Source organism: Streptomyces sp. NPDC127108 (assembly GCF_042677545.1).
Taxonomy (GTDB): Bacteria; Actinomycetota; Actinomycetes; order Streptomycetales; family Streptomycetaceae; genus Streptomyces.
Genome location: NZ_JBHXTE010000027.1, coordinates 57,403 through 102,007, shown reverse-complemented (window position 1 = coordinate 102,007; position 44,605 = coordinate 57,403). Strand labels below are relative to the sequence as shown.

The 44,605-nt window shown below is 69.2% G+C and carries 41 protein-coding genes and 2 CRISPR repeat arrays (1 of these 43 cut by a window edge); of the genes, 15 read left to right on the top strand and 26 right to left on the bottom strand.

Annotated elements, in window-relative coordinates; translation table 11 throughout:
• The coding region (locus tag ACFVHO_RS23525) for a tetratricopeptide repeat protein (RefSeq protein ID WP_385717869.1) at nucleotides 1-1,002 on the top strand (1,002 nt) is incomplete at its 5' end.
• Between the two features lie 433 nt (nucleotides 1,003-1,435).
• Here the strand turns inward: ACFVHO_RS23525 and ACFVHO_RS23520 are convergent.
• The 6 genes from ACFVHO_RS23520 to ACFVHO_RS23495 form a co-directional block, all read right to left on the bottom strand.
• Nucleotides 1,436-2,497, bottom strand: a complete 1,062-nt coding sequence (locus ACFVHO_RS23520) for a DUF2637 domain-containing protein (protein WP_385717866.1) — start codon at nucleotides 2,495-2,497, stop codon at nucleotides 1,436-1,438.
• Between the two features lie 41 nt (nucleotides 2,498-2,538).
• Nucleotides 2,539-2,958 (bottom strand): DUF6195 family protein, encoded by a 420-nt coding sequence (locus ACFVHO_RS23515; protein WP_385717864.1) that lies wholly within the window; start codon nucleotides 2,956-2,958, stop codon nucleotides 2,539-2,541.
• Complete coding sequence (locus tag ACFVHO_RS23510) at nucleotides 2,955-3,320, bottom strand: DUF4326 domain-containing protein (protein WP_385717861.1); 366 nt, start codon at nucleotides 3,318-3,320, stop codon at nucleotides 2,955-2,957. The genes ACFVHO_RS23515 and ACFVHO_RS23510 overlap by 4 nt, the downstream gene beginning before the upstream one ends.
• Nucleotides 3,320-4,042, bottom strand: coding sequence for an ATP-binding protein (locus ACFVHO_RS23505; RefSeq protein ID WP_385717858.1), 723 nt, complete (start codon nucleotides 4,040-4,042; stop codon nucleotides 3,320-3,322). Before ACFVHO_RS23505 ends, ACFVHO_RS23510 begins: the two co-directional genes overlap by 1 nt.
• 831 nt (nucleotides 4,043-4,873) lie before the next feature.
• Nucleotides 4,874-5,476, bottom strand: coding sequence for a WhiB family transcriptional regulator (locus ACFVHO_RS23500; protein WP_385717972.1), 603 nt, complete (start codon nucleotides 5,474-5,476; stop codon nucleotides 4,874-4,876).
• An 80-nt stretch (nucleotides 5,477-5,556) separates the two neighbouring features.
• A complete protein-coding gene (locus tag ACFVHO_RS23495) occupies nucleotides 5,557-5,949 on the bottom strand; it encodes a helix-turn-helix domain-containing protein (RefSeq protein WP_385717855.1) in 393 nt (130 codons plus the stop codon).
• Between the two features lie 338 nt (nucleotides 5,950-6,287).
• Here ACFVHO_RS23495 and ACFVHO_RS23490 point away from each other — a divergent pair, with 338 nt between their 5' ends.
• The 5 genes from ACFVHO_RS23490 (at nucleotide 6,288) to ACFVHO_RS23470 (ending at nucleotide 10,059) form a co-directional block, all read left to right on the top strand.
• Nucleotides 6,288-6,755 (top strand): helix-turn-helix domain-containing protein, encoded by a 468-nt coding sequence (locus tag ACFVHO_RS23490; protein ID WP_385717852.1) that lies wholly within the window; start codon nucleotides 6,288-6,290, stop codon nucleotides 6,753-6,755.
• A 347-nt stretch (nucleotides 6,756-7,102) separates the two neighbouring features.
• Nucleotides 7,103-7,597: a hypothetical protein gene (locus tag ACFVHO_RS23485; protein WP_385717849.1), complete on the top strand. Its 495-nt coding sequence runs from the start codon at nucleotides 7,103-7,105 to the stop codon at nucleotides 7,595-7,597.
• A gap of 32 nt (nucleotides 7,598-7,629) precedes the next feature.
• The gene (locus tag ACFVHO_RS23480; RefSeq protein WP_385717846.1) at nucleotides 7,630-8,163 is read left to right on the top strand and encodes a hypothetical protein; all 534 of its coding nucleotides are present in this window, start codon (nucleotides 7,630-7,632) and stop codon (nucleotides 8,161-8,163) included.
• Between the two features lie 28 nt (nucleotides 8,164-8,191).
• Nucleotides 8,192-9,451: an MAB_1171c family putative transporter gene (locus ACFVHO_RS23475; protein ID WP_385717843.1), complete on the top strand. Its 1,260-nt coding sequence runs from the start codon at nucleotides 8,192-8,194 to the stop codon at nucleotides 9,449-9,451.
• On the top strand, nucleotides 9,448-10,059 hold the full coding sequence (locus ACFVHO_RS23470; RefSeq protein ID WP_385717840.1) for a hypothetical protein: 612 nt from the start codon (nucleotides 9,448-9,450) through the stop codon (nucleotides 10,057-10,059). The genes ACFVHO_RS23475 and ACFVHO_RS23470 overlap by 4 nt, the downstream gene beginning before the upstream one ends.
• A 238-nt stretch (nucleotides 10,060-10,297) precedes the next feature.
• Nucleotides 10,298-13,309: a CRISPR direct-repeat array (repeat unit 29 nt; unit sequence CGGAACACCTCCGCTCTCGCGGAGACCAC).
• A gap of 18 nt (nucleotides 13,310-13,327) precedes the next feature.
• Here the strand turns inward: ACFVHO_RS23470 and cas2e are convergent.
• The 8 genes from cas2e to cas3 all read right to left on the bottom strand — a co-directional run bounded on the left by cas2e (nucleotide 13,328) and on the right by cas3 (nucleotide 22,960).
• Nucleotides 13,328-13,639 carry a type I-E CRISPR-associated endoribonuclease Cas2e gene (gene cas2e, locus ACFVHO_RS23465; RefSeq protein WP_385717837.1) on the bottom strand — a complete coding sequence of 104 codons (312 nt, stop codon included), beginning with the start codon at nucleotides 13,637-13,639 and terminating at the stop codon, nucleotides 13,328-13,330.
• Between the two features lie 27 nt (nucleotides 13,640-13,666).
• Nucleotides 13,667-14,662, bottom strand: a complete 996-nt coding sequence (gene cas1e, locus ACFVHO_RS23460) for a type I-E CRISPR-associated endonuclease Cas1e (RefSeq protein ID WP_385717835.1) — start codon at nucleotides 14,660-14,662, stop codon at nucleotides 13,667-13,669.
• Complete coding sequence (gene cas6e / locus ACFVHO_RS23455; RefSeq protein WP_385717832.1) at nucleotides 14,659-15,333, bottom strand: type I-E CRISPR-associated protein Cas6/Cse3/CasE; 675 nt, start codon at nucleotides 15,331-15,333, stop codon at nucleotides 14,659-14,661. The genes cas1e and cas6e overlap by 4 nt, the downstream gene beginning before the upstream one ends.
• Nucleotides 15,330-16,196, bottom strand: a complete 867-nt coding sequence (gene cas5e, locus ACFVHO_RS23450) for a type I-E CRISPR-associated protein Cas5/CasD (RefSeq protein ID WP_385717829.1) — start codon at nucleotides 16,194-16,196, stop codon at nucleotides 15,330-15,332. The genes cas6e and cas5e overlap by 4 nt, the downstream gene beginning before the upstream one ends.
• A complete protein-coding gene (cas7e, locus tag ACFVHO_RS23445) occupies nucleotides 16,193-17,371 on the bottom strand; it encodes a type I-E CRISPR-associated protein Cas7/Cse4/CasC (protein ID WP_385717826.1) in 1,179 nt (392 codons plus the stop codon). The genes cas5e and cas7e overlap by 4 nt, the downstream gene beginning before the upstream one ends.
• A gap of 78 nt (nucleotides 17,372-17,449) precedes the next feature.
• The gene (gene casB, locus ACFVHO_RS23440) at nucleotides 17,450-18,199 is read right to left on the bottom strand and encodes a type I-E CRISPR-associated protein Cse2/CasB (protein WP_385717824.1); all 750 of its coding nucleotides are present in this window, start codon (nucleotides 18,197-18,199) and stop codon (nucleotides 17,450-17,452) included.
• A gap of 40 nt (nucleotides 18,200-18,239) precedes the next feature.
• Nucleotides 18,240-19,832 carry a type I-E CRISPR-associated protein Cse1/CasA gene (gene casA, locus ACFVHO_RS23435; RefSeq protein WP_385717821.1) on the bottom strand — a complete coding sequence of 531 codons (1,593 nt, stop codon included), beginning with the start codon at nucleotides 19,830-19,832 and terminating at the stop codon, nucleotides 18,240-18,242.
• A 233-nt stretch (nucleotides 19,833-20,065) separates the two neighbouring features.
• The gene (cas3, locus tag ACFVHO_RS23430; RefSeq protein ID WP_385717819.1) at nucleotides 20,066-22,960 is read right to left on the bottom strand and encodes a CRISPR-associated helicase Cas3'; all 2,895 of its coding nucleotides are present in this window, start codon (nucleotides 22,958-22,960) and stop codon (nucleotides 20,066-20,068) included.
• A gap of 192 nt (nucleotides 22,961-23,152) precedes the next feature.
• A CRISPR array of direct repeats spans nucleotides 23,153-24,644; the repeat unit is 29 nt; unit sequence GTGCTCTCCGCGCGAGCGGAGGTGAACCG.
• Nucleotides 24,645-25,357: 713 nt separating this feature from the next.
• Between cas3 and ACFVHO_RS23425 the strand changes: the two genes are divergently transcribed.
• From ACFVHO_RS23425 to ACFVHO_RS23405, 5 genes are all read left to right on the top strand, one after another.
• The gene (locus ACFVHO_RS23425; RefSeq protein WP_385717817.1) at nucleotides 25,358-25,591 is read left to right on the top strand and encodes a type II toxin-antitoxin system VapB family antitoxin; all 234 of its coding nucleotides are present in this window, start codon (nucleotides 25,358-25,360) and stop codon (nucleotides 25,589-25,591) included.
• The gene (locus tag ACFVHO_RS23420; protein ID WP_385717815.1) at nucleotides 25,588-25,995 is read left to right on the top strand and encodes a PIN domain nuclease; all 408 of its coding nucleotides are present in this window, start codon (nucleotides 25,588-25,590) and stop codon (nucleotides 25,993-25,995) included. Before ACFVHO_RS23425 ends, ACFVHO_RS23420 begins: the two co-directional genes overlap by 4 nt.
• Before the next feature lie 100 nt (nucleotides 25,996-26,095).
• Nucleotides 26,096-26,230 carry a hypothetical protein gene (locus ACFVHO_RS23415; RefSeq protein WP_385717813.1) on the top strand — a complete coding sequence of 45 codons (135 nt, stop codon included), beginning with the start codon at nucleotides 26,096-26,098 and terminating at the stop codon, nucleotides 26,228-26,230.
• Nucleotides 26,231-26,436: 206 nt separating this feature from the next.
• On the top strand, nucleotides 26,437-26,760 hold the full coding sequence (locus ACFVHO_RS23410; RefSeq protein ID WP_385717810.1) for a hypothetical protein: 324 nt from the start codon (nucleotides 26,437-26,439) through the stop codon (nucleotides 26,758-26,760).
• Nucleotides 26,757-27,197, top strand: coding sequence for a hypothetical protein (locus tag ACFVHO_RS23405; protein WP_385717807.1), 441 nt, complete (start codon nucleotides 26,757-26,759; stop codon nucleotides 27,195-27,197). Before ACFVHO_RS23410 ends, ACFVHO_RS23405 begins: the two co-directional genes overlap by 4 nt.
• Before the next feature lie 169 nt (nucleotides 27,198-27,366).
• Here the strand turns inward: ACFVHO_RS23405 and ACFVHO_RS23400 are convergent, their stop codons facing one another.
• Nucleotides 27,367-27,579 carry a hypothetical protein gene (locus ACFVHO_RS23400; protein ID WP_385717805.1) on the bottom strand — a complete coding sequence of 71 codons (213 nt, stop codon included), beginning with the start codon at nucleotides 27,577-27,579 and terminating at the stop codon, nucleotides 27,367-27,369.
• Between the two features lie 600 nt (nucleotides 27,580-28,179).
• On the opposite strand from ACFVHO_RS23400, the gene ACFVHO_RS23395 reads away from it, so the two are divergent.
• The gene (locus ACFVHO_RS23395) at nucleotides 28,180-28,743 is read left to right on the top strand and encodes a hypothetical protein (protein ID WP_385717803.1); all 564 of its coding nucleotides are present in this window, start codon (nucleotides 28,180-28,182) and stop codon (nucleotides 28,741-28,743) included.
• Nucleotides 28,744-28,925: 182 nt separating this feature from the next.
• Here ACFVHO_RS23395 and ACFVHO_RS23390 read toward each other — a convergent pair whose 3' ends face one another.
• Together ACFVHO_RS23390 and ACFVHO_RS23385 are read right to left on the bottom strand one after the other, a co-directional pair.
• Nucleotides 28,926-29,342, bottom strand: a complete 417-nt coding sequence (locus ACFVHO_RS23390; protein WP_385717800.1) for an SRPBCC family protein — start codon at nucleotides 29,340-29,342, stop codon at nucleotides 28,926-28,928.
• 26 nt (nucleotides 29,343-29,368) lie between these two features.
• Nucleotides 29,369-29,731, bottom strand: coding sequence for a VOC family protein (locus tag ACFVHO_RS23385; protein WP_385717798.1), 363 nt, complete (start codon nucleotides 29,729-29,731; stop codon nucleotides 29,369-29,371).
• 185 nt (nucleotides 29,732-29,916) lie between these two features.
• Between ACFVHO_RS23385 and ACFVHO_RS23380 the strand changes: the two genes are divergently transcribed.
• From ACFVHO_RS23380 to ACFVHO_RS23370, 3 genes are all read left to right on the top strand, one after another.
• On the top strand, nucleotides 29,917-30,735 hold the full coding sequence (locus ACFVHO_RS23380) for a helix-turn-helix transcriptional regulator (protein ID WP_385717797.1): 819 nt from the start codon (nucleotides 29,917-29,919) through the stop codon (nucleotides 30,733-30,735).
• Between the two features lie 153 nt (nucleotides 30,736-30,888).
• Nucleotides 30,889-31,410 carry a DUF1877 family protein gene (locus tag ACFVHO_RS23375; protein ID WP_385717794.1) on the top strand — a complete coding sequence of 174 codons (522 nt, stop codon included), beginning with the start codon at nucleotides 30,889-30,891 and terminating at the stop codon, nucleotides 31,408-31,410.
• Nucleotides 31,411-32,612: 1,202 nt separating this feature from the next.
• A complete protein-coding gene (locus ACFVHO_RS23370; RefSeq protein WP_385717791.1) occupies nucleotides 32,613-32,948 on the top strand; it encodes a hypothetical protein in 336 nt (111 codons plus the stop codon).
• 211 nt (nucleotides 32,949-33,159) lie between these two features.
• Here the strand turns inward: ACFVHO_RS23370 and ACFVHO_RS23365 are convergent, their stop codons facing one another.
• The 9 genes from ACFVHO_RS23365 to ACFVHO_RS23325 form a co-directional block, all read right to left on the bottom strand.
• Nucleotides 33,160-36,231 (bottom strand): hypothetical protein, encoded by a 3,072-nt coding sequence (locus ACFVHO_RS23365; RefSeq protein ID WP_385717789.1) that lies wholly within the window; start codon nucleotides 36,229-36,231, stop codon nucleotides 33,160-33,162.
• Between the two features lie 178 nt (nucleotides 36,232-36,409).
• Nucleotides 36,410-38,296 (bottom strand): ATP-binding cassette domain-containing protein, encoded by a 1,887-nt coding sequence (locus ACFVHO_RS23360; protein WP_385717786.1) that lies wholly within the window; start codon nucleotides 38,294-38,296, stop codon nucleotides 36,410-36,412.
• A 256-nt stretch (nucleotides 38,297-38,552) separates the two neighbouring features.
• Nucleotides 38,553-39,518, bottom strand: a complete 966-nt coding sequence (locus ACFVHO_RS23355; protein ID WP_385717783.1) for a DNA-binding protein — start codon at nucleotides 39,516-39,518, stop codon at nucleotides 38,553-38,555.
• Nucleotides 39,519-39,610: 92 nt separating this feature from the next.
• Entirely contained in the window at nucleotides 39,611-40,702 is a 1,092-nt protein-coding gene (locus tag ACFVHO_RS23350) for a pyridoxal-phosphate dependent enzyme (protein WP_385717781.1), read from the bottom strand.
• Nucleotides 40,614-41,816, bottom strand: a complete 1,203-nt coding sequence (locus ACFVHO_RS23345; protein ID WP_385717779.1) for a GHMP kinase — start codon at nucleotides 41,814-41,816, stop codon at nucleotides 40,614-40,616. Before ACFVHO_RS23345 ends, ACFVHO_RS23350 begins: the two co-directional genes overlap by 89 nt.
• Nucleotides 41,813-42,634 (bottom strand): Rossmann-like domain-containing protein, encoded by an 822-nt coding sequence (locus ACFVHO_RS23340; RefSeq protein ID WP_385717776.1) that lies wholly within the window; start codon nucleotides 42,632-42,634, stop codon nucleotides 41,813-41,815. The genes ACFVHO_RS23345 and ACFVHO_RS23340 overlap by 4 nt, the downstream gene beginning before the upstream one ends.
• Nucleotides 42,631-43,398 carry a methyltransferase gene (locus ACFVHO_RS23335; protein ID WP_385717773.1) on the bottom strand — a complete coding sequence of 256 codons (768 nt, stop codon included), beginning with the start codon at nucleotides 43,396-43,398 and terminating at the stop codon, nucleotides 42,631-42,633. Before ACFVHO_RS23335 ends, ACFVHO_RS23340 begins: the two co-directional genes overlap by 4 nt.
• Entirely contained in the window at nucleotides 43,398-44,363 is a 966-nt protein-coding gene (locus tag ACFVHO_RS23330; RefSeq protein WP_385717771.1) for an ATP-binding cassette domain-containing protein, read from the bottom strand. The genes ACFVHO_RS23335 and ACFVHO_RS23330 overlap by 1 nt, the downstream gene beginning before the upstream one ends.
• Nucleotides 44,360-44,605: the 3' portion of a FecCD family ABC transporter permease gene (locus ACFVHO_RS23325; RefSeq protein ID WP_385717769.1), read on the bottom strand. 879 nt of this gene lie beyond the right edge of the window; 246 of the gene's 1,125 nt are visible here — the last part of the coding sequence; the start codon falls outside the window, past its right edge; the stop codon is at nucleotides 44,360-44,362. Before ACFVHO_RS23325 ends, ACFVHO_RS23330 begins: the two co-directional genes overlap by 4 nt.

Here is a 44,605-nt window from a genome sequence, read left to right as displayed (position 1 = left end):
GCCGACACGGTGCGGGTGCTGGGTGAAGACAACCCTCAAACCCTGATCACCCGCCACAGCCTGGCTCGGTGGCGGGGGGAGGCGGGGGATGCGGCCGGTGCCGTAGATGCCCTTGCTGAGCTGCTGGCCGACACGGTGCGGGTGCTGGGTGAAGACCACCCCGACACCCTCAACTACCGCCACAACCTGGCCTACTGGCGGGGGGTGGCGGGGGATGCGGCCGGTGCCGTAGATGCCTTTGCCGAGCTGCTGGCCGACACGGTGCGGGTGCTGGGTGAAGACCACCCCGACACCCTCAACCACTGCCACAACCTGGCCTACTGGCGGGGGGAGGCGGGAGATGCGGCCGGTGCCGCGGACGCCTTTGCCGAGCTGCTGGCCGACAGGATGCGGGTGCTGGGTGAAGACCACCCTCAAACCCTGATCACCCGCCACAGCCTGGCTCGGTGGCGGGGGGAGGCGGGGGATGCGGCTGGCGCCGTGGATGCCCTTACTGAGCTGCTGGCCGACACGGTGCGGGTGCTGGGGGAAGACCACCCCGACACCCTTAACGCTCGCTACGACCTGGCCTACTGGCTGGGGGAGGCGGGAGACGCGGCTGGCACTGCGGACGCCTTCGCTGAGTTACTGCCCGACATGGTGCGGGTGCTGGGTGAAGACCACCCTCAAACCCTGATCACCCGCCACAGCCTGGCTCGGTGGCGGGGGGAGGCGGGGGATGCGGCCGGTGCCGCGGACGCCTTCGCTGAGCTGCTGCCCGACGTGGTGCGGATGTTCGGCAAAGACCACCCCGACACCGTGGTCTTCCGCCAGAACCTGGCCGCCGCGCGGGGGGAGGCGGGGGATGCGGCCGGTGCCGCGGACGCCTTTGCCGAGCTGCTGCCCGATGCGGTGCGGATGTTGGGCGAAGGTCACCCCGACACCCTCGAAATCCGCCATGAGCTCGCCTACTGGCAGGGGCAGGCAGGGGGCGCCGCTGTTTCCCCGTCGGCTGATTCATGAGAGAACTAAGAACCACCAGTTGCGGCCGATGACCCGCTTCATACGGGCTCCCGAACTTGACTGAAGCTGCGTTCAGCCGGGTCAACTGCACTCCGGCATGGACAAGTCGTCACGTTCAGCGACGGCCCACAACAAGTGGACCAGAGCCCGTGGGGACTGACACAGCCAGGCCGTGGAGCAGACGATGGGCGCGTACGCGACCTCGTCGTGGTCAAGGGGGAGCCCCGGCACTGAAACAGCTAGGAGAGAGCTGCCAGCCTGGGGGAGTCGATCCAACTCAACCGCTGCCCGCATGGCCTCATCCTGCGTGGGCTGGGCCGCGTCTTCACCTCATCGCAGCACGGACTGCCTTCCTGGTCGAGTAGGCGAGCACCGGTCACCGCACCGGGAACTCTCCGACGCAGTGACCGCGGAACTCACCTGGACGATCAGATCACCACAACTCACCGCCGGGGCTCGCGGTTGCGGACTGCGGAACCTGCCTGGCCTCCTGCTTGAGATGCGCGAGCAAGGCGCCCAAGCGGTCATTGCTGATGGGCTGGTGTGCACGGACCGCGTCCTGGACCACGGACCGACTGATCCGCCCGGCACGTTCTGAAGCCTCTCGTGCGATGGGTAAAAGGTCCTTCATCCACTCGTCCACGACCTCCCTGTCCCAGGTCGAGTCATCGCCGTCCCGGACGGGTGCGTCCGCCTGGTCCGGGAGATCACCTTCCTCCGTCTGCGAATGCCCTTGACGTACATCGAACCCGTCCAAGGGCGGCGAGCTGCCCCCGCTTTGGGAGCTGCCTGGACCGGGTGTGACCCGCGGTGGTTCATGAGGACTGTCGCTGTCCGCCACGTGTTCGCTGGTCACCTGATCAGCATGGGGATTCACAGGGCGAGGGGTGATCGTTGACCCACCCTGTCCGGGGCCAGTGGAGCTTCCCGTCCGTCCGTCCACGGCGATGCCTGTGTTGCTCGAATCCGATGTCGGCTCACTCGCCCAGGAGCGGACGGTAGGTACCTGTTCCTGCTCGGAACCGTCTTCCCCCTCGTGCGCTTGAGCCGGACCTGGACCAGCCACCCGATGGTCCGGGACGGACGGTTCCGCCGTCCGCGCCATCACGGTGTAGAGGTGCACGGACCCCGCCAGTGCCAACGGCGCGAGGGTGGACAGGACTCCGACGACGCGGTCGTCCAGGCGCAGGGCGGACGGCCCGGACAGCGGACCACGATTCAGGGTGACGGCATGCAAGGCATTGGCCCAGAGACTCGCACCGGTGCCGGCCAGGAAGAGAAACCACGCGTATAGACGGGCGGGGAAAGGATGGTGCCGGAGCAACACGATCGCTCTGACTCCGTACGCGATGAAGCCATCGATGACGATCGGGAAGAGGTACGACAGATTGGGGCGCACGTGTATCGCGATCGCCACCTGACGAAGCGCGTCGTACGAGAGGGTGAAGCCGACCGTCGCCAAGGTGATGATCGCGGCGTAGTCCCAGCCACGCATGCCTGCATCCGCAGGCACCGGTGACTCCCGTCTGCGCCACATCAGCGTGCATCTCCGTTCCGCCCGTTGATCTCTTGCCACGCAGTGGTCCGGGAGAGCAGTCGGCCGAGGTGCTCCAGCGAGGTCACTTCCTCAACCAACTGACTGGTGCAGGACACGCACGACACACGCAGGAGCAGACGCTCCTTCCCGCCTTCGCCGCTGTAGTAGAGCTCCAAGTGCTGGAACTCCACGGTGTCCAGGGATGCCACAGCCTGCAGGTGGTCGTCGAAGGGGAGGATTCCGAGAACATCCCAGGAAAGTGAGCGTGCTTCTTCGCCGAGCAGCGTGCGGGCGTACTTGGAGGCGGCAGCGAGTGACCTTGGACCCCACGTCCGGAACGCAGTCTCCCGCTCCGTCGTGCGGCGCCTCTCGGAGGCTGAGAGGCGCTCGGCCGCCGAGGCCATGATCGGGTGGGTCATCGCGTGGTGCCTTTCAAGTAGTGGGTGCTGCCCGGGATGTCAGGACAGGGAAGTGGCGATTCGTTGGCCAGGCGGAGGAGGACGTCTGCGTGGCATGGCACGTCCAGGCGGCAGGTGCAGACCAGATCCAGGCCGCCCAGGGCGGCGGAGAATCGCTCGGCGTACCTATGTCCAACCGGGCCTCGAAGCGTCGCTGCGAAGAGGTCAGTGGCCTCCTCGGCGGTCATCGAGGTCCCAGGGAAGGAGGCGCTGGGGATCCCGGGCCGGAAGGGATTCGCATAGGGGCTTCCCTGGCCGACGTAGACGCAGCCCTTGGACAGGGTCTCGGCCGTGAGGCGCGAGCCGCGGAGTCGAACTGGCATCAAGCCACGCTCCGTTCCGGACGACGCCGGTCCTTCCCAACCATGGGAACGAGCGCCGTCACCATCTCGGCCAGCCGACTCGCGACTCGGTCGCCGACGAAGTCCGCGAGGTCGGGGCCGTTCTGGTTCCTCGCAGGGAGATTTGACGTGATGATCGTCGGAAGGCAGTGGTTGTACCGGTGATTGATCAACCGGTATGTGATCTCCTCGGTCCACTCGGACACCTTCGATGTGCCGAAGTCATCCAGAAAGAGGTACTGCACCCGGCTCAATCGCCTCAGTTCCCCTTCCGAGGCGCCGATCACGTGGGTTGGGCGTAAGCGGCCGTACATTTCCGCGCTGTTGATGGCAATCACTTCGTAGCGCTCGGGCCCAGCAGCGGCGATGTGACGGAGTGCGCCGTACGCCTCGTGCGTCTTCCCAGTGCCGGTCGTACCGGTGAGCAGGAGAGTTCCAGCCGAGAGAGGGTCAGCGAGCGCGCTGTCCGCCCACGCAACGACCTGGGGGAGTGCCGCTTCGGCCCCGCAGTACCGAGTTGGGGTCGCTGTCTGCCAACGTCCCAGGGCGTACTGAGCGCGCGCTTCGCGATGCCACTGAGGGTCTCCGGGTTCCTCCCGCTCAGGCAGTGTGCAGTCAGGAGCCAGATGAATTCCCTTCGCGGCGATGATGCGCTCCAGGGATCGCATCGTCCTGGAGGTGGCCGCGAGTTCGGGCTTAGCCATGCTCAAAATCCATTCTGATAGGCCATCGAATCCACGGTGTTTTGGAAGGGAGTCCATCCGCCAGGGGTGCGTCGTAGAGGAACGACGTTGTCCCCTTGGTCAGCGCTGGCTGAGTTCGACGGAAGGTCGGCCCAAATGCGCAGCAGGTATCGAGCAGTTTGGGGAGGGCGCTTCGGGTCCCAGCGTCGGCTGATGATCTCGACTAGTCGTTCAGGACCCCAGCGGGCTGAGAGAGCTGCTACCCGATCCCACTCGGCACCGTTCAACCGCCAACCGACGAGCATGCCTGCTCGGGTCAAGGCCGAGACGACGGCCTCAGCGCCTGCTGGAACATCGGCAGTTGTGTCAACGCTGTGGTTCGGCGAAGCGTCGCGGGGGTGCGAGCTAGCTTGCTTGCTTGAAGTGTTGTTACTCCCGAAGGGAGTAACAACACTTCGGGTATGGGGTGGCTCTCCGTGAGATTTTCCGGGAAAACCGTTCCAGGTTTCTGCCTCAGCTTGAGGTGTCTCAGAGGCTGTTGCCTGGAAGCTGCTTCTGGGTTTCGGGGCGACCGCATATTTTTCCGAGCGGACAGTTCCAGGCTTTAGGGTTATCGCGTAGTGGTTAGTTTTACCTCTGCCGCCCTGACGATCACACGTCAGTTCATCCAGCTCGCACAACTCTGCGACGCAGTTCGTCACGGTGCGAGACGACAGGCTCGTAAGCTCTGCGATCTGGTCCAGCGACAGACTTACTGCCCCTTGATCGTTCGCTTCGCGGGCCAAAGCCAAAATCACCAGGCGTGCGGCTCTCTTGGATTTTGAATGAACCCATACGAGATCCGTTACTGCTTCACTCATTGATTGCTCCGCCAGTCGATGCATGCATCGGATCGGTGAGATTCCAAAGTTGCTGCTGGTGATCACGGAGGAGTTGGGAGAGGTACTTGCCGGATATTGCCAACCCGCGTGCCGCCGCATCGAGATTGAGAGAACGATCTGCGGAAAGGAGAGAAAGGACTTCCTCGCGCTCCAGGCGGGTTATGGTCGCTGGTACTCCACGTAGAACTGCGCTTACAGCTTCATGGTCAATCCGGCTCTTCCAGGCAGTCAGGAGCGCAGGCCGCTCCGAAGCCAGGAGTCCGGCTCTAATCCCGTACCTGTCCTCGTGCCTCAGTGACTCGACCAGGCACCGGGCAGAAACCGAAAGCGGGCACGCTGCGCAGGCGCTTAGAGGTTCCCTGAGCGCAGAGCCATGGTCGCGGCGAACTTGCTCGGGATCGCTCCACGGGTATTCCACTTCAGGGAAGAAGAGGTCTGAATTATAGTTTGCGCAAGGGGCGTTATCCGCCCATTCTTTGCCGCTTGTTCCTGCTGCTTTCAGCAGGGGAGTCCAATCACCGATCAGTGCGGACTGGACAGCTGAATTCAAGGAAGGTAGGAAACTGGTAAGCATAGGTGGCTGAGTCACAGGGGAACTCCTGGCGATCTTTGGCGTACGCATCCATGGAATTCGAAACGCCTGAATGGGGAAGGTTAGGCGCGCGAACGCGTGTGAGATCGCACAGACGGCTTGAGCGGCCGCTGGCGCCCTGCACTGCTGGCATTGAGACTTATCTCGATGTCAGGATCTATGAAGTGCATCGCCGAAATCGCCTTTATGTCTTCTTCGGCGAATTTGACGTGCTTCCCCATCTTCCGGTGAGGGAGCACCCCAATGCGTGCACGCAGCCACTTTTCCGGGATGTTCAGCCGCCGAGCGGCCTCCTCGTAGCCCATGTGCAGTGGTTCGGGCTCACGTTCCAGTGGCCGGAGGTCCCCTGCCTCCATGATCAGCCGGAGAACGGCAGCCAGGGCTTCGAGGTCCAGCCCGTCGGGCCCCGCGAGCGTCGCTGCGCCCGCAGTAGATGCCCCTACTGGGAGTCCCATGACACAATCACTCCTCGACGGCAGGCGACAGCGTCACCTGTCTGTCCAGTGGCGACAGGGCAAGGCTCCGCCGCCACGACCAGGGTGCAGCCGCGAGGATTTCGACGCCCGCTGCGGCATGCACTGCTTCGTGGGTCCGGCTCACTGGCTGGGAGTTGGCGCTCCTGTCAGTGAGCCGTACTCGTTACTTCGAGGGCTGCGCATCGCAGCCGTGATCATCATCGACAGGCTGTTGAGCCCCGTCGACGTGATCATTATACAATCATTTCCGACCCATCATTTCCATCTCCACTTCTGGTGTCGGTGCCCTCTGCTGGGGCGATTGGGATACTTGCCGAGTGAAGAGTGTCCGAGACTTCAGCCCAGCCGGGTTCCGTGCCGCCTACCAGGACCGAGGCTGGTCCATGGGTGATGTGGCGACGGCGGTCGGAGTCTCAGTCGGAACGGTTGGCCGTTGGGCTGGAGGGAAAGGTGCTCCCAGCTCGCGGCTGTTCGCCGTCCTCGTTGAGACGCTGGGCGTTTCTCGGTCGGATCTCCTGGAGCCGCTCTCCCCGGACGCGGGCCTGGCGGTACTGCGTACACGCGCCGGCCTCCGGCAGGAGGACGTCGCCCGGCGGCTCGGCGTACAGGCATCCGACGTCTCTGAAATGGAGCTCGGGATCGGGCGCATGAAGGATGAGTGGGTCCCCGACCTCTCCGACCTCTACGGTCTTCCGGCCGACCGGGTGCGCAAGGCTAAGCAGGTCGCCGATGCGCAGTGGCAGGCTGACTTCGAAGCCAAGCGCGCGGGGCGCCCTGCGGGGTGAAGCCCTTCGGGGGCGCGGAGCCTCGCGCCCTATGGGCTGGGGTCGCTGAACCCGCATTGAGGGCGGCCTGGTGATGGGCTGGCGCGGTCGTTGATCCCCCACGCGCCATGCGCCGATACGGCGGTTTTGACGGGCACGGTCAGCTCCCTGTCTGGGTGGCGGCCCAGATCGAGTACGGGCACACGGGTGGCAGAGGGCTACCGGATGGCTGCGCCCTGCATGCATCCATGTAAGTATGCGAACGATCAGTAGTCAAACGATTGTTTGCAGCTACGGGGTGCCTGCAACGATCGTTGGACCTGCGGCTATGGTGATCACCTAACCACGCGTCAGAAAGACCACTACCCGTGACCCCAGCGCCAACCTCCCCGGGGCGGCCGACCTTCGCTGGCCGACTCAACCTCCTGTTCGAGGCAGCAGCTCAGCCCAACCCGGACCATCCCGGGGAGTACGTCGAGTACACCAACCAGCAGGTCGCTGATGAGATCAACCGCCGCCACGGCGTCGGCACCATTACAGCTGAGTACATCCGTCGCCTCCGCCGGGAGGGAGGCCCCAACCCCACCGTCTCCTACATGTCAGTGCTGGCCGACTTCTTCGACATGCCCCTCGACGTCTTCAACCTCACGAGCACCGAGGCCAACACCAAGGCGAGTCGCGTCGTTGCCGAGCTGGAGCGACTTCTCAGCGGGCGACGTCAGGTGGGAAACGAGACGCTCGCTGGCCTCGCCCGCTCCGCAAGTCGGCTTTCTCCGCAGGGGCAGGCCCGTGTCGCCCAGTTCGCGAGCAAGCTCGAGGAGGTCGAGCAGATGGAGCGGCAGGGCGAACACCCTGACCGCTGACCGAACGCCCCCCACGCAAGGTGCACGACCCGGTGATCCACGCTGACCGTCACATCCGACGAGCGCTTGCCGCGTTCACGATCCCTGAACCGCTCACGCTCGATTCCCTCTTCGCGTCCATCCAGAAGGTGTACCCACGCCCTCTGGAGCTCCTCAGAGGGGAGCCGCCCATCCAGGGCCTCCGCGCGAACGGTCTGTGGATCACACGTCCTGACCGTGACGGCGACGCGATGTGGGTTGCGCCGGAGCTCACCGGCGCTGCTGCCGTGCACAGCCTTGCCCACGAACTTGGGCACTTCCTGCTCGGCCACAAGCCCGTCCCTTTGCCGTCAGCCCCAGCGGAACCCGAACCAGAGGCATACGAGTACCTGAGCGCCAACTTCCTGGGGGGCAGCTTGCTCGGCCGCGCGCGCTCGCAGGAGGCGCCGCTGGATCCCGAGTACGTGCAGATCGAGGACCAGGCCGAGGAGTTCGCCTTCCGCCTGCGTCGAGTCGCCGCCCAGCAGGCCCGCGAGACCCGGCACCGGGGTGACCCTCTCGTCGAGCGCATGCACCACAGCCTCTGAACCGCCCTCACTGCTGGAAGAACGCACCGTGCCCACCGATGACCTCATAGACCTGCTCACCACCATCCCGCTGTGGGTGGTCGTCGCAGTCCGCGTCTACAAGCGCCCGTCCACTTCGGGCCAACGAGCCTTCCTCGCCACGATGGTCATCCTGGCCATCGGCGCCACTCTGCGGCTGTCCGCCGTCGAGGACCTGTTCGCCGACCTGACAGGCCTCCCGGACGCGGCTGTGCTGCCCAAGCACTTGGCCATCATGGTGGCCTGCACCATTCTCCTGGGCTGGGTTGATTCCGTCGTTCCGCGGAGCGAACGAGAGCCCTGGCGCCGTTGGGTCGCCTTCAGGCCGCGCGTGGCAGTGCTCACCGTGTTCAGCATCGTCGCCACTGCGGCATTCCCGTACGCGGCGCCCGCTATCACCGCAGCCGACGGCTCCAAGGACTTTGCTTCCGCTCAGTACGGTGATGTGGCTGGCACCGTCCACCTGGTGTGCTACCTGCTGAGCATGGCGGCCGCACTGGCCCCTGCCGCGTTCCTGTACTTCACGGTCGCCCGCCGGGCCAACGATCGACTTCTGCGCCTGTGCATGCGCTTCCTCGGGCTCGGTGCCTTCGCGGGATGCCTCTACCCCGCCTACCGGATCTCGTATCTGGCTTTCGGATTCGCCTCCTGGAAGTACCCGCTCAGTGAGCCCGCTTTCCACCTGGGAGGGTCCCTCTTCCAGTTCGTCACCATCACGTTCGTTCTGATCGGCAGCTCGGTACGCGCCGTCGACCTGGTGGTCCGGGGTATCCGGCAGCGTCGAGGCCTGATAGCCCTGCGGCCGCTGTGGGTAGAGCTTGTGTCGGTTCTCCCGCCGGACGCGATCCTGCGCCACCTCAAGCGGGGGAGTTCTCCCCAGGACGACCGGCTGCGGCTGGGCGACCTTTACGGGCGCCTCGACGAGCGGGTTGTGGACATCTCCGACGCCGTGTTCGAGCTGTTGCCGTGGGTCAGCGAGGACCTCCGCCGCGAAGCTCTCGTCGCCGCCCGGGGCGCAGGCCTGCACGGAGCAGAGGCCCGCGCGGCGCGCGAGGCCATCTGCCTGCGCGTGGCCCGCCTCAAAGCTGTTCAGGGCGAGAGCTACGCCGTCCGGCCGGCCAGCACGTTGCTGACACTGCGCCACGACCTCCTCGCGAACGCGAGTTGGCTCGCCCGCGTTACCCGCCACTACACCTCTCCGCGCATCGCCGAGATCGCCAACCATCTCAGCGGGCACGTCGCAACGTCCCGAGAAGCGGTCGCCGCATGACGAACACCACCGGCATCGCGCCGCACCAGGAGGAGAGCCGCTCCGCGCGACTCATCACCGACGGCATGGAACCGCGCAACGTCATAGTCCTGGTGAGCCTCGGCGTCGGTCTGGCCCAGGACAACCCTCTTACAGGCCTCGCATGGGCGCTAGAGGCCGTTCTGTTCGCCGCGGTGATCCCCGTGGCCTACATCAAGTACGGCATGCGCCGCGGTATGTGGGCCGACCGGCACGTAGGCCAGAGGCAGCGCCGCCTGCTCCTCATACCCGTCATCATGGCCTCCGTCGCCACGGGCATCGGAGGCATGCTCTGGCTTGAGGCGCCCCGCCAGATGCTCGCTCTGGTCGCTGCGATGCTGGCCACCCTCGCCGTTCTTCTTCCCATCACGGTGTTCTGGAAGATATCGGTCCACACGAGCGTGGCCGCAGGGGCTCTCGCGATGCTCGCCGACGCGTACAGTCCGCTCCTTTGGATTGCCACCCCGGTCGTTGCACTGATCGCTTGGTCCCGGATCATCTTGCGCGATCACACGGTGGCCCAGACTGTTGCCGGAGCTGCTGTCGGGGCTGTGGTCGCCGGCTCCGTCTTCACCGCGGTCAGCGGATGACGCAAGAGTCACCCTGGCTGTGGACCTCGCGCCTACGACGGTCGCTGAACTGCGCTCCGTACCCGCTGCCCCGGCACGGTGGTGGTACCGGCGACCTTGGCCAGACGCGTGTGGACTGCCCCCAGCCATGCGTCGCTCGGGTCGAGCCCTTGGCACAGGGCTGGGTCGGCCGAGAGGAGCGGCTCGTCGACGTATGCGGTTGGCTCAGCGTTGTAGGCGAACCCGACGGCTGTCTAGTCGGAATACCTCCGCTCGCGCGGAGACCACGTCGAGACGGCGAACGGGCGCGATTACGGCACCGGACCACCTCCGCTCTCGCGGAGACCACATCGTCCTGGCCGAAGCCGCGGGCCCGGTCGTCGGACCACCTCCGCTCTCGCGGAGACCACTCAGCAGTCTTGAGAAGGCGTACGGCCTCCCACGGACCACCTCCGCTCTCGCGGAGAGCACAGGCGGAAGGCGGTGGTCTGCGCGGTGGTGAGCGGACCACCTCCGCTCGCGCGGAGACCTTAGTTCCTCGCCCACATGGGCCGGGGCCCACGACGGGCCACCTCCGCTCGCGCGGAGACCACGCGGTGACGGTGCACCCGGCACCGCCCTTGCCCGGACCACCTCCGCTCTCGCGGAGACCACCCGTCCTTGATCGGGAAGTTCCTAGCCTTCTGCGGACCACCTCCGCTCTCGCGGAGACCACGGCTTCTCCTTCCGCTGTTCGTGGTTGATCTGCGGAACACCTCCGCTCTCGCCACATCGTGAACCGCGCCATGTCGTCCGACCAGGCCGGAACACCTTCGCTCTCGCGGAGACCACCTGCTTGAACGTGACATCGGACCGGTCGCTGACGGAACACCTCCGCTCTCGCGGAGACCACCGCACGAGACTGCGCGCGACCGGCTCCGCACGCGGAACACCTCCGCTCTCGCGGAGACCACTCGCGGCACGCCTTGAACAACCGCGCCATGTCCGGACCACCTCCGCTCTCGCGGAGACCACAAGACGGGCATGGCGAAGAACGCGACCGAAGCCGGAACACCTCCGCTCTCGCGGAGACCACTTCCATCGTGAGCGCCAGTGCCACGCCATCGACGGAACACCTCCGCTCTCGCGGAGACCACGCCCAGCTCAAGCCCGGCCCGCGCGGGTCCACCGGAACACCTCCGCTCTCGCGGAGACCACGCCGAGGCCCGGGCGCGGGCCGCCGCGCGCGCCGGAACACCTCCGCTCTCGCGGAGACCACGCGGCCAGGAACCAGCCGACCTCCGGCGAGAGCGGAACACCTCCGCTCTCGCGGAGACCACGACGCCAGCATCGTGCCGATCATCAAGCACGACGGAACACCTCCGCTCTCGCGGAGACCACTGCTGTGCGTCGCTCTCCGGCTGTAGCTCTCGCGGAACACCTCCGCTCTCGCGGAGACCACTGCACGATCTGCTGTTGCAGGGTCGTCAGCGGCGGAACACCTCCGCTCTCGCGGAGACCACACAACACGGCTCTGTGGCAGGACTGATCCTGCCGGAACACCTCCGCTCTCGCGGAGACCACGACTCTGAGCGGGCCGGTCATGACGTCGGCTCCGGAACACCTCCGCTCTCGCGGAGACCACGCGCGTCATCCGGTCCGGCCGATCATGGCTACCGGAACACCTCCGCTCTCGCGGAGACCACGGGGCTGAGGTTCAGGTCTCGTGCGATGCGGGCGGAACACCTCCGCTCTCGCGGAGACCACGTGCGCGAACTCTTCGGCCTGGCTCTGGCACTCGGAACACCTCCGCTCTCGCGGAGACCACTATCGGCGCAGCAGCCGCTCACCGATGCCGACCGGAACACCTCCGCTCTCGCGGAGACCACCATCGAGAACGCCCGGACCGGCCTCCAGTGACCGGAACACCTCCGCTCTCGCGGAGACCACCGTCCGCGAGCCCAGGAGGGGCCCCTGGAGCGCGGAACACCTCCGCTCTCGCGGAGACCACACCCGCACGGTGCGAGGCACCGCCAGCGCTGCCGGAACACCTCCGCTCTCGCGGAGACCACGCAAAAAGCCGACTGAATGGGGGCTCATGCAGCGGAACACCTCCGCTCTCGCGGAGACCACCGCCACCGGCGTCGCGAGCTATCCCGTGCAGGCGGAACACCTCCGCTCTCGCGGAGACCACCTCTGGCGTAACGACGGCGCGACGTGGGATCTCGGAACACCTCCGCTCTCGCGGAGACCACCGGTAGGTCTGCTCCACCTCGGCACCGGCGACCGGAACACCTCCGCTCTCGCGGAGACCACTCTGGGGCGACGACCTGGTCGCCCAGTGGGACCGGAACACCTCCGCTCTCGCGGAGACCACAGCAGCACGCCCCGGTCGCGGGCCGGGACCTCCGGAACACCTCCGCTCTCGCGGAGACCACCCGGCAACCTCGGCGATCCGGTCGTCCCAATTCGGAACACCTCCGCTCTCGCGGAGACCACCTCACCGAAGTCTGTGGAGGCCTGTTTCCAGGCGGAACACCTCCGCTCTCGCGGAGACCACCACATTCCCGGCAAACGGCCGCGCGTGTACTGCGGAACACCTCCGCTCTCGCGGAGACCACGGTCAGTGGTCCTGGTTGGCGGTGTCCATCGCCGGAACACCTCCGCTCTCGCGGAGACCACAGCAACCTGGCCACGCTCGTCGCGGCCCGCCACGGAACACCTCCGCTCTCGCGGAGACCACCAGCGCCCGCAAGACGCGATCGCCGCCGCTGTCGGAACACCTTCGCTCTCGCGGAGACCACCAGGCGTCCATGAACCGCTCCTTCGCCGAGGACGGAACACCTCCGCTCTCGCGGAGACCACTCCCGCATCTGCGGGCCGATGTGCGCCATCTGCGGAACACCTCCGCTCTCGCGGAGACCACCACAGGTAGCAGCGTCGCGGATCATCGGGTCCCGGAACACCTCCGCTCTCGCGGAGACCACACCAGCTCACGCACGCCCGCCGTCCGCGGATGCGGAACACCTCCGCTCTCGCGGAGACCACACGCCGGGGTCGATCGGGACGACCAGGAGCGGCGGAACACCTCCGCTCTCGCGGAGACCACAACTTCGGGTCGTCCAGGCCGACGCCGATGAGCGGAACACCTCCGCTCTCGCGGAGACCACGGTGCGGGTGCGCTCCCGTCCGGCGGCCAGGGCGGAACACCTCCGCTCTCGCGGAGACCACATACTGCGCGGTGAGACGAGCTGCGGCGGCCGCGGAACACCTCCGCTCTCGCGGAGACCACCCTTCCCGACCTGCAGGTCTACAAGGGATTTGCAGTTTCTTTACCTTCATGTCGGAAGGCCACGAGGGTGAGGCCGTCGAAGTCGATCGGTGTGCGGCGTTGGGGGCCGGCTGTGCGTAGGGCGAAGCCCTGTTCGTTGTCGGTGGGGTAGGCGAGGACTGAGGTGCCGTCGCCGGTGCAGGCGGTGATGGATGACCAGAGTTGGTCGCGTACGCGGGCGGAGACGGTTCCTACGTACAGCTGGGGGGTGACTTCGAGGAGCCAGCGGGTGAGGGCGCCGCGGAGGTGGTCGGGGACTGCGGTGACGGAGAGCACGATCATCGAGGCCATGGGTGGTGTGGTCCTTCGGGTGCGGTGTCAGGTGTCGGCTCCGTGGTTCTTTCCGCCGGGGATGGCGCCGCTGATGGGGTCCCAGAGGTCGACGAGGTGTTCTTCGGGGTCGGGGGCGTCATAAGGGGTGCCGGGGTCGAGGAGTTGCTGGATGTCGGTGACGATGCGGGGGAGGAGCCTGAAGAGGCGCAGGCCGTCTCGGAAGGAACGGCGGGCGGCCGCTTCGGGGTTCGCGGTGGCGTGGAGGGAGAAGGCGAGAGGGATGGTGAGTTCGGCCTTGTAGAGGTCGGCGATGTCGTAGACGAAGGCCTGCTGGTTGCCGTTGTGGACGAATCCGAGGGCGGGTGAGCAGCCGAGGGCGAGGATGGCGGCGTGCACGATGCCGTACAGGCAGGTGTTGGCCGAGGACAGGGCCAGGTTGACGGGGTCCTGGGTGTCCCAGGAGGCGGGGTCGTAGGCGCGGCGGAACCGGCCGATCTTGTACTGCTGCGCGAGGAGCCGGTAGTGGGCTTTGACGCGTCGCCCTTCCAGGCCGCGGAGTTGGTCGAGGGTGGGGGCGGCTGGGGCGGTGCCGTGGCCGAAGCGTCTTTCGTACATGGCGGTGGCGACGGCGAGGCGTCGAGTGTCGTCCGCCCAGGCGCGGGTCTGGCGTTCGAGCCAGGTGGTGGTGAGGGAGTCGGGGAGGGCGGCGGCGTAACAGCGGACGCCGCCCGCGCCGGTGATCAGGACAGTGGTGCCATGACGGGCCAGGGTCGCCAAGGCGCGGGCGGTGATCGAGGTGCCGGGGCCGAGCAGGACGCAGCTGAGGGCGGCGGTGGGCAGGTAGACGGTCTCCGTGCCCCGCTGTTCGCTGGTGACTTCGGCGCGGACGCCGGTGTCGTCCTGGTGGACGCGGACGATGTCCAGGTAGAGGAACGACAGGGAGTCGGCGATGCGCGGCAGCATCGCGACGGTGGGTGCGGCGAGTTGGCGGCGGGCGTTGGCGTGGGTGCGGGCAGGGCCTGCTGCTGGCGCTTCGGTCATACGGGTTCCCGGGCGGGGGCGATGGTGAGCAGGCCGCAGCCGTAGGCCTTGCCGCGGCCGATGCCGTCGGTGATCTTCGTGCGGAGGAGTTCGGGGTCGGTGATGGCGGCGGTGCCGTCGAATTGAGTGCGGGCATGCTGGATGCGCTGCTGTTGGGGAGCGTTCTGGGGGGTGCGTGTGCCGCGGGCGGCTTCGAGAGGGTGGGAGTGGTGGGTGAGCGGCTTGAGTCCGGCGGTGTCGGCCTGGCGCAGCCACCATTCGTCGGCGTCGGCCCCGTGGAGAGGGACGACGGCCGGCAGGTTGTAGAGGCGCCGGGTGGTGGCGCCGGGTTTGCGGACGGCGCTGGCCACGCACCGGTAGTGCAGGGTCAGACCGGGGCGCAGGGCGCCCAGGAGGGTGTCGAGGGATCGAGTGTCGGCCTTCCCGTAGCCGGTGGGGAGTTGGTCGAGGTCGGGTTCGTGGGTGCTCTGAAGGAGGATGTGCACTCCGGTGGGGGTGTCCTCGACGCGGAAGAGGACACCGAAGCGGGCACGTGGGTCCTTGCCCGCATGTGAGGGGAACAGCGTCATCAGGCGGCGGTGGAGTCCGACGGCTGCTTCGGTGCCGTTGAGGTCACGGCGGACGTCGCGGGAGCGCTGGTCGGGGGCGATGCGGGTCAGCCAGGCGGTCAAGGACGGCCTCCTTCCAGGGCTGGGCGGTCGAAGTGCTCGGCTACGTAGGTGGCGAGGGCGGTCAGGTGGCGGACTCCGAGCCCGGTGTGCTGGTCGGCGGGGAGGCGGAGGGCGCGCTGGTAGAGGTCACGGGTGCCGTGGGCGCGGTGGCCGGGGCGGAAGGAGAGCGGCTGGTCGGTGATCTCGCTGGTGGGCTCCGCGCCGTCCTGGTCCTCGTTCGCTTCCGGTTCGGGTTCTGGTGCGGTCAGGCGATGGTTCAAGGGCTGGTCGGAGAGGAACGCGACGTCCTGGAACCCCTCGCGTGGGCGGGGTGCGGCGAGGGGCAGGTGGACGAGGTGGCGCAGCGGATCGGTGGTGGCGCCTAGGAGGAGGGGGCCTTCAGGCGGGCAGGAGCGGCGGCCCAGGAAGAGCGGCCATCGCGGCGCGATGAGCGCTTGCCCGGCCCGGTTGAGCAGCTCTGCGTCGGCGGGGCCGCCGGTGACGGCGACGGTGAACGCCGCGTCGGCGAGGTAGGTGCGGTGCGTGAGGAGCGTGCCGGTGTCGCCGGAGCGCTTCTTGCCCTCCGCGGTGGTGACGGTGGCCTTGGCGGGCAGGCCGCCGCCGACGGTGTGCAGGTCGCGCAGCGGTACGCCGGGCCGGTCGACGCGAATCGTCAGGGACAGCCGGGCTAGGTCGTCCGGCGGCTGGTCGCGGCTTCGGCCGAGCGCGGACGCCAGGAGGCCGATGACGCCCGAGCGGGTGGGAAACAGGGCGGTGTCCCGCTCGTTGAAGGGGCTGCGCTCGCCCCAGGACTGCAGGGGCCCCGTCAGCCGTAGCAGCAGGCCCGTCTCCGCGTGGGGATCCGGGGTGCGGGGGGAGTTCACGCAGCCTCGCCCTCGTCCTTGCTCCCGACGAGCGCGGCATCGAGGGCCGTGGTGATCAGGTCGTCGAAGGAGTCGTGCCGTTGGCCGAGGCCAGCCAGGTCCTTGGCGTCCAGACCGGCCCAGCCCGACGTGAGGACACGCCCGGTGCCGAGCAGCTTGTTCGCCGCCTGGGCGTACTCACCGAGCCGCGCACGGGATACCTGCGCGAAGCCGTTCCGAGCCTGCACGGGCTCCTCGAAGGCCGCGGCGAACGACAGCGGGCGGTCCGTGCGCACGGAGAGGTGCACCAGGTCGGGGATGGTGTGCGGGGCGGTGGAGTTCTTCTTGGCCTGGGGGAGCGACTCGATGAACGCACTCAGGAACGCGCTGGTCAACTCGCGCACTGCCTGAGGTTCGTCGCCGATGTTGGTGGCGAGGTCGCGCAGGTCGACCGTGGCGTAGCGGTAGAAGGTTCCGGCGCTGAACTCGGCGTGGCCCATGTGCCCGCTGCCGGTGGCGTCGCCCCAGACCGCGGTGATGTCGTCGACGGCGGAGAAGTAGTCCAGCTCCACGTCAGTCTGGTGGGTCGTCAGCGCGTGGGCGACCTGGACGGCGCCGTCCACCCCGGCGTTGTCGACTTCGGCGAGCATCCGGCCGAAGAGGTTGATGACGCCGTTGCGCGAACGCAGGATCGCCTCGACGTCGTCCTTGGGCAGCACGCTCTTGTCGGCGGGCTTCTTGATGTCCTTGGCCTTCTCCACCGTCGCGCGATGGACTTCGGCGAGGTCGGCCAACTCCACGACCGCCGCCTCCGGCACGTACACCATCGCGTTGGTGAGCACCTTGTTGGGCACGATCTGCTTGGGATCGGCAGGGTCCTTGGCGAGTTCGTACTTGATGCTGCTGGCGGCCGCCACGTGGGCGCCCCCGCGCTGGGCATCCGTCTCGCCCCAGCCCCGCGCGATCAGTTCCCGGGTGACGCGCTCGCCGATGCGGCGGGTACGCAGGGCGACCTCGCCGACCTTGTCCTCGAAGACGCCACGGACAGCACGCTTCCAGGACTGGCTGCTGACACGAGTGCGCAGCGTGTTACCCCACTGGACGGTTTTCACGGAATTCGTGTCGTCCCGGTTCAAATTGGAGAACGGGACCGACTGCAGGATGTGGATGTCGATGAAACGGGCGGCAACGGACACTGATGTCTCCCTGAATGGGTTTGTGTGACGCAGGAGTTCTGGGCAGGAACGGGCGCATGGGTACGGCACCCGTCACCCTTAGGCTTCGGGCTGGTCGGTTTCGTCGAGTACGGCTTCCTCGGCGTCGGCGCGGTTGGCTCGGTTGTCCGCATCCGCGGAGCGCTGCCGGTAGTAGTCCTGCAGCCAACGACGAGAGATTCGCCCAGAGTGCTCGGGCCAGGCGAGCAGATCGCTCAAGAGCCGGGCCCAGTCGACGGGAACGTCCAGATTCCTCAAGTAGCCGACAGCGGAGGGTAGATGACGGTGCAAGCCGTCAATGCTCTGCCGGGTGAGGACGTTCAGTCGCGCTTCGGCTCCCGACTCCCGCATCGCCTTGTCCCGGCCGGGACTGTCGGTGACAGCGGCGGCGAACGCGGCGCCCAGACTCGTGCCATAGCGTTGCGATCCCGTCGGCCCCGCCGATGCCCCCGCGGCCGCCTCGACCGTGGGTTCGGTGCCCGTGGTCCCGCCGCCGTCGGTCTCTTCCGGCTCATCGAGCAGATCAGCGGCGGCAGATCCGCTGCTGCGCGGCTGCGCAGCGATCATCGCAGCCACCGCGTAGTAAGCCCGCTGATCGGTCTCTGAACCGAGGCTGCTCTCCGGGATCCAGCGCGCTACGAACCGGTGCATGCGCTGCGCCGAGCGGTCGTTGATCCCACGACGCAGACCGCTGCGCAGCGCACTACGGGCCCCAGGCTCCTTTCGGCAGAGCTGTTCCGTCCACTGGGTGTAGGCCAGCAGACGCTGACGCCCTGCCGAGGCCGGGTCGGTGGTGGCCTGAGTGGTCATTCTGTTCCTCGCCCCTCTCATTCTCGTCCGCGCTGCGTGCTCATGCGTCCTGCCCCTTGGTGGACCCGCTGCTCTTCTTGCGGGCCCCTCCATACAGGCCGATCCGGGCGTCGGATACGGCCTTGGCGCCGCGCTGGGTTCGGGTGACGGAGGCCGTCACGGTGTCGTACGCCTCCACAGCCAGAGCCAGAAACGCCGCCCGCGACCCAGCCCGGTCGAAGTCCGCGTCCAGCACCGTGCCCGAGCGGTCCAGGCGGCGGAAGCGGTCCCAGAACTCGGCTTCGGCGCGCGGCCAGTAGCGCCCGGCAGCCTCCGCGGCCCACGTGTCGCCCTTGGCCTTCGCGTCGCGCACGTAGGCGGCCCAGGCCTGCTTCACCGCGCGATCCAGGCGCCGCCCGTACAGTTCCCCGAACTGCCGCAGCCGCGCCACCGGCAGAGCGGTGCGCGGTGAGTCCCGCTCGGCGAAACCCAGCACCGGAGGTGTGGTGCCGGACACGAACTGGATGTCCTTGGCCTGTGCTTCCTGCTCGAAGCCGAGAGCCCGCACCCGCAGCTCCTCCGACACCTCGACGGCGTACGCGAAGACCTCGGGCCGCCTCGGCTGGGCCGTCCCGGGGGGTTCCTTGAGGAGCAGGGCGTCCAGGTCCCGCCACAGCGCACGCCGGGAGTCGGCCGGGCGCGGGTAGGGATTGCCCTGCTGGCTCACCTGCCAGATCAGAAAGGGGTCGCTCCGCGGGATGCGGCCGGTGCGGTACGCCCAGGTGATGTAGGCATCGCGCACCAACTGGCCGTCCTGCCCCTGCGGTACGAGCAGCAGCGCGTGCTGGGAGCAGGCGGTGAGCCGCGAGCAGGGACCGGCCGGAGCCCGGGGCGCCTTGTCGGGGTCCGGCAACTCGTCCCACTCCCAGGGGCACTGATCCCGCGTGGGCGTCACGGTGGCTTCCGGTCTGACCAGCCCGGCCAGCAGCGTCTCGAAGAGGGTCTCTCCCTCAGGGTGGTATGAGAGCGCGGTACGCAGCGGGCCGGCCGTCATACTGGCGCTCTTCGTGCCGTTCACTTCTCGGGCCGAACAGCGGCCGGAGGGGCCGTAGTAGTGCCACACCAGCAGGTTCAGCACCGCTTCCGACGCGGTGGGCAGCTCGGGGCGGGCGTCCCTGTCGGCGCGGAACCAGGCGTGATTGTTGCCTGAGGCACGCGTGACGATCAGCTTGTTCACACCGGCGGTCTTGTCCGCGTCGCACTGCTCGGCCAGGCGCGCGTCCTGCATCCACGGCCGCCCTCCCTTCGGGTCGAAGAGGAAGAAGCGATGCTCGTACCTGGCGAAGTACTCGGCAATGCCCTCCCTCGGCAACTCGCCCTCGTCCCAGACGTCTTGGAGTCGCGTGCCCCAGTCCCTGGTGCCGACCTCGTCCAGACCGGTGACTCGGGCTGTGAGCGCGTACAGGATCCGCAGGAGGGCGGAGTGCGCGGGAGGGGATGTGACGGCCAGTCCGGTGATGCTGCCGCTACGCAGGAGCAGTTCGCGCAGTCCGATGCGATCGGGAGGTTCGCCGGTCGGAGGGGGAGAGGCGTTCGGTGACCAGTGGACGGGGATCCACGGTTCGTCGAGAAGGTTGTAGGCAGGCGGTGGCATGGGACTCCAGTAAAGAGGCACTATGGGGAGGGGATCTCTGCGTATGCGGAGGTGGACCGTGTGCCGCGTGCGAAGCGATCACGTGTCATCCCCTTGGCCCGCGCAGGCGGGTGGCGCCGCCCTGGCGTCGGCCAACCGGAGAAGAACGCCGTGCGCCAGGGCGGCTGTTGAAGACGTTAGCGGAAGTGTGCGGCGTGCGAAGCACACTCCTCGGGAGAGGCTCAAAATCGCGGTTACACGACCTCCAAGCCAACGTCGGAGGTCCGGATGGTGCGGTCCCCGTGGCAGCAGGACCAGGCGATGCCTGTGCCCTCGCCGGGTTCTGGCCGCATCCGCAGCAGTACGACCTCACGGAGCAGTGGCTGGTCGTCCCAGCCCCGCGGCGCCCCGTAGCCGCTGTCGCCCAGCAGCCACTTGCCCGGAACCGGGACGGCATGCGAAATGATCTGCGCCAGGTGGCGGCGGGGGAGCCCACGGATGTCCTCAGGTAGCGGATGCGTCCCCGCCTCGTCGAGCGTCAGTGAGCCATCGCTCTGCTCGTACAGGCACAACACCCGTCCAGTGTCAGCGCCCAGACGTGACGTCAGCAGCTCCTCCGTGACGCCTGCCGTCCGCTCGCTGAGTCGGTGGAGATCACCGGCCACGTCCGCCGGGGCACGGATGCCTACCATGGCGGCCAGCTGCGTCTGGGCCATTTCCTCGGCCTGGCGCTCGGCATCCAGGATGCGCAGCTGCTCCTGCTCGGCGGCCCCCGCCAACCGCTCGACGAAGTCCTCCGCGTACACGGTGTCAATCAGTCGCTGGACGTCACCGGGAACGTCGATGCCCACCGCTTCCGCTTCGGCCAGGACTCGGGCGGTACGGTGCAGCAGCCCGCCGTCGTATACCGACCCCCAGCTACGAGGTGGGACGGCGAGAGCCCCTTGGGAGTCGACGGGCTCCAGGACGATCAGACGTGGTGCCTCTTCAGGGAGCGCCCACGGCGGGCGCCCGGTCGCGCCGCGCTCGTGGCGACGGCCCCGTCCCGCACGCTGGAGCAGCTGGGCCAGCGGGGCGAGGTCGCTGACGATCAGGTCGAAGTCCAGATCAAGGGACTGCTCGACGACCTGGGTCGCGACCAGGATGGACGCCGGACGCGGCCTGGCGATGTCCCCCTCACCGCGCGGCTTGCCGAACGCGGTCTCGCACGCGGCAGTGATGCGCTGTCGCACGCGCGCGGGATAGCGCGAGTGCAGCAGGCGCAATCCACCCTGCTGCTGGGCGAGTTCGGGGAACGCGATGCGCAGGTCTCGATACGTCCGCTGGGCCTCGGCTACCGTCGTACAGCACACCAGCGCCGTGCCCCCGTCCGATGCCACGGGGCGCAGCACCTCCCGCAGTGCCTCACGTCGGCCTCCGGGACGCGGGGCACATGAGGGGTCTGCCTCGGTATCCCATACGACCGGCCGGATGCCGAGGTCGATGCGGCGGGCCCGCTCGCTCTTCACCGCTCTAGGCGTCGAGACGGAGCCAGTTGTGGCGTCGGCGAACAACCAGCCCGGATAGCACGGTTCGACGGCAGACGGCTCCGGGAAGCCGGCACCCCGCCGGTAGGCATCCACCAATGACGTCGCCGTCCGCCCCGTCAGCGTGGCCGACAGCAGGACCACCGGCGCGCGGAACGCCCCCAGCCACTCCAGCAGACGGATGAGCAACTGGTGCATCCACGGGCCGTAGGCATGGGCCTCATCAACGACCAGGACCTTGTCGGACAGACCGAACAGCCGCAGAGCGTTGTGCTTGAGGGGCAGAACTCCGCTGAGCACCTGGTCGATGGTGCCCGCGCCGAGTGGGGCGAGCAGCCCGCGTCTGTGCCCGCGCAGCCACGCACCCGCCGTTGTCGCGGTCTCCGTGTCCGCGCTGATCTCGCCGTCCGCCGCCCCGCTGTCTTCGCCTTCGTCTGCACCGGGCGCGTCGCCCCCGGCGTACTGCGGACTGAGCCAGGCCATGGAATGCAGCAGCGTCAACGCCCGCTCTCCACCCATGGCGGCCTCCGCGAACTTCCTCACCCGCGGAAACATCGCGTCCGCCGTTGCCATCGTGGGCAACGCGAAGTAGAGCCCCCGCGCACCGGCTGCCCGCCCCAACACCGACGCCGCGTACAGAGCGGCCTCCGTCTTCCCGTCGCCCGTCGGAGCCGTGACGAGCAGCAACCCTGTCCCCCTGGCCTCCGCTAGCTCCGGCAGCCGGGCTGTGAGATCGCCTTGGAGGGAGTTGGGGGTGAAGGGGAACATCTCGCCGAAGTTCTCGGTGTCGAACCGTGCCCGGCCCAGTTGGGCTTTGGACACCCAGTCCGGCGCGGCCTTTCGAGCGCGGTCCCAGTGGGCATCCAGTTCCTCGGGGGTCGCCCGCCAGGCCTCCGTAGGCAGCCTGGGTACGATCGCCTCTGTCTGGCTGGCGAGCCAGTCTGCGACAACCACCAGACCGGACACGATCACGCTCAACTCGGCGGGCAGCCCCCGTGCCGGAACGGCATCGCCACCTGTTACACGTCGCAACTCCGCGAAATGCGCCTCGCGTTCAACCGCCCAGCCCTCTTCGCCGAGACCCGGTTGATAGCCACTCGCAGCTGCCAGCTCCTTGACCAGAAGCACCCGCCCGAAGCATCCATGGTGTCCACCCAGCATCTGAGCGACCTGGTGCCACACCGCCTGGCGCATCCGTCGCCGTTCTCCTGGGTATCCGGCTTCCTCCAGCAGTCGTGCGACGGCCCAGTGCGTCGCGACTTCGTGGCGGAATGCCCGCTCCTCTGCCGCACCAGGAGCGAACGCGTACGCCGGATCCTCCCGCACGGACGCGAACTCGCTCGGTACCTGCGCCTGGAACGGCGGAGTGATCTTCCCTAGGTCGTGCAGCCCCGCCCAAAACGAGAGCACCGCCCGGGTGTCGCTCACCGACAGGTCAAGCGCGCTGGCAATCCTGTCACGCACGCGATCGCTGATCAGGGCATCCCACAAGGTCCCGAACACAGCAGCTGCGTCCAGGAGATGGCAGATCACGGGATAGGGGCGCAGCAGGCCGCGTTCCTTGCCCCACATCCGAACGTCGATGTTCCTGCCCCGGCGTAAGTGACTGTCTTGCTTCGACATAGCACCAGAGATAGCAGCGGCCACTGACAACGGGCCCTGAACAGGCGAAAGTTGCGGCTGACGCCTTCGTCGGTGGGACCATAGACTGCCTCTATGCCTCAGTCTCGAATGGCGCATCGCGACGTGGGAGTGGCTCCGCGTTGCGAAGTTCAAGGATCGGCAAAGTCGCTATAACGGGGCAGGTCGGAAAGGGTGCTCTCCGCGCGAGCGGAGGTGAACCGCCGATGGGCGGCGGCAGCTTCCCCCTCAACAGGTGCTCTCCGCGCGAGCGGAGGTGAACCGGCGTTCCAGGTGGCGATGCCGTAGGCGGTCAGGTGCTCTCCGCGCGAGCGGAGGTGAACCGGCCGAACTCGAGGCCGCGCAGGCACAGCTGCGGTGCTCTCCGCGCGAGCGGAGGTGAACCGATGACGGACAGCGAACAGGTGCCGCCGCTGCGGTGCTCTCCGCGCGAGCGGAGGTGAACCGTCATCGACCCATCCCGGCAGGCACTTGGTCCAGTGCTCTCCGCGCGAGCGGAGGTGAACCGGCCGAGGAAAGCGCCCGCGGGTTCGCGGCCGCGTGCTCTCCGCGCGAGCGGAGGTGAACCTATGTAGTGCGACGTGCCAGCGAGTGCGATCCTGTGCTCTCCGCGCGAGCGGAGGTGAACCGGATCGGTTGTCGCATGTGGGGCACAGGTAGGGGTGCTCTCCGCGCGAGCGGAGGTGAACCGTGGACTCCAGCGATTTAGCGAGCCGTCACCCAGTGCTCTCCGCGCGAGCGGAGGTGAACCGACCTTCATGCCCGCCAGCGACACCTGCCCGGCGTGCTCTCCGCGCGAGCGGAGGTGAACCGTACGGATACAACCAGCAGGCCGACTGGTACGAGTGCTCTCCGCGCGAGCGGAGGTGAACCGTCGAGCGGAAATCGGCTCGAATCCCGAGATGCGTGCTCTCCGCGCGAGCGGAGGTGAACCGCGGTAGCCCGGTCATCAGGTGGGTGTGGCGTAGTGCTCTCCGCGCGAGCGGAGGTGAACCGACCGACACCGGGGAGTCGCTGACCAACGCGGAGTGCTCTCCGCGCGAGCGGAGGTGAACCGATCATGGAGGAGGCGGAGCGGCGCGTAGCCAAGTGCTCTCCGCGCGAGCGGAGGTGAACCGTGGGGGTGGCTGCGGTGCTCGCCGAGGGGGTCGTGCTCTCCGCGCGAGCGGAGGTGAACCGAATTGCGGCTCACGACGACCCGACGACTCGACGTGCTCTCCGCGTGAGCGGAGGTGAACCGCGGGCACAGGAGACAGAGCAGGAGCCCGAAGCGTGCTCTCCGCGCGAGCGGATGTGAACCGGACGGCGGCATGTTCGGCTGGGTCGGTGATGCGTGCTCTCCGCGCGAGCGGAGGTGAACCGGGTGCGGCGCCGGATGCCCCGGGGGTGGCCGCGTGCTCTCCGCGCGAGCGGAGGTGAACCGGTCTTCCAGGAGGAGTCCGGGTACGGGCGGATGTGCTCTCCGCGCGAGCGGAGGTGGACCGAACCGCGACGCCCTGGCCGCGCAGCCCGGCGTGTGCTCTCCGCGTGAGCGGAGGTGAACCGGAGTCCGGCGAGCAGGCCGAGCGCGAACTGGGTGCTCTCCGTGATGGCGGAGGTGAACCGGTCACCACCATGCAGCTGGCAGGCGGGGACTGGTGCTCTTCGCGGTAGCGGAGGTGGTTCTCCTCGACCCGGCGGATGAGGTGGCCGCACACCCCCTACAGATACGGTGTGTAACCGCAGCAGGGGGCATCTGAGGTGAGCCTCTCCAGCTCGCGCTGCAACTCTCATGCGAAGTTGTCGCCGCTCCACTCTGCGTGTCGAGACTCGGGCAGGACCTCTGACTGGCGGTGAGGCAATTGCCTCACCGCGCCGGATCAAGCGGGACCCAGCGGGGCTCGGCGGGGTTGAATCGGGTGGACTTGTCCGGTTCCCCGGTAAAACCGCAGGTGAGATGGGTCACCGGTTTAGGTTCGAGTCCCACCCGCCCCACAGAAGTACTTGCGAAGAAACGTTCTGACCTGCGAAAACGCGGCTGGACGTATGTTGTGCGTGAGGCAATTGCCTCACGTCGGTGAGGCAATCGTGCGCCTGTGCGCCCTGCCGGGCCTCTGATTCCCTTGTGGCATGGGGTTTCAGGGGTACACCTCCGTGGGATCTGCGGTTGACGGTCCCACGGCTCACCCACGGAACATCTGTACCCCCGGCCCCTCTGGCGAAATCGCTGTTTCGCCCGAGATGTGTGCGCCCGGTGAGGGGCGTATCGCGTGCGCGGCTCGCGGCCGCTCGCCTGGCAGCCGGGTCGCGTCTGTCTCGTGCGTGAGGGACTGTCTCGAGGAATGTTGGTGATGTAGCTTGGTTATGTACATCATGGACTCGCGGTGAAGGGTGGCCGGTATGTCTGTTACCCAGATCGATCTCGACGACGAGGCGCTGGCCGAGGCGATGCGGCTGATGGGTGTCTCGACGAAGAAGGAGACCGTCAACACGGCGCTGCGGGACTACGTGGCGCGCATCAAGCGGTTGGAAGCTGCCGAGAAGCTGGCCGCGCGGGGTGAGCGGGGCGAGTTCGAGGCGGCGGCTGCTGCTCATGCCGCCGCGAAGGACGCCCGGCGGGCCGCCTTCGAGTGATCACGTACCTTCTCGACACTTCCGCCCTGTGGCACCTCTTCCGTACGCCGGGGGCGTTGCGGCCCTGGGAAGGGCACATCGCCGCCGGCGTGTTCCATGTCTGTGAGCCCACGAGGGCGGAGTTCCTGTACTCGGCGACCAGTCCGGCCCACCGCGATGAGCTGGCCGAAGAGCTGGATGCGCTCTGCCAGTTCTCGCCGGTGCCCAAGAACGCGTGGCGCTGGGTCGATACCGCGCAGTACAAGCTCACCCAGCGGGGACAGCACCGCGCCGCCGGAGCCGTCGATCTCCTGGTGTGCGCGACAGCGGTCCATCACGGCCACACCGTGCTCCACGTGGACAACGACTTCACCACGGTGGCGGCGGTTCTCAAGGAAGTGCAGCAGCGGGACGCGCGCGCCTGACCGCCGGCCATCTGCTGACACCGGCGGTGTGCGCAACGCGCGAGGCTCCCGTGCCGTTGAGGGGTGTTCGACGTCTCAACCCGCAGGCGCAGAAGTCACGTTGGTTCCGTACTCTGCCGAACTCGACCTGCCGCATGCCCTGGTCGGCCTGTTGCGGACCTTGCGTGAGGCCGCCCCGGACCTTGTCCTGCTCGACGGTCCCTGGCGCAACTGGGTCGGCGACAGCCGGGTGTGAGGGCCGCCGCGCATCCGGCAGGTGAACGCGGTCGAGCATGGCGCTGACCATGGACATTGCGGACCTTCGCCTCACCCGTTTTGGGACTAATGGCCCCCTGTCATCCCGGAATGCATCGATACGTTTACCCCTTCTTGATGCTTTCTCTAACTGGGAGGGGGCCCGTGTCAGAGAGCCCGCCGAGGCGCTCTTTCCGGAGGGCGGCGGTGCTGAGTACCTGTCTCGCGCTGTCCGGACTGCTCGCCTTCGAGAGCTTCACGTGGGCCGCCGCGACCAACCTCCGCCAGCACTTGAAGAACCGCCGGGGCGGCCGCGAGATCTCTCGCTACGACGCCCGGCCGGGTGACGTGAGCTTCGCGTTCTACCAGAAGGACCGGAAGTGGAACCACGCCGGCGTCGTCACCGGCGGCAAGCGTGGCAACCTGAACATCACCCAGCACGGCAGCAAGAACCACACCACCCTCAACCAGTGGCTCAAGCCCAAGAAGATCACCGCAGTCAGCATCATCAGGCCGGGGAGGCGCAAGTGAGGGCAACACGCATCGCGGGCTCGCTGGCCGCGGCGGCGCTGCTCCTGAGCGCCTGCACCGCGAAGGATCACACCCCGCCGTACGTCAAGGACGGCACGGCCGACCTCGACCTGTCGGTGACGGGGCAGCCGGTCCCCAAGACCCTGGCCCTCGTCGAGAAGGCGCTCGTCCGCATCCAGCGGCACGACGCCGACGGCCTCGCGAAGCTGTCGTACGACAACGAGCACGCCAAAGAGACAGCTGACGCATGGGTGACGAAGTGGGGTGACGCCGCACAGAAGCCCATGGTCGCGAACTTCCTCGTCAGTCCCAAGAAGTACGTCGACGTCACGATCCGCTTCAAGGGAGTGAAAGGCAGTCTGTCTCTCACCCTGCAAGAGGACACGGACGACTGGACGTACGGAATCGTGACGCGCGAAGGCTTCTACGACGACTGATCGGGCGGTGCGTGTCGGGTGATGAAGTCGGCCGAGCCAGTCGTCACTTGTGTCTTCGACCAGACTGACGCTGGGCGCCCCCCTGGGTCTTCACAGCGCATCCATCGCGCTCGTAGACGGGCATGCCACCAACTCGACCTGCTCCAGCGGGAAGCCATAAGGCCTCCGACTACGGCTGCCCCTTCTTCGTGCGCTTCATGTAGAGGGTGAAGCCTGCCCAGAGAAGGACGACGACCGCGACGGCTGCCCATCCCCGGTGTCGTCCCGAGGCGAGCGTGAGGGCTGTGAAGAGGGTGACGAGCAGCAGGGCGAAGATGTTCGTGAGCCTGGTGTAGAAGCGGACCCCGGCCTGCTGCTCCATCGTCCATCCGGGGCGGACCATGGTCATTCACCTTTCAGTCGACGGACTGAGACGCTGGGGTGGAACCTATCCCGGGTTCCACCCCAGCAAGCCTGTGCCGAGGATCCATTCGGCGGCGGTGGAACCGGCCTCGTCGGCCGCGCAGGAACCGGCGAAGCGGACTGCTTGACCGCCTGCGGCTGATGCGTCCGGCCGTCGAAGGCCGCGCGGCCTGCCTGCTGGGAGCTGGAGATCGACTTCGGAGGCGCTGTCACGGTCGGGGACGGCACTGTGGTGGTCAACAGCAGCGCCCCGTCACACGACGTGGGGGGCGACCCGGTGTCGTGGCAGTGAACTCCCAATACTTGGGCATGAGTTCGTCGAGTTGGGGCCTGGCCGTTCGTCAGTTTCAGCGGTGATCTCGTGGTTTCCACGGTCGGCGGGCCTGAGCCTGTGCTGTGTGCTCAACTGCTGGATGTGGACCGCGAATACCGTGTGCGGGTGTGGGTGAAGGGCAAGGGGTACGGCGCGGGAGGCGTTTGAGCGCCTGTAGGGGGAGGTCTGCCCGATCACCGGTCTGGAGGAGTACGTCATCCACTTCGAGGCCGCGTGAGCTCGGTGCCCGCCCGGGAGGTGACGAAGATGAGTACGGTGGAGGCCATTGACAGTCTGTTCGGGATCCTCGATGACGGAGAGCTGCCCGGCCACACCGCGGACTGGTCCAACGGTTTGGTGGCTGTGATGACCGCCGGTGCGCTCATCGCCACCGGCGTCGCTTTCGGTCCTGTCCGCGTGCGGACAGCCTTCAGCTCCCAGCCGCCGCCCGCTGTCGACGATCAGGGCAGCTGGGACGAGATCATCGAAGTCACGGTGCAGGCACCCACCGGCCGACTCCGGGCGCACTCACTGGAGGACAGCGGGTTCCCTGAGCTGCCGGTGCTGAGTACAGCCGGAAGCGGCGCCTACCGGGTGCGGGTCCATGCCCGCGGCCGCGCTGATGCTCCGACCGTAGTCCGGGGCGATCCGGTCGAGGACTACCTGCTGCAGGTCTGGCCCGTCGGTACCGATGAGGACACGGTCGTCCTGCGCAGCAGCGAGAGGATCGAGGCGGCGCTGCGCGAACCGAGGCCGTTGGGGCACACCCCGGACCCCGGCGAAACCGATGAGCTGTCGCGTGTTTCCTGCCGTGTCGAGCAAGACGGTTGAGGATGTGCTGTTTGCCGGGATGGCCGTGGGGGGTGGAGCGCGTGCGCCGGTCTTTTGTGACCTGTGGACGGTCGCGATATTCCCCTTGGAGAAGTTCACGAGCTTCTCCAAGGGGATTCCGGACGCGGCTCCGTCGGGACCAGGCCCTTGCCGGAGCCGCGTCGCACTTCCAGTCCGCTCGGTCAGTCGTCCGGCGTGGCCGGGGTCTCCAGCGTCTGCTTGATCACGCCTGCTCCCTGGTCGACCATCTCGGCGATGGGGCCCGCGAGGTCGTCCGGTGTCACATCGGTGATCCAGACGAACCGACTGCGTTCCTCGCCTTCGGCGAAGACCTGCATCGACGCGTGGTGGTGCTTGGGGGCCAGTGACCCGCCGACCACCGCATAAGCGACCCGTCGGGCTTCGTCGTCGATGTCGACGAGGAGCTCGTGCACCACGACGCCGTTCACGAAGGTCACGACCCTGGTATCCACCTCAAGGCGGGTGTCCGTGACGAAACCGGGTACCAGGCGCCGGTGCACCTCGCCGACGTCGCGGACCGCCGCCCAGACCTTGTCAGGGGTGCTGTCGACCAGGAATTCCTTGTGGATGTGAGCCATGTGCGTCTCTCTTGTCTGCCGGATTGTCAGTCGCCGGTGGTGAGGCAGAACGGGTGCCCCTCGGGATCGGTGAGCACCACCCACTTGCCCTCACCGGGCTGGAACTCGGGCTTCGCTGCCCCCAGGGCGAGCAGCTCCTTGGCGGCGCTCTCCAGGTCGGTGACAGTGAGGTCGAGGTGCGCGTGCTTGCGGGCGTCGGGCCAGCCCGGCGCCTGGTATCCCTCGATCCGCTGGAAGGCGATCTGCATCGAACCGCCGTCGCCCAGCGAGGCGAAGTGCTGGTCGCTGTGGGTGATCTCCCATCCGGTGGCTTTCTGGTAGAACGCGGCGAGCATCGCCGGATCCGCGCAGTCGATGACGACCGCGGTGAACTCCGCGAGTGCGGGCATGCCAATGGCTCCTTCGTGCAGCTGCTGGTGAGATGTGACGTGACCGCGCCGTGCCGACGACGCAACCCGGTGCACGGGCCGGACGGCGGGGCGGGGCACGTCCACAAGCCTGCTCGCAGCAATTGGCCCCGTCTTGAACATCCTTGCGCGGGCCGACTGTCAGACCCTCGCCGTAGCGTTCAAGGGTGCTCACAGCTACCGCTCTCGCTACCCGGCCCGACTTCAGCATCACCGCTGTGACGTGCCAGGACGACCCCGCGCGCTGGTCGGAGGCCGAAGTACGTGACGACTACCGGGTGGTGCTCGTGCGCCGCGGCCGGTTCCGCAGGCGCGCAGCCGGAGCCCACGCCGATATCGACCCGACGATGGCCTACGTCGGAGTGCCGGGCGAGGAAGAGCACTTCGCCCATCCCGCTGGAGGCGACGACTGCACCTCGATCAGCCTCACGCCGGCGCTGTGGCAGGTCATGGCTGGCGATGTCACGCGCCTGGCCACGCAGAGCGTTTACGTCGACGCCCGCCTCGACCTCGCCCACCGCCGGCTCCTCGCGACCGCCCGGACGGGGGACATCGATTACTCACTGACAGAAGAGCTGCTCGGCCTGCTGGCCACCACCGTCGGCCACAGCGTCTCCGGGCCCACACCGCTCGGCGCCAAAGCCCCCAGAACCGAAGCGGCTCTCGTCGCGGCAGCCCGTCAGGCGATCAACGATGGCCACCCGGCCGCGGACGGACTGCTTCCGCTGGCAGAGTTGCTCGGGGTCTCGCCGTACCGCTTGAGCCGGGCCTTCACCCGCGAACTTGGCGTGTCAGTGACCCGCTACCGCAACCGCGTCCGCATCGGCCGGGCCCTGGACCGGCTGGAGGGCGGAGAGAGCAGCCTTGGCGTCCTCGCCGCAGATCTCGGCTTCGCCGACCAGGCACACCTGTGCAGGACCCTGCGCCAGTACCTGGACCGCACACCGACGGCACTGCGACGCCTGCTCGCCCCTCGGGCAGCTTGACGATCTCCGTTGCTGGACAACGTCTTTGCCTGGGGAATCACGTGACGCGCAAGCTGTCGAACGTGACGTAATCTCCCACCCCTGGCGGTCACGAGTCCCATGGGGACGGTGACCGTGGGCGGCTCCAAGCCTGCCGGCACGGATACTGCCGTCATGGCCGTTACTCAGCAGCTCGCCCGCATCCCCGAGGGATATCTCGCCGCCTGCCGTCAGTCCGCCGCCGCGTCGCCGGACGGTGATCCCCACTGGTATCCACCGGCGTACGACGTGCTGGACCTGGACTGGGCACCGGCCCTGCTGAAACGTCTCGGTGAGGTGGCCGGACTCGAAGAGGCCCATCTCGATGCTCTGCACCTGGCTACCGACGGCGACACTGCACTGGACCTCGGCTTCTTTAACACTCACCCGCACGCCATAGCACCCTTCTGGGGCGCCCCCACCGGCCTGGACGCCTCTCAAGTGGCGCGTGTTTCCGAGCTACTCATCCAGATCGACATGTCCGGCCTTCTTGCCGCCCTGCCAGCCGACGAGTGTGACGCCGCATCCTTGATCGGCCAGGTGGGCACCATCACCGGAGGTCTGAGGGCGTACCTGTTGGAGCACTTCAACGCCTTGCGTGACTTCTACCTCGACGCAGCCAGGCGCCATCTGTACGTCGTGCTCTGGTGGGACTGACCCGCGACTCACAACGTTCCTACCACGAGCACCTGGGGAATTGCGTGACCGTCCACAGGGATGTGGACCCGAGCATCTCGGCGCGCCGGCATCGCGTCGCCCACCGGCGCTGGACGCCGATGCCAAGCGGAACACCTCCGCACTTGGGGGGACTGCGAGCCGTTCCGGGCTCGGCGGACGGCGAGGGCGGAACCAACCTCGCGCGCGAGCACCACAGGCCGTGACCTTGCACCCGGGGGTCGCGTACGGGGTACGGGCGATTACCGTCTCGATGGGTGCGTGGGTGCGTGGGTGCGTGGGTGCGTGGGTGCGTGAATGGGGAGGAGTGACCGATCCGCCGTGACCTGATTCGACCGGTGACAGTATGGGGTGGCTCGGCTGTACTGGGTCGGATGGCGGGTTCATGCTTTGGTACCCAAAACGTTCAGTTGGTGCATCTCCAGTTTGTTGGGACCCCCCGCGGAACGCAGAAACGCAAGCTCAAGTTGGCAGCGGTGGCGCCGCTCCAGGACACGCCCCAGGACACGCCCCAGGACAGCCACTTTCGCCGTGCCGCTGTGCTCACTTGCGAAGAATGCGGCGAGGACTTCCGCGTTGGTTACGTCATCCGCTCCGAATTCAAGCGACGGTTCCGTGAGGACCGGCCGCTCCTGCTCATACGCGTGATCATCTATGCGGCAATCATGGGGTGCACAGCGGGAGTGACGGGAGGTGTGTCGGGAGTGGCTCGCGGAGATGGGGGCGCGATCCTCGGACTCCTGTTGGTCGGCGGCATCTTGGGCCTCTGGCCGGCTTCGGCCGTGGGCGGGAGCATATGGGAGGCGAAGCGTGACATCATCAAGCTGGAGGACACCGTGGAGCCGGCACCTGAGGAGGTTTGGCGGCACGATTGGATACGCACGCGAAAACGGCGCACGGACGGCATTCAAGGTGCTGGGTCGACTCCCGAATGACTTGTGTTCACCCTGAAAGCCTGTGCCGCCTCCTCAGCCCCGAGCGTCGGAGCCCAAGGGCTCACCCAAGGGCGCGGGTCGCCTTCTGGGGGTTAGGCAGTCACACCTACTAAAGCCCCTTGTGGGCCACCACTTCCGAGCCACTTCGTCGATTCCTGGCCGTTCCGCTGAGGCTGTCTGTCCAGTGACGCAGCGCCCTGCGACGCTCCGGACAGGCCGGCAGAGCGCGAGCCCGGGAAGGAGGCGACCATGTCCGAACCCACTCCACAAGACAAGCGGCCGGACGCGCCCCAGTACACCCCTGATGTCACCGAGCCCCCGGTCGTCCCGGCTGGCCAGGTCAAGCCTGAAGCTGTTGCCACACTGGCGATCGAGTACAGGGACGGTCGACCCGTGATCGTCGCTACTGGCGGAATCTTCATCCCTCAGAAGATCAGGCTCGCGGGTTCCGGCTTCGTCTACACCAGCGTCCTCATGACAGCGGAGGACCTCACAAACGACGTCCCGCTCTTCGTCCTGCCCGACGACGATGATGACGACCCGGAGGACCGCTTCGTCCTTGGGTGCGGTGGCTTCGACATCTGAGTGAGATCGCCGTCAGGATCAGCGGGGCCTCACCCCCCACCGTCGGCAGCCAATAGCTTGGCGAGCGAACCGTCGTACAGTCCCGTGGAGTTGTAGACCTATTTGTGTTGCCTTCCCGTTCCAATGTCTGCCTCTGCTCCCGGGGGCGGCCCCGCCCACCCGCCCCCTTGGTTCGGGGAGGGGTGGGCCCGGCGCCCGGTGAGGGCTCACCTCACAGGTGGTCGCGTACCTCTCGCCGCCTGTGCGCGATCGCCGCGAGCAACGTCCCTGCCGCGAGCAGCGCCGCAGCGATTCCCGAAGCCATCCACATGCCCCCTGCCCCGGTGTCCGGCAGCGGCGGCGTCGGGGTCGACTCCGACGGTGAGGGGGTCGGCGAGTCCGAGGGGGAGGGGGAGTCGGACGGGGACGGGGAGTCGGAGGGGGAGGGCGAGTCCGAGGGGGACGGGGAGGGCGAGTCCGATGGAGACGGTGAGGGGGAGTCCGACGGAGACGGCGATGGGGACGGGGAGTCCGACGGTGAGGGGGACGGTGACGGCGAATCCGACGGTGAGGGCGATGGGGAGTCGGACGGGGAGGGCGACGGTGACGGGGAGTCGGACGGGGACGGGGACGGCGACGGGGAGTCGGACGGGGACGGTGAGGGGGACGGGGTCGGGTGGATTTCGGCTACCACCCACGGGGCCTCCGTCGCCAGCAGTCGGCGCGTCGTGCCGTCGGGCTGGCGGCGGTCGCCGGCGATGGCGACCTTGTTCCAGGTGCGCTCGCCGCCCTCGAAGGGGTCGCCGTCGGGGCCGCGTTCGGGCACGTCCATGGTCCAGCGGAGCGTATAGCGCTCTCCGGCCGAGAAGACGTGGTCGCCGAAGTCGAAGCGGACGGAGCGGATCCGGTTCCAGTCGGTGACCTGGCCCGCGGGGACGAAGGACGGGTCGGGCCGTCCTTCGCACTGGAAGGGGGCGCTGTTGTCCGGGGTGTTGTCCATCTCGGGGCGGCACGGGTCGGCCTTGTCCGAGTAGGTGATGGTCACGGGGGCGGAGCCCGTGTCGATCGGGCCGGTGAGCCGTGGGCGCCACTCGCTGGTGACGTCGTCGCCGTAGCGGCCGCTGGTGACGCCGGAGGTGCCGGGGGCGGGCAGCAGGTCGTAGGCGACGACGTTGGTGAGGGCGGTGTTGCCCATGTTGCCGAGGACGGTGCGGTACTCGACGGTGCCGCCGATCGTCGACTGCCCGACCTCGTCCTCCTTGCCGGGGACCTCCGCCGAGCCCTTGAACGCCTCGTCCTTGTCGCCCTTGACCTCCTTGGTGACGAACAGCGCGGAGGACTCGGCGATCGCGAAGTCGTCGGTGGCCTCGGCGACGTTCTCGCCGGTGTTCCCGTCGCCGTCGATGTCGTGGCGGTCGGTGGTGCGGGTGTTGATGGGCCGCTCGGCGTCGTAGAGGCCCGCGCGGTTGCCCGCGTAGTCGGCGTCGCCCGGGGAGCCGCCGTAGGTGCCGCTGGCGACGCCGGGCTCGACGGTCGTGCGGAAGGTGTAGACGCAGGAGGAGTCGTCGGCGGGGATCTCGGCGCCGGGTTCGGCGGTCAGCTCGACGCGGGTGCGGCCGTCGGGGATCCCGGGTCCTTCGGTGACCGTCTCGGTGAAGCGGTCACCCGCGGGGCAGTGGTCGGGCTGGTCGTCCGCGAGGGTCCAGGAGCCCTTCACGTAGGAGAGCTGGCGGGGCACGAGGTCCACGAAGCGGGGGCGCAGCGGTGAGGAGCCGGTGCGGTAGCGGTCGTTGGTGAGGGTCACGGTCCAGGTGTGGCCGCCGCCGGGGCCGACGGGGGCGGGCTCGGTGGACTTGGAGAGCTCGGGCTGGGAGACCTCGGGTTCGATGTGGAAGCTGGTGCAGGAGTCCTCTTCGGCGGTGCCGCTGCTGCCGGTGAGGCCGAGGCGGGCGCAGTTGTCGACGTCGCCGCTGCCGCCGGGGATCTCGGAGCCGTCGGCGCGGCCGGAGATCTGCACGACGAGGTTGGTGCCCGCGGGCAGGCGCGGCACGTCCACGCGTACGGAGACGAGGTCGCCCGAGCCGCGCAGGTCGATGCTCTGTCCGGACGGTGTGAGGGTCTCGGTGCTGCCGTCGCGCCTGGTCACGACCACCGACCAGTCGCCGCCGTAGGCGCCGCCGGACGGGGTGGACAGGCTGAGGACCTGGGGGTCGAACCCGGTGGGCAGGGCGTCGCTGAGGCGGGCGTCGGCGGCGTCGGTGCCGGTGTTCGCGAAGCGCAGTACGTACGAGACGCGCTGGCCGTCGGCGGCGAGCGGCGGGTCGACGGACTTGTCGAGGGTGCCGGACACCTCGCCGCCGCCGGAGCCGACGACGGTGTCGGCCGTGTCGGTCTTGGTGATCTTCCCGGTCTCCGGCCCGTACGGGTCGCCGGTGACGGACGCGGTGTCGGTGAGGGTGGTGCCGTCGGCGACGCCGTCGCGCACCTTCACGCGGATCTCGTGCACGACGCCGTAGGGGTAGCTCTTCACCTGCGCCAACTGGTCGCCGGGCCGGTCGGGTTCGGTGTCGACCGGCCAGGTGACGGTGCGGGTCGCCGCGTCGTAGGTGTAGCCCGCGGGGGTGGCGTCGACGAGGTCGACGCCTTCGGGGAGCACGTCGGTGAGGACGGCGTTCTCCAGGGCGAGGTTGCCGCGCGGGCGGTTGGAGTTGCGGGGGTCGTTGGTGGCGGTGACCTTGTACGTGATGGTCTCGCCGGGCCGGGCGCGGGAGGGGCCCTCCTTGCGGATCGCCGGGTTCGGCTCGGCGGTCACCTCGACGACGGCGTCGTCGGTGCTGGGGGTGCCGTCGCCGTTGGTGGCGGTCGCCGACATCCCCGCTCTCTGGTCGCCGGGCGGCGTCCAGTAGTCCTCGGTGGGCCAGCTGACGGTGAGCTGGGAGCTCTGCCCGCTGGCGATGGAGCTGTACGTGACGGTCACGGTGCCGTCGTCGTTCGCGGTCACGCCGGTGACGCCCGGCGGGTAGGGCTGCGACACCACGCCCTTGCCGGAGGCGCCGGGCGGGGGTGTGAAGGTCACGGTCACCGACTGGCAGTCGCCGGGGATCGAGCACTGGATGAACCCGTTGTACGTCACGTGGTCGCCCGCGGGCACCGGCGACGTGCCCGGGTCGAGCCGGACGCTCATCCGGGGGTCGGCGCGGGCCTCGCTGTCGTGGGGCACGAGGGCGAGCGCGGCGAGGGCGGCGACGAGGACGGCCACCGCGGCGACGAGCGCGCGACGGTACCGATGGGCGATGGGGACCACAGCACTTCCGACCGCGAGGGGACCTGAGGACGCGTCAACTGTGCGGGGGTGGGGGGTGGCTTCGATCGCTACGACAAGGCGTTAAGCGCACGTTTCACCTGAAAGGCCCCGCGCCGGGGGACGCGGGGCCTTTCCCGGGGTGTGCCGCACGTCGGCCACGCCGAGGGGCACCCGGCGGCTATCGGTCCTGGGTGAGCGCCAGGAGTTCGGCGAAGGTGCCGCCCGCGTTGACCAGGTCGTCGTAGCGGCCCTGTTCGCTGATGCGGCCCTCTTCCATGAGCACGATGTGGTCGGCGACCTTGGTGTTCTCCAGCCGGTGCGTGACCACGATCGTGATGCGGTCGGCCGCGATCGCCTTGATCTCCTCGAAGATTCCGTGCTCGCCCCGCGGGTCCATCTGGGACGTGGGCTCGTCCAGGATCAGCAGCGACGGACGGCGGTACAGGGCCCGGGAGCAGGCCAGCCGCTGCCATTGGCCTCCCGACAGCTCGGCTCCGCCGAACACCTCCCGGGCGAGGAGCGTGTCCAGGCCGCTCGGCAGTTCCTCGATCGCCTCCCGCATCCCGACCGCGTCGACCGCCTCCCACACCGGCTGGTCGTCGAAGCTGCGCGGCTGGCCCAGCGTGACGTTCTCGCGGGCCCGCAGCGGCCACTGCGCGAAGATCTGCGGAACCAGCCCGGTGCGGTCCCAGACACCGGCGGGCGCGACCTGGGAGAGGTCCGTTCCGTTCCACGTCACCCGCCCTTTGTCGGCGAGGTAGATGCCGGTGATCAGACGGGTGAGCGTGGACTTGCCGGAGCCGTTGACTCCGACGACGGCGAGGATCTCCCCGCGGCGCAGGGTCAGGGAGACGCCGTCGACGGCGGGCTTGCCCCTGCCGGGGTACTGGTAGACGACTTCGTCCAACCGGATCTCGTCCACGGGGTCGTGCACGGTGAGGTCACCTCGCTTGGGCGCGCGGGCGGCGGCGTCGTCGAAGAACGCCTGCATGTCGCTGAGGTAGAGGCTGGTGTGGAACACGGCGGCGCCGTTGACGACGACCTGCGAGAGGGCGGCCAGCGTCGTCTGGACGGCGACCACGGCGGTGGCCGCGACGGCGAGCGCGATCCTTCCCGTCAGCGCGAGCCAGGCGAGGGCGGCCCAGGTCGCGACGAGGAACAGACCGCTCACGAGGGAGGAGAGGAGGGTGATCCGGAGCGTTTGCGGTGCGGCGGACAGGGTGCGTCGGTCGCAGCGGTCCGACAGCGACCGGTACCAGAAGAGCAGGTAGTCGGTCATGCCGTTGGCACGGACTTCGTCCCCGTATTTGGGGGTCGTCGTCCACCACCGCATCATGCCGCGCACATTGCGATCGGCGATGTTCGCGTAGTGGATCCGATAGTCCACACGGGCACTGAGGACCGCGCCCGCACCGGCCGGGAGCACCGCGAGCAGCAGCAGGGGCAGCATCAGCGGGTTCAGCACCGAGAGCACGCCGCTCGCCGTGACCATGCGGACCAGGGCGGACATCAAGCGCTGGGCGTCGTCGACCATCACGCGCGTGCGCATCACCCCCATCTCGGCGGCCTCTTGGCGGTCGGCGAACCCGTCGACGGCGTAGGCCGCGGCCTCGACCCGACAGACGGCCTCCACCAGCGCGGTGTCCGTCTCCGTCGTCAGCTTGGGCGTGATCCGGCGCTCGGCGTACGCGGCCAGAGCGCCCGCGACCCGGGCGAGGGAGCCGGCGCCCGCCACGACCAGGAGCGCGGGCAGCGCCTGATGAAGCCGGTCCGGGACGGTCCCGCCGCTCAGGATCGGCCCCATGGCACGGGCGGTCGCGGTCAGCAGGACCGCGGCGGCGAGGCCGGTGGACAACTGGCAGATCAGGAGGAGCAGCACGGCCTTGCGGTCGACGTTCCACGACATCCTGGCGATGCGGCGAAGGACGTTGGGGAGCTGCGCGCACAGCTTCCGGAAGGACACCTCACCGAGCGGGTTCACGGAGTACTGCCCCGAGTAGCTGATCTCGGCAGGGGGCGGCGGAGGGGGAGCGGGCTGCTGGTCGCGCGTATCTGCTGAGGTCAACTGATCTCCTCTTGCACGGTCGTTGGGGACCTGGCGGCGTCACCCCGGTCAACGACACGAGCGGCGATATCGAACACACGTCTTTGAGACGGGTGCGAATCCGCGGGATGGAGCGAGGAGCGTCGCGTGCGTGGTCCACGGACCCTTGCGCCACGGGGAACGGGCGCCGGTCGAGGTTGGCCGAATCGCCGGTGTCCGAAAGGCCTGTGGCGGATGAGGTTTTCGGTGTGAGGGCAGCCCTCGACTGGCCTCGGGCCTAGCCAGCAGGAGTCGGCGGGAGTGACTCCAGGAGGAACACCGCCGCGTCCCGCACGTACCCCGGGGCGCGGTCGGGGCCGTGCAGGAGGCGGCGCGCGGTGCCCCGCAGGCTCTCGGTGGTGCGCGCCGAGCCGATGGCCGCGGCGCGCGGGGCGAGGTCCGCGACGAGCTGTTCCGCGTCGGTCCACGCCCCGGCGCCGGTCAGGGCGGCCAGGAGGTGGGCCGTGAACAGGTGCCGGTAGGACGGGTCGCCGGGCGCGGTGCCGGCGCGGCGCAGCAGCGGGACGGCGCGGTCGAAGTCCCGCACGCGGGCGGCGACCCAGCCCCGGTGGCCGGTCAGTTCCCGCTCGTCCAGCCACCAGGCCCACGCCGGGTCGTACCGCGAGACGCCGTCCAGGAAGAGGCTGTCGGCCCGGGCCATGAGGTCCGCGGGCTCGCGCCGGGCACCCCGCATCGCCGTCGCGTGCGCCTCGCGGATCAGCACGAGGGCGGCGACGCGCGGCGGCAGCGGGCGGGGGCCCCGGGCCCGGGCGGCGGCCGCGAGGGCGGCCAGGGGACGCCCGGTGTGGGCCAGGAGCATGCTGTCGTTGAGCAGTGTGAGGCGGGCCGTCCAGCGGTCGCCGCACAGTTCGGCGAGGGCGAGCGCGCGGGCGTTCATCCGGTGGGCGGCCCCGTGGTGCCCGGCGTCGAAGAGGATCCACCCGATCACCTCGCACAGCTCCGCGAGCACGGCGAGCCGGTCGCTGCCCGCGCCCGCGAGGGAGGCGGGGGCCGCGGTCGCCTCGGGCACCTCGCGCACGACCGCCCGTACGAGGGGAACGGCGGCGGCCCCGCCCCCGGCGGAGTCCAGGCCGATCAGGCGCCGGGTGACGGCGCGGAGGGCATCGAGGTCAGGCCGGTCACGGGGGTCCCGGATGCCCGTGACCGGATGGGCATGCGGGTGGGCGCCCGCATGCGTGCCCACGCCGACTCCCACACCGCCGCCCACGCCCACGCCGCCCCTCCCCTCCCCGCACCGGCCCCCCGGCCCGCCCCCCCGGCCCGGCCCTCCCTTGATCATGCCAAATCCCGGGTCCGATCCCCGATGGCCGCCCGAGCCGGACCGTGCCCGGTCCCGACCTGCGCCTTCGCCCGGGCGGGTGCCTGCGCCCCGTCCCAGTCCATCCGGGACCAGGGCAGGGCCAGTTCCGCGAGGGACGACACCGTGCGGGGCGCGAGGCCGGTCAGGTCGGCGGCCTCGGCGTGGCGGGCGAAGACCGTGTCGACGTAGCGGTGGCCGGTGTCGGCGGCGATGAACACCGTGGTGCCGCCGGGGACTTGGGCGTGTTCCCAGCGGGCCGCCGCGTAGCTCGCGCCCGTGGACAGGCCCGCGAACACGGCGTGGCGGCGCAGCAGGTCGACGCTCCCGGCGAGGGCGGTGTCGAACGACAGCCAGTGGACGGCGTCGTACGCCGCGTGCGACACGTTGGCGAACGGGATCGAGCTGCCGATCCCCGCGATGATGATCTCCGGGTCGGCCACGTGCTCACTGCCGAACGTGACGCTGCCGAAGGGCTGCACGCCCGTGAGCCGTACCGGGCCCGCGCCGTCCGCGCGCAGGTAGCGGGCGAGGGCGCCGGTCGACGCGCCCGAGCCGACGCCGCCGACCAGCGTGAACGGCGAGCCGTCCGCGGGGGCCGCGGCGCGGACGCGGTCGGCGATCGCGCGGTAGCCGAGATAGTGGATGTCGTCGTGGTACTGCCGCATCCAGTGGTACTCGGGGTGCGCGTCCAGGATCTCCCGCACGCGGGCCACCCGCCGCTTCTGGTCCAGCTTCAGGTCGGAGCTGGGCGGCATCTGCTCCAGGCGCGCGCCCAGGACGGCGAGTTGGGTGCGCAGGGTGCGGTCGACGGTGGTGGAGCCGATGATGTGGCAGCGCATGCCGTAGCGGTGGCAGGCCAGGGCGAGGGCGTACGCGTAGATGCCGCTGGAGCTGTCGAGGAGGGTGTCGCCGCGGCGTACCGCGCCCGTGTCGAGCAGATGGCGGACCGCCGCGAGCGCCGACACGACCTTCATGGTCTCAAAGCGCAGGCAGATGAGCCCCTCGTCGACACGTATCAGGTCGGGGCGGCCGATCGCCTCCGCGATGTGCTCGTCCGTCTCTTCCATGCGGGGGCTCCTCGATGGTGGGTGAACTGGTGCGGGGGGTGGGGGGATGGGGTGAGTGGGGCGGTTGGTGGGGGGTGTGCGGGGTGGCCCCCTGCGACGTCGTCGCGAAGGTGTACGTGGCCGGGATGCCCGCCGCCGCGAGCGCCTGCGAGCAGCGGCGCAGCCGCCCCCGCAGGTCCGGTGCGGCCGGGTCGAACAGCAGGCCCGCCACATTGCCGCTGTGTGCGACCTGGACGCCCACCGCGCCGACCCGGCCCGCGATGGCCGTCAGCTCCCCGAACTCCTCGTGCGGCAGGACCCGTTGGCCGCGCCGCGCGCTCTCCGTCGCGACGTGCCCGAGCAGCACCGGGTCCGCGGTGGCGACGGCCCGCCGCAGCAGGGCGCGCAGCCGCTCGTACGCGCGCACCTCCTCGTCGTCGTACCCGCGCGTCGGCAGCGCCAGGGTGTCCACGGGCCGCCCGCCGCCGAGCGCGCAGCCGACGACGACCGCGGGCGGCAGGGCCGCGCCGAGCTCCTCCAGGACCCGGCCCTCCCGCTGGGCGAAGAGCAGCGGGCGGCCGTCCAGCATCAGCGGGTCCGACGCCCGCTCGGCGCGCACCGCGAGCCGCGCGACGGCCTCCGGCGCGAGGAGCACCCCGAACGCGTCCGCGACCGCGCGCACCGCGGCGATCACATCACTGCTCGACGAGCCCATGCCGAGGCCCACGGGCACGGCGCCCGTCAGCCGCAACTCGCCCCCGCACAACGGCTCCTGACAGTGCGTCGCGCACTCCGCCATCGCGTAGGTGGCGGCCCGCAGCGCCTTGGTGCGGTCGGCGGGCACCACCGTCACGTCCTCGGCCCCCGGGCGGCGTACGAACTCCGCGCGGGTGCCGAGGCCCGGCATCGGCAGGGTGACCAGGCCCGCGCGGTGCCGCCCGCGCTCGTCGAGGAAGACGCCCTGGAGGATCTCGCCGTGGTGGCAGGCGGCGTGACCGGTGCCGGTGCCGGTGCCGGTGCTGGTGCCGGTGCCGTCGACCGTGCTCGTGCTCCTGCTGGTGCTGGTGGCCGTACCGGTGCGGGAGTCCGTGCGCGTGCCCGCGCCCACGCCGTCCTGCGGCGCCCCGGCCGTCACGACCCGCCCTTCGCGCGCGGCTGTGCCCGGTACCGGTACAGCGCCGTCGGCTCGGCGCTGAACTGGGAGAACGGGAACGGCTCCGCGGACAGCGCGGTCACCCCCGCGCCCAGGAACGCCCGGGCCACCGCGCTGCCCGACTGCGCGTACACGATCAGCGGCACGCCGCGCTCGCGGCAGCGGGCGAGGATCGTGTCGAAGGTGCCGTTGCTGAGGGTCATGCCGGTGGCCACGACGGCGTCGGCCGCGGCGAGCACCTCGTGCATGTCGTCGCTGACGGGGTCGCCCCACTGGGTCGTGCGCAGGTTGAGGTCGCAGGGCAGCGGGTCGCCGCCGCGCTCGCGGATCGCCGCGACCAGCGGGTTGACGACGCCGATGAGCGCGACCTTGGCGCCGGGCGCGATGTCGAGGAGGCCCGCGATGGCGGTGTCCCGCGCCACCGCGCGGACCTCCGGCGGCCCGGCGGGCAGCGTCACGGGCTCGGCGCCGGGGGCCTCCCGGTGCGGCGAGACGGCGGCCAGGTAGGCGTCGAGCGCGGCCGTCCGCAGCGCCCGCGGCGCCTCGCGGAGCAGCGTGGCCAGCGAACTGCCGGACGCGTCCCGGCAGATGGCCGGGTCGATCTCGCCCGCCTCGAAGGCGCAGCCGCCGAAGGCGCCGCCGACGCGCACGAGGACGTACTGGTTGAGGTAGGTGACGTCACCGCCCGCGAGGCGCGTGCCGTGGTGGATCCAGAACACGCTGGTGGCCGTCAACTCGGCCGGATCGGGGCCGAGTTCACCGGCGAGGACGGCGGAGAGGAGTTCGTCGACGGTCTTCACGCGAGGCCTCCGCGGATGGGCTGGGAAACGGGCCGGGAAACGAGCTGGAACTTGAGGAGGTACGTCAGGACGCCGTCCTGCCAGTCGTGCAGGTGGTCGACCTCCGCCGTGAAGCCCCTGGCCAGCGCGTCCCCGACGATGGCGCGCAGGTCGGCGGTGTTCGACACGATCACGTACACCTCGCCGCCCGGCGCGAGGAGGTCCCGCTCGGCGAGCTGCGCGAAGAACCGCGCGAGCAGCGGCGCCCCCACGCACACGTTCCGTACGACGTCGGGGTCCTCGCTGACCGGCTGGCTGACCGCGGGCGGGTTGAACGTCACGACGTCGAGCCGGACGCCCGCGGGCAGCGCGTCGAAGACGTCGCCGACGACCGGGACGAGCCGGGTTCCGGGGCGCTCGCCGACCAGGCGGGCGTAGTGCCGGGCCGTCGTGGCGACGCTCTCGGGGTGCACGTCGAGCGCGTAGATCTCACGGGCCCCGCGCACCCCCGCCGCCACCGCCTCCACGCCGAGCCCCGCGCCCATCGCCGCGTACCGGCGAAAGCGCGTCTCGATGCGGCCGTCGAGCAGCCGCTCGTGGACGAGGCGGCTGGTCCAGCCCGGTATGAACACGCCGGGCGGCACGTCGAAGGACCAGCCGTTCCAGGTGTAGGAGCGGGGGGTGTGCAGGTCCGCCTTGGGCTGGTTGAGGGCGATGACGCGCGCGGCGGGCAGCGGCGGCGGCAACTGGTCGAGCAGGGCGGCACCGGTGGCCGTGCTGTCCATCAGGTCTCCTTCGGGGTGGGGGAGTCGGCGGGTTCGGGGGCGGGGGCGTGGGCGTGGCCGCCCGTGGGGACGGGGGTGCCCGGGTCTGTGGTGACGGCGGGTGCGGGGGTGCCCGGGTCCGAGGCGACGGCGGACGCGGATGTGCCCGGGTCCGAGGCGACGGCGGGCGCAGGGGTGCCCGGATCCGCGGTGACGGAGGGCGCGGCGACGCCCCGGTACGTGACCGCGAGGTGCCCCAGCGCGTCCGGGCCGGTCACCGCGTCCACCTCGAACACCTCGGCGACGAGCCGTGGCGTCAGGACGTCCCGCGGCGGGCCGTCGGCGACGAGGCGGCCGCCGTGCATCAGGAGCAGCCGGTCGCAGTACCGGGCGGCGAGGGACAGGTCGTGCAGCGCGACCAGGACCGTCTGGTCGGTGGCCGCGAGCAGCCCGAGCAGCTCCAACTGGTGCTTCACGTCGAGGTGGTTGGTCGGCTCGTCGAGCAGGATCGCGTACGGCTGCTGGGCCAGGGCCCGCGCGATGTGGGCGCGCTGGCGTTCGCCGCCCGACAGCGCCTTCCAGGGGCGCTCGCGCAGCTCGGTGAGGCCGAGGCGGTCGAGGGCCGCGGCCACGACGGCCCGGTCCCGCGCGCCGAAGCCGCGCCAGCGGTCGCCGAAGGGCGTACGGCCGAGGGTCACCACGTCGACGACCCGCAGGTCGCTGTCGGTGTCGGCGGCCTGCTCCACGAACGCCACATGGCGGGCGATCCGGCGCGCGCTCCACGTCCGGATCGGCTCCTTGTCGTACGAGACCGAGCCGGACGTCGGGGTGCGCAGCCCCGCGAGACAGCGCAGGAGGGTGGACTTGCCGGAGCCGTTGGGGCCGATCAGGCCGACCGTCTCGCCCGGCGCGATGTCCAGGCCGACGCCGTCGACGACGCGTTTGCCCGCCACGGACCAGCCGAGGTCTTCGGCGGTGATCCTCACAGTTCCCCCCGCTTGCGCAGGACCAGCAGGAACAGCGGCACGCCGAGCAGCGCCGTGAACACCCCGACGGGCACCTCCTGCGGTGCGAACGCGACCCGCGCGAGCGCGTCCGTCCACACCAGGAACACCGCGCCGACCAGCGCCGACAGCGGAAGCAGCGTCCGGTGCGGCGGCCCGACGAGGAACCGCACGCCGTGCGGCACGATCAGTCCGACGAACCCGATGGCGCCCACGGACGCCAC

Excerpts from the sequence above, each read along its gene's own strand:
- ACFVHO_RS23520 (WP_385717866.1), bottom strand. The coding sequence starts at position 2,497 with ATGCGTGGCTGGGACTACGCCGCGATCATCACCTTGGCGACGGTCGGC.
- ACFVHO_RS23515 (WP_385717864.1), bottom strand. The coding sequence starts at position 2,958 with ATGACCCACCCGATCATGGCCTCGGCGGCCGAGCGCCTCTCAGCCTCC.
- ACFVHO_RS23510 (WP_385717861.1), bottom strand. The coding sequence starts at position 3,320 with ATGCCAGTTCGACTCCGCGGCTCGCGCCTCACGGCCGAGACCCTGTCC.
- ACFVHO_RS23505 (WP_385717858.1), bottom strand. The coding sequence starts at position 4,042 with ATGGCTAAGCCCGAACTCGCGGCCACCTCCAGGACGATGCGATCCCTG.
- ACFVHO_RS23500 (WP_385717972.1), bottom strand. The coding sequence starts at position 5,476 with ATGCTTACCAGTTTCCTACCTTCCTTGAATTCAGCTGTCCAGTCCGCA.
- ACFVHO_RS23495 (WP_385717855.1), bottom strand. The coding sequence starts at position 5,949 with ATGGGACTCCCAGTAGGGGCATCTACTGCGGGCGCAGCGACGCTCGCG.
- ACFVHO_RS23470 (WP_385717840.1), top strand. The coding sequence starts at position 9,448 with ATGACGAACACCACCGGCATCGCGCCGCACCAGGAGGAGAGCCGCTCC.
- cas2e (WP_385717837.1), bottom strand. The coding sequence starts at position 13,639 with ATGGCCTCGATGATCGTGCTCTCCGTCACCGCAGTCCCCGACCACCTC.
- cas1e (WP_385717835.1), bottom strand. The coding sequence starts at position 14,662 with ATGACCGAAGCGCCAGCAGCAGGCCCTGCCCGCACCCACGCCAACGCC.
- casB (WP_385717824.1), bottom strand. The coding sequence starts at position 18,199 with ATGACCACTCAGGCCACCACCGACCCGGCCTCGGCAGGGCGTCAGCGT.
- casA (WP_385717821.1), bottom strand. The coding sequence starts at position 19,832 with ATGCCACCGCCTGCCTACAACCTTCTCGACGAACCGTGGATCCCCGTC.
- cas3 (WP_385717819.1), bottom strand. The coding sequence starts at position 22,960 with ATGTCGAAGCAAGACAGTCACTTACGCCGGGGCAGGAACATCGACGTT.
- ACFVHO_RS23425 (WP_385717817.1), top strand. The coding sequence starts at position 25,358 with ATGTCTGTTACCCAGATCGATCTCGACGACGAGGCGCTGGCCGAGGCG.
- ACFVHO_RS23400 (WP_385717805.1), bottom strand. The coding sequence starts at position 27,579 with ATGGTCCGCCCCGGATGGACGATGGAGCAGCAGGCCGGGGTCCGCTTC.
- ACFVHO_RS23395 (WP_385717803.1), top strand. The coding sequence starts at position 28,180 with ATGAGTACGGTGGAGGCCATTGACAGTCTGTTCGGGATCCTCGATGAC.
- ACFVHO_RS23390 (WP_385717800.1), bottom strand. The coding sequence starts at position 29,342 with ATGGCTCACATCCACAAGGAATTCCTGGTCGACAGCACCCCTGACAAG.
- ACFVHO_RS23385 (WP_385717798.1), bottom strand. The coding sequence starts at position 29,731 with ATGCCCGCACTCGCGGAGTTCACCGCGGTCGTCATCGACTGCGCGGAT.
- ACFVHO_RS23375 (WP_385717794.1), top strand. The coding sequence starts at position 30,889 with ATGGCCGTTACTCAGCAGCTCGCCCGCATCCCCGAGGGATATCTCGCC.
- ACFVHO_RS23370 (WP_385717791.1), top strand. The coding sequence starts at position 32,613 with ATGTCCGAACCCACTCCACAAGACAAGCGGCCGGACGCGCCCCAGTAC.
- ACFVHO_RS23350 (WP_385717781.1), bottom strand. The coding sequence starts at position 40,702 with ATGGAAGAGACGGACGAGCACATCGCGGAGGCGATCGGCCGCCCCGAC.
- ACFVHO_RS23335 (WP_385717773.1), bottom strand. The coding sequence starts at position 43,398 with ATGGACAGCACGGCCACCGGTGCCGCCCTGCTCGACCAGTTGCCGCCG.